Here is a 57,671-nt window from a genome sequence, read left to right on the forward strand (position 1 = left end):
CGCTCTGCAGAGTATCGCGTTGGTCCGAAATTCAGAAAGGTAGACTAAGCGCACCATGAGCCTACTTCAAAAAACAATTCGCGCTGATGTGCAGGCCACCAGTGCTTACGTGGTGGCTCCTTCGGCCGGCATGTTGAAACTCGACGCCATGGAGAACCCCCAGGGCATGCCTGCGACTTTGCTGGATGCGCTTGCCGAGAAGTTGAAAGCAGCCGAGCTAAACCGATACCCCGCACCCAAGGCCCTTGAGCTGGAGGTTGCCTTGCGCGCCTGCACGGCCATTCCAAAAGCGGCCCATGTGCTGTTTGGCAATGGCTCTGACGAACTGATCGACCTGATTATTCGCGCCTGCTGCATGCCCGGCGATGCAGTGCTTTCGCCAGTGCCCACCTTCGTGATGTATGCGGTGTACAGCCAGTGGAGCCATGCGCGTTTTGTGGGAGTCGACCTGAACCCCGACTTCACCTTGAACATGCCTGCCATGTTGAAAGCCATTTCCACAAATCAGCCCAAAGTGGTGTTTTTGGCTTATCCGAACAACCCCACTGGTGTGGCGCTGCGCGAAGCCGAAATTGTTCAAATCATTGAGGCCACGCCTGGCCTGGTGGTGGTGGATGAAGCGTATGAAGCTTTCGCCGATGCGTCGTTCATGGCCCGAGTGCTTGAATTTCCAAACGTATTGGTGCTGCGCACTTTCTCCAAGCTTGGCTTGGCAGGTGCCCGTTTGGGCTATGCCGTGGCCAGCCCCGCCTGGGTGGAACAAATTGACAAAGTACGCCCGCCCTACAATGTGAACGTGCTCACGCGGATTGCGGTGCAGTTTGCACTTGAGCATTTCGATGCTTTTGAGGCGCAAGCCAAACTGCTGCGCGAACAGCGCGATGTGCTTACCGAGTCACTGAAAAACCTGAAAACACCCAATGGCGACGTTGAAGTGTTTGATTCTTACGCCAATTTCGTACTTTTCCGTATCCCGAATGCGCTTGAGGTCTTTGATGCCCTGAAAAACAAGGGTATCTTGGTGAAATACGTGGGCAAAGCCCACCCCTTGTTGCAAAACTGCTTGCGCGTTACCGTGAGCACTGAGCAAGAGAATCAGCAGTTTTTGGTGGCTGTTCAACAATCCATCGACGAAGTGGCCACAAAAGCCGCATAACTTTTTAGACAATCATGAGAACCGCAGAAGTTACCCGCAATACCCTGGAAACCCAGATCACCGTGAAAATCAATCTGGACGGTACAGGCGAACGCCACCTCGACACGGGCGTGCCATTTTTGGACCACATGCTGGAACAAATCTCGCGCCACGGCCTGTTCGACCTTCACATCGTGGCCAAGGGTGACCTGCACATTGATGCTCACCACACCGTGGAAGACACGGGCATTACCTTGGGTATGGCATTCACGAAAGCCCTGGGCGACAAAAAAGGAATCGTGCGTTACGGCCACAGCTATGTGCCGCTGGACGAAGCCCTGTCGCGCGTGGTGATTGACCTCTCGGGGCGCCCCGGTCTGCATCAGGATATTCCGTTCACACGTGCCAGCATTGGCTCATTTGATGTCGATTTGGTGTTTGAATTTTTCCAGGGTTTTGTAAACCATGCCCTGTGCACCTTGCACATTGACAACCTGAAGGGTGTGAACTCACACCACCAGTGCGAAACTGTGTTCAAGGCGTTTGGCCGTGCCTTGCGCATGGCAGTTGCGATTGATGAGCGTCAACAGGGTGCCATTCCCAGTACCAAAGGTGCTTTGTGAGTCTAGTTGCCGTTGTTGATTACGGCATGGGCAACCTGCGTTCGGTGGCCCAGGCCTTGCAACATGTAAAGCTTGAAAATCAGGAAATCCAAATCACCGACGACCCCGCCTTGATTGACCGGGCCAGCCGGGTTGTGCTGCCTGGGCAGGGTGCCATGCCAGACTGCATGAAAGCACTTCGGGAATCGGGCTTGATGGAAGCCGTGTACCGCGCTGCCGAATCAAAGCCCTTGTTTGGTGTGTGTGTTGGCGAACAAATGATGATGGAACGCAGCGCTGAAGGGCCTGCTGAATGTCTTTCCCTGTTTCCGGGTGATGTTGTGAAGTTTGATCCCCGCCTGACTGTGGAATGTGGCCTGAAGGTGCCGCACATGGGTTGGAACCAGGTGAACCAGCGCACCCAGCACCCCATGTGGGCCGGCATTGAAGACGGTGCATGGTTCTATTTTGTGCACAGCTATCATGTCAACCCCGTCAATCCGGACCATGTTGCGGGTGAAACAGACTACGGCGTTCGCTTTACCTGCGCCATCGCACGGGATAACATCTTTGCAACACAGTTTCATCCTGAAAAAAGTGCTGAGGACGGCTTAAGGCTGTACTCCAACTTTTTAAGATGGAACCCCTGAGTTTTTACCGATTATTTTTTCCACTCACTTGAATAGTTAACAACACAGTCTCATGTTACTCATTCCAGCAATCGACCTGAAAGACGGTCAGTGTGTTCGCCTGAAGCAAGGCAATATGGACGATGCCACCATTTTCTCGGCAGATCCGGTCGAAATGGCCATGAAATGGGTTGAAAGTGGCGCGCGCCGCTTGCACCTGGTCGATTTGAATGGCGCGATTGCGGGCAAACCCGTGAACGAGGGTGTCATTATTGACATTCTGGATGCTGTGGGTGGTGCCATTCCGGTGCAGTTGGGTGGTGGTATTCGTGACCTCGATACGATTGAGCGTTACCTGGACGATGGCCTGAGCTACGTCATTATTGGTACGGCGGCCGTAAAGAATCCCGGTTTTCTCCACGATGCCTGCGGCGCATTTCCCGGCCAGATTATCGTTGGTCTGGATGCCAAGGAAGGCAAAGTGGCCACCGACGGCTGGAGCAAAATTTCCGGTCATGATGTGGTTGATCTGGCCAAGAAATATGAAGGCTATGGCGTAGAGGCCATTATTTACACCGACATTGGCCGTGACGGCATGTTGGGCGGTGTCAACATTGAAGCCACGGTTCGCCTGGCCAATGCCCTGACCATTCCGGTGATCGCCTCGGGCGGCATTACCAATCTGGATGATGTGAAGCAACTGTGTGCGGTTGAGCACGAGGGTGTGATGGGTGCCATTTGTGGCCGCTCCATCTACGAAGGTACGCTTGATTTCGCCAAGGGCCAGTCCCTGGCCGATGAATTGAACGGAAAGTCCTACTAATGCTTGCAAGCCGTATCATTCCCTGCCTGGATGTAACCGCAGGTCGGGTGGTCAAAGGCGTCAACTTTGTGGAACTGCGCGATGCGGGTGACCCCGTGGAAATTGCTCGTCGTTACGATGAACAAGGCGCAGACGAACTGACCTTTCTGGACATCACGGCATCGTCTGATGACCGTGACCTGATTCTGCATGTGATAGAGGCGGTGGCCAGTCAGGTGTTTATTCCCTTGACTGTGGGCGGCGGTGTGCGCAAGGTGGAAGACGTGCGCAGGCTTCTGAACGCAGGTGCTGACAAAATCAGTATCAACACCTCGGCAGTCACCAATCCCGAATTGGTCGGTGAAGCTGCCACCAAGTATGGTTCCCAGTGCATTGTCGTGGCCATCGATGCCAAGGCGAAAAGCAATGGCGAGCCAGGCTGGGAGGTGTATACCCACGGCGGTCGAAAGCCCACGGGGCTTGATGCTGTTGAATGGGCGCGCAAAATGCAGGCCTTGGGTGCTGGCGAATTGCTGTTGACCAGCATGGACCGTGACGGTACCAAAATTGGTTTCAACCTGGAATTAACCCGAGCTGTGTCAGATGCCGTTTCCATTCCCGTGATCGCCAGCGGTGGTGTGGGCAATCTCGACCATTTGGTGGATGGTGTGATCAAAGGCAAAGCCAGCGCTGTGCTGGCAGCCAGCATATTTCACTACGGCGAGTACACCGTGCAGCAGGCCAAGGCCCACATGGCCAAGGCCGGCATTACAGTTCGCTTGTAAAGGAGCGTTCTCAATGAGCAAGGATGTCGTAATCACCGGGAACTGGCTGGACAGCGTCAGCTTTGATGACAAGGGCTTGGTGAACGTGGTTGCACAAGATCACATCAGCAAACGCGTGTTGATGGTCGCCTGGATGAACCGAGAGGCGCTGGAAATAACTGCCAGTACAGGCTTTGCAACGTATTTTTCACGTTCGCGCGGTAAACTGTGGCACAAAGGTGAGGAATCGGGCAACCAGCAGAAGGTCAAGGAAATTCGCCTGGATTGTGATGGCGATGTGCTGGTGCTGATGGTGGAACAGGTAGGCGGTATTGCTTGCCACACAGGCCGTGAAAGCTGCTTTTACTATGCGCTGGAAGGTGTGCCGGGTGAAAAGCCCGGTTGGGTTGCCAAAGACCCTGTGCTGAAAAACCCTTCCGACATGTACGGCAAAAAATAAGGAATGAACACGCATGGCTGACCTTGAAAAAGCGTCTGGAGATTTGCTCGAGCGTTTGACGAAAGTTCTTGAAGAACGCAAGCAAGCCAGTCCTGAGCAATCTTATGTGGCCAAGTTGCACCACAAAGGGCAAGATGCGATCCTGAAAAAGATCGGCGAGGAGTCTTGCGAATTGGTGATGGCGTCCAAGGATCAGGACCCAGCCAAGGTGATCGCTGAAACAGCCGATTTGTGGTTTCACAGCCTTGTATTGCTGGGCTGGCACGGTTTGACCGCCGCCGATGTACTGGCAGAGCTGGATCGCCGTATGGGTTTGTCAGGTTTGGTTGAGAAGGCCAATCGGCCCCAGTAAATACACGGGAAAAGGACAAGACATGTCAGATTGCATTTTTTGCAAGATTGTCGCTGGGGAAATCCCTAGCAGAAAAGTATATGAAGACGAGGATATCCTCGCGTTTCACGACATCAAGCCAGCTGCGCCAGTGCACTTTCTGATTATTCCGAAAAAGCACATTCCCACGCTGGCTGATGCCACTGAAGAAGACATTCCCGTGATGGGAAAAATAATGACCATTGCGGGGCAATTGGCCAAGCAAGAAGGGTGTCACGACGGGTTTCGAACCATCGTGAACACTGGAAGGGTAGGTTGCCAAGAGGTGTATCATGTTCATGTGCACATTCTTGGCGGTGATAAACCATTGGGCGTCATGCTGGGCATGCCAGCCTTGTAACTGATCAAGATACAGACACAAACTAGGAGTAAGTCATGGGTTCATTTAGCATTTGGCACTGGGTGATTGTGCTGGTTATCGTGATGTTGGTGTTCGGCACCAAGAAGTTGCGCAACATCGGCTCCGATCTCGGTGGCGCAGTGAAAGGCTTCAAGCAGGGCATGAAAGAAGGCGGCTCGGATGAAGAGCAAAACACGACGAAACTGGCCGACGACAGCAACAAAAAGTCTGACACCATTGACGTAGAAGCCAAAGAGAAATCTTCCAGCTAATTTCCCCTTTTTGCGGCGCGCAGCATGTTCGACATTGCTTTCTCGGAAATGCTTATCATTGCAGTGATCGCGCTGCTGGTGATAGGCCCTGAAAAACTGCCCAAGGTGGCCAAAACAGTGGGTCACTTGTTGGGCAAGGCCCAGCGTTACGTCAGTGACGTGAAGTCTGAAATTAACCGGGAAATGGAAATTGACGAGCTGCGCAAGTTGCAGGCAGAAATGCAGACCGCAGCCCGCAAGATGGAAGGCGATGTGCAGTCAACCATTCGAGACACCGAGGCGGACTTGAACAAGTCTGTGAAGTCGATCGAAGATGACATTGCCGAACTGGAAGCCAGCAAGCCCGCATCAACAGCACCACAAACCACCACTCAGGCCAGTGTGACCAAGGCTGAAGAGTCGTCGGCATCCGCGCAGTCTGCGGGGCCTGCCCCCAAGGCAGAAGCCAAATAACAAGGTGCAATTGGAATGAGTCAGCAAGAAAATTTTGTCAGTCACCTGGTCGAGCTCCGAGACAGGCTTTTGCGTGGCGTGATTGGTTTCATCATTGTGTTTGTCGCATTGATGGCCTATCCAGGCGCCGCTTTCATTTTCGATCTTCTGGCGCAGCCCATTCAAAGCGCGTTGCCCGAAGGCACCAAAATGATCGCCACGGGCGTGATCACCCCATTCATGGTGCCGGTCAAGTTGACCGCCATGGTTGCCTTCGTGATTTCACTGCCGATTCTGTTGTATCAGGCCTGGGCTTTTGTAGCGCCGGGGCTTTATCAGCACGAGAAAAAAATGGCGCTGCCCATTATTTTCTCAAGCACTGTGCTGTTTCTGATCGGGATCGCATTTTGTCATTTCATTGTGTTTGGCAAGGTGTTTGCATTCATCAATGATTTCGCGCCGCAAAGCATCACGCCCGCTCCAGACATTGAGGCTTACATGAGCTTTGTGCTGACCATGTTCATGGCTTTCGGTATGACCTTCGAGGTGCCCATCGTGGTGGTGGTGCTGGTGTATCTGGGTATAGTGACTGTTGAAAAACTCGTTGAAATTCGTGGGTACGTGATTGTGGCCGCTTTTGTGATCGCCGCAATCGTGACGCCGCCCGATGTGATGTCCCAGCTGTTCCTGGCCATACCGATCTGTATTTTGTACGAAGTTGGAATATTGTTCGCCAAACTAATTGGTAAACAGCGACAACAGATTGTTGAGTAAACTGATGTCGTCTGAATAAAAAAAGCCCGCTGATGTACGGGCTTTTTTTATCGCTTGATGAAATCACCTGGTTTGGGTCGCACACCAATTTCGATATTCAAGGTTTCGTTTTTGCCATCCCGAAGCAACTCAACTGACTTTTTCTCGCCCGGCGCATAGGCTGCGATCAGGTTGAGCATTTGAGTGGTATCAGAAATCTTTTGACCGTCAAGTTTCAGCAAAATATCGCCCACCTTCAGACCAGCCTTGTCGGCTGGGCCGTCTTTTACAATGCCGGCAATAATCACACCGTCTTTCTGCGGCAGGTTAAAAGCCGTGGCCAGTTCTTCCGTGATGTTCTGTTGTTCCACGCCGATGTAACCCCGCGTGACCGTGCCAGTGCGAACAATCTGGTTTAACACGCCTTGTACTGTTTTGGCGGGGATTGCAAAGCCAATGCCCAATGATCCACCGGAGCGGCTGTAAATGGCGGTGTTGATGCCCAGCAGGTTGCCAGCCGTGTCGACGAGCGCGCCACCTGAATTTCCAGGGTTAATGGCCGCATCGGTCTGGATGAAGTTTTCAAACGTATTGATGCCCACCTTGTTGCGCCCAAGTGCGCTGACAATGCCCATGGTCACTGTTTGACCCACGCCGAACGGGTTGCCCATGGCCAGCACCACATCGCCCACCTTCACGGTTTCTTCGGCGGCAAATTTCAGGCTCGGCAAGTTATCAAGTTTGATTCGGAGCACAGCCAGATCAGTTTCTGGGTCGGTTCCGACAAGCTCCGCTTTGGTGGTTCGTCCATCGTTCAGGCTGACCTCGATTTCGTCGGCTGCTTCAACCACATGCTGGTTGGTTACAATCAAGCCGTCGCTGTTCACAATGACACCCGAACCCAGGCTGGATGCTTGTTCTTCTTCCTCAAACTGCTCCTCAAGTTCATCGCCGAAGAATTTCCGGATTTCCGGATCTTCAAAAAACGGGTGTTTGGGTAGGTTGCTTGCGCGTTTGCTGGTAAAAATATTTACCACGGCTGGCATGGCGGTGTCCACGGCGTGCCTGTAGCCAGCTACACCTTCAGGCTGGGCGGTTTGGTACGCCGGCTTTTGCAGCCAGTTGGGTACCCACTCTGGGCGCAGTACTTCGGTGATGAAATACAATGCAAGAAGTACGGTTAAGGCTTGAGCAAAAGTCAGCCAGAGTTTTTTTAACATATCAAGAATGCAGGGGTGCGCCGTTGGCTTCAGTGGATCGGAATGTACTGGAACATGATTTGCGGGAATTGCTGGATCAGGCTCGCATGTCAGATTATTGCCCAAATGGACTGCAGTTGGAAGGCAAGCCCCGTATTCAGCGGCTGCTGACAGGTGTAACCGCTTCGAGGGCGCTGATTGAACTGGCGGCGGAGCTGAATGCCGATGCAATTTTGGTGCACCACGGTTTGATGTGGAAAGGTGACCCCCAAGTGGTCACCGGGTTTCGCAAAGAACGTCTGCAGTTGGCGCTGGCGCATGATTTGAACGTGTTTGCTTACCACTTGCCGCTGGACAAACATCCTGAGTTGGGCAACAACGCTCAATTGGGCAACATGTTGGGTTGGCCGAGCACCCGTGTGGTGGGCGACAAGGGTTTGGTGCACTTGGGCGTGTTGCCTACGCCCCAGCCCTTGAGTGCACTGGTTCGGCAGGTAAGCGATGTATTGGGTCACCATGTGCAAGTGGAAGGCAATAGCGACCCCGAACGCAGCGTGGCTACGGTGGCCTGGTGCACTGGCGGGGCACCAGGTTATGTGGAAGAAGCAGCCTTGCAGGGTGCCGATTTATACCTGACGGGTGAGTTATCCGAGCCTGCTGTGCATGTGGCCCGTGAATGCAACGTCAGCTTGTTGGGTGCGGGCCACCACGCCACGGAGCGCTGCGGTGTGAAGGCCTTGGGCGAGTGGATTGCGCAGCGGTATGGCATCGAAGTGATGTTCCGTGATTTGTTTGTCGCGGTTTAGATGTTTTCTAATGTATGGCCACATTTTGGCTGTGCTTGATTGTCAATTGGACGAAATGTCCTCAAAACTGTTCCTTGTTTAAACCGTGCTAGGGTACAATCTCCGGTTGCATGGATCACTGGATTTTACTTTCGGGGTTATTTTGATGAGCAATAATCAACCTGTAGACAAAGAACGTCGCGTATGGATGATCGCTTGCGGCGCAGCGGGTGGTGTGGCGGCTGCGGCAACTGGTGGCGCGTTTCTGACTTCAATGGCACCCTCCGAGCGCGCGAAAGCAGCCGGTGCGCCCGTTGAGCTTGATATTTCTGGCATGCAGCCAGGTGACATGAAAACTGTCGAATGGCGCGGAAAGCCCGTTTGGGTAGTTCGTCGCGATCCAGCGATGCTCGAAGCCTTGCCCGAGTTGAATGATCAATTGGCCGACCCCAACTCTGAACGAAGCCCCGACCAGCTAACACCTGAGTACGCACGCAACATTCATCGCTCAATCAAACCCGAATACCTGGTGGCGGTTGGTATTTGCTCACACCTGGGTTGCTCGCCTTCTGCCCGTTTTGAACCTGGCCCCCAGCCTAGCCTGCCTGATGACTGGCAAGGCGGTTTCTTCTGTCCCTGTCACGGCTCAACGTTTGACCTGGCCGGCCGCGTTTACGCTGGCAAGCCTGCTCCGGACAACCTGGAAGTGCCCCCCCACAAATATTTGTCAGACACCAAGTTGTTGATCGGTGTAGACGAGAACAACGCCTGACATCTGAGAGCGAGGAGTAGTAATTATGGCGGCAGACAAAAAAGTCGAAACAACAGGCGTGTTGGGCTGGATTGACCAGCGCTTTCCCCTGACCTCGACCTACAAAGCGCATTTGTCCGAGTACTATGCGCCCAAGAACTTCAACTTCTGGTATTTCTTTGGCTCACTGGCTTTGCTGGTGTTGGTCATCCAGATCGTGACCGGTATTTTCCTGGTCATGCACTACAAACCAGACGCGGCAAAAGCTTTCCAGTCTGTTGAGTACATCATGCGTGATGTGCCTTGGGGCTGGCTGGTGCGTTACATGCACTCGACAGGCGCTTCCATGTTCTTCGTGGTGGTTTACCTGCACATGATGCGAGGCTTGTTGTACGGTTCATACCGCAAACCCCGTGAACTGATCTGGATTTTCGGTGTTGCCATTTTCCTGTGCCTGATGGCTGAGGCGTTCTTTGGCTATTTGCTCCCTTGGGGTCAGATGAGCTACTGGGGTGCGCAGGTAATCGTGAACCTGTTCTCCGCAATTCCTGTGATTGGCCCTGATTTGGCCATCTGGATTCGTGGTGACTATGTGGTTTCCGATGCAACCTTGAACCGTTTCTTCTCTTTCCACGTGATCGCCATCCCATTGGTGCTGCTGGGTCTGGTTGCTGCTCACCTGGTTGCTTTGCATGAAGTGGGCTCGAACAACCCTGACGGCGTTGAAATCAAGGAAAAGAAGGACGCCAACGGCAAGCCTTTGGACGGCATTCCGTTCCACCCCTACTACACCGTGCACGACATTCTGGGTGTGGGCGTATTCCTGATGGTGTTTTCAGCCATTGTGTTTTTCGCGCCAGAAATGGGTGGTTACTTCCTGGAATACAACAACTTCATTCCAGCTGACCCATTGAAGACGCCAGCGCACATTGCACCTGTTTGGTATTTCACACCGTTCTACTCCATCCTGCGCGCTATCACATTCCCGTTCCTGGGTCTGGATGCGAAGTTCTGGGGTGTGGTGGCCATGGGTGGTGCGGTTGTTATCCTGTTCTTCCTGCCATGGCTGGACAAGAGCAAGGTCAAGTCAATCCGCTATCGTCCAGCGCTGCACAAGTGGATTTACGCTGTGTTCGTAATCAACTTCATCGTGTTGGGTTATCTGGGTGTGAAGCCACCATCAGACATTGGTCAAATCGTGTCGCAGATTGGTACCTTGTACTACTTCCTGTTCTTCCTGGCGATGCCATGGTGGTCAAAGCTGGGCACATTCAAGCCCGTGCCCGACCGTGTTGTGTTTGAAGCGCACTGAGCCCGACTGGACAAGATAAGGACTAGATGATGAAAAAACTACTGGCTTTGTTGGCGCTTGTTCCTTCACTGGTTTTCGGTGCGGGCAGTAATTACCCACTGGATACGGCGCCTGACTTGACGAACGACCTGGCTGCGCTTCAACGTGGCGCCAAGTTGTTCTCCAACTATTGTTTGAATTGCCACTCTGCTGAAAGCATGCGTTACAACCGCTTGCGAGACATTGGTTTGACCGATGAGCAGATCAAGGAAAACCTGATGTTTGCGACCGACAACGTCGGCGACACCATGAACATTTCAATGGATCCAAAAGATGCCAAGAAGTGGTTTGGTGCCGCGCCTCCAGATTTGTCGCTGATTGCACGTTCGCGTGCTTCTGCAAATGGTCCTGGCGCTGATTACATCTATACCTACCTGCGTACTTATTACCGTGATCCTTCCAAGCCAACTGGCTGGAACAACATGGCTTTCCCGAATGTGGGCATGCCTCATGTGTTGTGGGAATTACAGGGTGAGCAGGTTGCGAAGTACGAAGAGGTGCCTGCCGGCTATGGCAAGGAAGGTACAGTTCAGCAGTTTGTTGGCTTTGAATTGGCCAAGCCCGGTACCATGACCCAGGTTGAATACGACCAGGCCATGGCCGATCTCACCAGTTTTCTGGTGTTTATGGCCGAGCCTGTGCGCGAAGACCGCTTCAAGTTGGGTGTAATCGTGCTGTTGTTCTTTGGCGTGTTTACCATTTTTGCGTGGCGCTTGAACGCCGCTTACTGGAAAGACATCAAGTAAGCTTTTTGGCTTAATCATGTACAGGCTGGGGTGTTTGCTCGCCCCGGCCATTTTTTGTTTTGGGATGACAACATTATGATGGTTCTTTACTCTGGAACGACCTGCCCGTTTTCTCAGCGTTGCCGGTTCGTTTTGCATGAAAAAGGCATGGATTTCGAGATCAAGGACATTGACTTGTTCAATCGGCCTGACGACATCAGTGTGATGAACCCCTATAGCCAGGTGCCAATTCTGGTTGAACGTGATTTGATTTTGTACGAGTCAAACATCATCAATGAGTACATTGATGAACGCTTCCCTCATCCCCAGTTGATGCCTGCAGACCCAGTGATGCGTGCACGTACTCGCTTGTTCCTGTTCAATTTTGAGCGTGAGCTGTTTCAACACGTGAGCGTGTTGGAAAAAGCTGGTAACCCCAAGGCCATGGACAAAGCGAAGTCGGCGATTCGTGAGCAGCTCACCCAGCTGGCACCTGTGTTTCTTAAAAGTAAATACATGCTGGGCGAAGACTTTTCGATGCTGGATGTGGCGTTGGCCCCATTGTTGTGGCGGTTGGAGCACTACGGTATTGAACTGCCGAAGTCTGCTGCGCCACTGATGAAGTATGCGGAACGTATTTTCGCGAAGCCAGCCTTTATTGATGCATTGACACCTTCCGAGAAGGTGATGCGTCGTTAATTGGATGCTCGCTGAGCAGGCATCCAGACACGTCGAGGAAAAAGCAGTGACTGAAGTATCCACAAAGCCGTATTTGATTCGAGCCATTCATGAATGGTGCGTCGACAATGGCTACACGCCTTACCTTGCCGTGGCTGTGAATGAGAAAACCCAGGTGCCGAAAGAGTTTGTGAAGGCCGGGGAGATCGTTTTGAATACGTCTCCTTTGGCCACCAACAAATTGAGTCTCGGTAACTCTGCGGTTGAGTTCGAAGCCCGTTTTGGCGGCGTAGTTCGTGAAATTTTTGTACCCATTGAACAAATTAGTGCAATCTATGCGCGTGAAAACGGGCATGGCATGGCTTTTGAAGTACTGAAGCCCTTGGCAGAAATTGAGGGTGATGGAAACGAGGCTGTGCAGTTCATTCTTGATGAAGAGGATGAGCCTGTTTCATCTGATCCTGATGACAAACCGGCAGGTTTGCGTTCAGTTTCGGGTGCTTCTGAAGACCCGCAGCCTTTGTCTGTGGCTAAATCAGATAAATCTGATGAAAAAACACCAAAAAAACCCGGGCAGAAGAAAAAAAATCATCTGACTCGAGTAAAATAGCGCTTCTCTTAAGTGCCGCTTTAGCTCAGTTGGTAGAGCAACCGCCTTGTAAGCGGTAGGTCGTCAGTTCGAATCCGACAAGCGGCACCATTCTTCTCCCGGTCTCTCGGGAAGTCATCTAAATTATTTTCTGTCGAACTCGTGATGATGCGTCTTGTGCTGGCGTCTATTGCCAATTCGACGTGGGTTACTTGTGCTCCACAGGGCCGGTGAGTTGGGAGCCAAACTTGAATGGTCACCGCTGCCCGAAAACTTGGCATTTCGGCTTGTCGGCTTGAGCCTGCACTAAGCCAAGGCGCGATCGTTAGTCTCGACGCGCCAAGCCGGCAAGTTTTCTGACTGGTCATCGTCCGACCCATTGCAAGTTCAGCTCCGAGTCACCGCTGGCGCAACGCCCAGTCGGCGGCGGTGTTTCGATCGCCTCGCCTTCAAGAAAACCTGCCCGTTTGAATTCACCCGCCACGGTCGGCCATGGGCCGGCACCGAGACTCGGCTCGCCCTTTTGCCGAGCGAGGTGAGTCAGGGTGAATATCAAAAAGGGAAAATCAGGTTTTCTGGCGAGAGATTGAAACCCAAGCCGATTGGGCAGTTAACGCACCGCGAGAGATCGGAGCCCAAGCCGGTTGAGCTTAAACCCTTTACACTGTGCGCATCGAATTCAACGCAGCAAGCCACCTATGCCAAAACTCAAGAAGAATCCTTTAGATGCCCTCGAGCTGAAACCAGGCCAGTCAATTGACCTGTTGAAGGCGCTGCACATTGTGACGCGTGAAGGCGGCATTAACCAGGACAGCAGAAGGAAGCTGAAGCAGGTTTACCACCTGACTCATTTTATCGAGCCTTTGATCGACGAAGTTCGCAAAGCCAATGACGGAGGTTTGTACCTCGTAGATCATGGTGCAGGCAAATCGTATCTTGGGTTTATTTTGTATGACCTGTATATCAAGCAAAACCGGGAAGGGGCTGTGGTGGCTGGTGTGGAAACCCGACAAGAGTTGGTGGACAAGTCCAATACACTGGCCAAACAGCTTGGTTTTGATGCAGGCATGCAGTTTATTAATTTGCCAGTGGCACAAGCCACAGAACACCCCGACTTGCCTGAAACAGTTGATATTGTGACTGCGCTTCACGCTTGCAACACGGCTACAGATGATGCGATTTCATTTGGCTTGAAAAAACAGGCGAAGTTTATGGCCTTGGTACCGTGTTGTCAGGCCGAGGTGGCCACACACCTGCGCAAGAACAAAGCCAGCCAACTTGGTAAAACCAGTTTGGTGGAAATGTGGCGCCACCCGCTTCACACCCGTGAATTTGGCAGTCAGCTAACGAATGTGTTGCGTTGCTTGCAACTGGAGGCGCATGGCTACCAGGTGACTGTCACGGAGTTGGTGGGTTGGGAGCACTCGATGAAGAATGAGTTGATTATTGCGAAGAAACACCAGCGATCGAATCCAAAGGCGGCACAACGTTTGCGCGACATGCTGCTTGAGCTGGGGCTGGATGGTGAGGAAGGATTGCAGCAGCGCTTTCATGTGCCTGCGTAGGCTATACCGCTTTAACTGCTGCTTTTAAGTCCCTGCCATTCATTGCGCTGCACATTGGGCAAACCCAGCAGTTGCAGGGCATGTTGGGCGGTGTCTGTGACCATGGCGTCGATGCTGCTTGGGCGCTGATACAGTGCAGGCACCGGTGGCATCACAATGCCGCCCATTTCTGTCACGCTGACCATGTTGCGAAGATGCGCCAAATTCAGCGGTGTCTCGCGGGGTAGCAACACCAGACGGCGCCGTTCTTTCAACACCACATCGGCGGCACGGGTAATCAGATTGTTCGACAAGCCATGTGCCACGGCGGCCAGGGTGTGCATGGAGCAGGGCGCAATGACCATACCTGCGGACGGGTAAGATCCGCTGGCAATGCAGTTGCCCACTTGCTTGGGCGAGTGCACCACATGGGCTTTGGCTTCAATTTCTTCTTTGCTCAAGTCGCTTTCACTGGCCAGGGTAAGCCAGCCTGAAGACGACACCACCAGATGCACTTCTGTGTCGCCGCGCGCGCGCAGCAAGTCGAGAATTTTCAAACCGTACAAAGCGCCACTGGCACCTGTAATGGCGACGGTGATGGACTGCTTGAACTGGTGGGAGAGGGTGCTGCTCAAGATGGTATGCCTGGAAGTGGCCGCACGATGATTGGTGCGGCCTGTTTCATGATTTATTCAGACTTGGTGGACGCATTGGCGGCGGCAATCAGTGCCTTCAATTCGCCGCTTTGGTACATCTCGGTCATGATGTCGCAACCACCCAAAAATTCGCCATTCACGTAAAGCTGTGGAATGGTAGGCCAGTTGGCATATTCTTTGATGCCTTGGCGAATTTCGGGGTCGTCCAGCACGTTCACTGTGACTACTTTTTCAGCTTCGCAGGCTTTCAGGATTTGAATGGCGCGACCAGAAAACCCGCACATGGGGAACTGGGCAGTTCCTTTCATGAACAAAACCACGGGGTGGCTGGTGACGGTTTCGTGAATGGAATCGCGAACGCTCATAAAAACTTCCTTTCAATTGGATGGATTGCTACAACCCTGTAGTGTAATGGATGTGGGTATAAAACGCTCGTTTTCAATACGGGCGAATACAAAACGCGGTGTACCGGCCAGGTCGGGCAGGCCTTGAACATCCACATAAGGCGCTTTGGAAAACAGGGCTTTCACGGCCTCTTGCTGTGTGTGGCCATGCTCAACCAGCACGCCGCCACCTGCGCGCAGCAGGCTCGGGCTGTGTTGGGCAATTTCACGGTAAAAGTGCAGGCCATCGCCCCCGTCGGTCAAGGCTTGTTGGGGCTCGAAACGCAGATCGCCTTGGGAAAGATGTTCATCCCCCAGTTCAATGTAGGGCGGATTGCTGCAAATCAGGTCGAACGCCAGTGGGGGTGTTTGATTCAATAGATTCTCGAAGAGATCGGATTGAAGAAAGCGGATGTTTTTCGCACCCAATTCGTTGGCGTTGAATTGAGCCACCCACAATGCGTCTGCAGAAATGTCGGTGGCGGTGACTTCAAGAATGGGATTTTCAAGCGCCAGTGACACGGCAATGGCGCCGCTGCCGCAACCAATGTCGAGCACCCGGGTGAGCAGATTTTCTGTGGATTTGCTCTGCAAAAAACCAAGGGCGTGCTCCACAAGTTCTTCGGTCTCCGGGCGGGGTATTAATACCCGGGGGTCGACAAAGAACGGGCGTGAATAGAATTCTTTTTGTTGTACCAGGTAGGCGATGGGTTCGCCTTGCTGCCTTTTGGCGGCCAGTGACTTGAAGGCACTGAGCTGATCCATGGGCAATTCCCGGTTGCCTTTGGTGACCAGGCCCACGCGATCAAAACCCGTGATGTGGGTCATCAAAATACGCAGTTCACTGGGCGCAAGCCCGGTTTCTTCACGTGTTTGCTGCAACACCGATTCAATGGTGGGCTTGGGCAGTGTGCTCATTCTTTGGCTGTAATTTCGGCCAGCAGTTCGGCTTCGTGAAATGCGGTCAGGCCGTTCATCAGGTCGGTCAAGTCTCCATCCATGATGTAGTCGAGTTTGTACAGGGTCAAGTTGATTCGGTGGTCGGTCATTCGCCCCTGCGGGAAGTTGTAGGTTCGAATACGTTCAGAACGGTCGCCTGAACCCACGAGGCTGCGGCGTTCGCTGGCCTCGGCGGCCTGGCGTTCACGGTCAATTTTGTCTTGAAGGCGTACGTTCAACACCTTCATGGCTTTGGCCTTGTTTTTGTGTTGGCTGCGTTCGTCCTGGCATTCAACCACCAGGCCTGTGGGCAAGTGGGTAATGCGCACGGCCGAATCGGTTTTGTTGATGTGTTGGCCACCTGCGCCGCTGGCGCGGTAGGTGTCAATTCGCAAATCGGCAGGGTTGATTTCGATCACTTCGGCTTCGTCGGGTTCGGCCATCACGGCCACGGTGCAGGCGGAGGTGTGTATGCGCCCCTGGCTTTCCGTGGCTGGTACGCGCTGCACACGGTGCCCCCCCGATTCAAACTTCAGGTGCTTGTACACGTGGTCACCGGCAAGGCGAATGATGACTTCTTTGTAGCCCCCCAGTTCCGATTCACTGGCACTCATGACTTCAATTTGCCAACCCTGCCGCTCGGCGTAGCGGGTGTACATGCGAAACAGGTCGCCTGCGAACAATGCAGACTCATCGCCGCCCGTACCGGCGCGAATTTCAAGCATGGCGTTGCGGTGGTCGTTGGGGTCTTTGGGGAGCAGCAGGCGTTGAAGATCGGCTTCGAGTTGCGCAAGTTTCGCTTCATTTTGCGCAATTTCCTCGCGGGCCATGTCGCGCATGTCGGGGTCGGAAAGCCATTCTTGTGCAGTGTTGAGGTCTGCCTCTATGCTCAGGTATTCTGCAAAGCGCTCGGTGGCGGGCAGCAGTTCGGAGCGTTCACGTGTGATGGCCTTGAACTGCGCCATGTCATTGGCTGCGTTTTGGGACGACAAAAATTCTTCAAGGTCGGCAAGGCGCTCGGCAAGGCGCGTTAGCCGGTTCCGCATGCTGTCTTTCATCTATTTGTCGGTGTTTTTAATGTTGAATAGCTGTGGGAGCCACTTTAACAGGGCTTCCCGTTCGGCTGGGCTGGCGTGGTGTAGCGCCTGCATGGGGCCGTGCATGAATTTTGCGCTCATGCGGTGGGCCATCAGTTGCAGTACGTCGTCGGCAGGTGTGCCCTTGGCCAGTTGCTTGCGGGCATGGTCCAGTTCAAGCTGCGCGATGTCGTCGGCTTTCTGGTGAATTTCCTGAATGGTGGGCACCAGTGAGCGTTCGCTCATCCAGCGCATGAAGCCCTGGACCTGCGATTCGATGATGGCCTCGGCCTGTTCAACAGCAGCGGCCCGTTGCTCACGGCCTTCCTGCACAATTTGGCTGAGGTCGTCGACGGAGTACAGAAACACGTCGTCGAGTTTGCTGACTTGCGCTTCGATGTCGCGAGGTACCGCGAGGTCGAGCATGAAAATGGGTTCGTGTTTGCGTTTTTTGCAGGCGGCTTCAACCATGCCCAGGCCAATGATTGGCAGGGTGCTGGCGGTGCAGGATATGACAATGTCGGATTTCGCGAGTTGTTCTGGAACCTGGGCCAGACCGATGACGCTGGCGCCGTGCGTTTGAGCCAATTGGTTGGCGCGATCTGCGCTGCGGTTTGCAATGGTGATGCTTTTCGGATTCTGGGCGGCGAAGTGTGTGGCGCACAGTTGAATCATTTCACCAGCGCCGATAAACAGCACATTGCGTTTTCCAAGGTCGCCGAAAATTCGGCTGGCCAGTTTTACGGCTGCGGAGGCCATGGACACCGAGTGGGCACCAATTTCCGTGTGTGAGCGTACTTCTTTGGCGACCGAGAAGGTGCGTTGAAACAGTTGGTGCAGCATTTGACCCAGCGTGCCGGCTTCTTCGGCGGTGCGTGCAGCCTGCTTCATTTGACCCAGAATTTGTGCTTCGCCCAGCACCATGGAATCCAGGCCACTGGCCACGCGGAATGCATGGCGGACCACTTCCTGCTGGGGAAGAATGTACAGGTGAGGGCCTAGTTCGGTGGTGGGAATGTTGCGGTTGACAGCCAGCCATTCAAGCAGATCGGTTTTCAGCTGCTCAATATTGCTGGCTGCGCAATACACTTCAGTGCGGTTGCAGGTGGAAAGAATGGCCGCTTCAGGGGCCTGAACACGCTGTGCCAGTGCGCGCAATGCCTCTTGCAATTGCTCGGCCGGAAACGCCAAACGCTCGCGTAGTGCGAGCGGTGCGGATTGATAATTCAGGCCGACTGCGAAAAGCTCCATAATACCTACTGGGCGGAAAACCCTTCATTATAACCCGCTATGGCGTACTCGCCTTCAATCGTTCTCGGCGAGTTGGCGTTTGATTTTTGCCAGGTCAGATGATTTGCCTTCGTGATCAACCTGCTCCAGTTTGTAACCAAAGCCATAGACTGGGGTTAAACGGAAGCCCTGTTCGGGTCGCAAGGCCAGCTTGGAACGAACGCGCGAGATGTGGGTGTCCATGGTTCGCGAGGGTAAATCGGTGTCGCGTCCCCACACGGTTTCCTGGATGTGTGACCTTGACAGCGGTTTGCCGAGGTGCGAAACAGCAGAAGCGCAAATCGAATTCTTTTGGGTCATGACCACGCGTTTTGTGTGGCGCACGATGGTCGAGAACTTGGGATGAAATTCCAGGTCGGTGATTTCAAACACTTCCGGGGCGGTTAGTTCGGGATAGGCGCGGCGTAGCAGGGCGTTGACCCGGGCGATCAGTTCGCCGCGACGGATGGGCTTGATCATGTAGTCGTCTGCACCGGCGTTGAGCGCTTCAACAATATTCTCTTCGTCGGTTTTGGAGGTGATGAACAGCACGGGTACTTTGATGTGCAGGGTTTCACGGATCCAGTGCATGACTTTGGGGCCAGAGCTGTCGGGCAGTACCCAATCCAGAAGAACCAGGTCGAAGCTGTCGCGGTACAAAGCGGTTTGAAAGCTTTTGAACGTGGCAAAACAATGGCATTTGTGGTTGACCGATTCGAGCACCCAGCGCAGCATTTCGCTTTGTGTCAGGTCGTCTTCAAGAATGGCGATGCGCATGGGTGTGGCTCCTGATTCGGAATTTTTGTTACCACAATGTTAATTTGTGTGTTGACAGTTTAATCGTTTAAACAGGGCATGAAACACAATGTTGCTTTTTTGTTAAATTGAATGGGCATCCAATTTATCAATCAGGGGACTTGAGTGCTTTCCTGATCCTGTTCCAGTTTCATGGCGTACGTGGCATGTGCGCCAGCAAAGATGACAGCCACAATCCGAAGCGCTTTGTCATAGATAGCCTGACGTTGATCGGGTTTCTCGACGTACTCAACCGCCATGAACAACACGTTTTGGGCGAGTACTTCCAGCACTTCGATCATTTCTTCTTGGGGTAAACCGGGCAGCAGGGCAGCAATACGGTTGTCGCTGCAAATGTCTTCGCTGATCGCCCGAATGGTTTTTTTCAGGCCGTCGCGCATGCGCTCCAGTGCACCGAAAGCCTCGGAGGCACCCACTACGACTGGTTTTGGATTCTCGGCCGCCCAATCAAAAAACCGTTTGACGAGCATGGGGCGAATGTCGAGGTCTGCCTCTTTGGCCGTGCTGATTCGGACTTCGGTGAAGGCGTCCAGCACTGCTTTTTCAACCTCGAGAATGACGGCTGTGCCCAGGTCGGCCAGGTCTTCAAAGTGCCTGTAAAACGCGGGCGCAGACAGTTTCGCTTCGCGCGTTATTTCGCGAATACCGAGGCTGGAGAAACTTCGCCGGTGATAGCTCAGGTTCAGTGCAGCTTCAATAAGCCGGGTTCGGCCGTGGATGGTTGATGCGTTGGAGGTCATAAGCCAGTGATTATAGCGAAAACCCGAACATCTGTTATGAATCCTTGATTTAGAAGTTTTATCCAATTTGATAAGCAAAGGTATTGACGAGCATGTTTACAATCGTTAACATGATTTTCGTCGGGATAGACCTTGCCCCTCCAACAATAACTATTGGGCATTCATAAACGGGAGACCACCTATGTTGCACTACCTTAAATTCACCACTTTTCCGCTGATTGCCATTGGTGTGATGCACGCCATGATGCAGGGCGGTGCGTGGATGTACACCGGCATTGCCGCGTTGGTGCTTGTTGTGGCTTTGGGCGATGTGTTGCTGCCCGATGATCGCAGCGAGCCCCGCATGGAGGGTGAGTTTTTTCTGAATTTGATGTTGTGGCTGACACTGCCAATTTTGATGTGGGTGACGCTTTGTTTCACCTGGGCGGTAGCGCCGGTGGATGTATTGGGCATTGACGCATTCATGAAGAACACCTTCGGTTATGACCGTTTGCAATTGCAAGCGGACACCACCTGGTACCAATGGTTTGTGGGCGCGGTGGCGGGTGCATTTTTGTTTGGTGCCGGTGGCACCAATGTTGGCCATGAGTTGACCCACCGCACCTACAGTATGCGCGACATGATTTTGGGCCGCTGGATGCTGGCGTTTACCTGTGATGCTTCTTTTGCGATCGAGCATGTATACGGTCACCACAAAAACCTGGGTACACCTGCTGACCCTGCCACGGCCCAGCGCGGCGAGAATGTGTACGGCTTTGTACTGAAAAGCACCATTGGCGGTTACAAGTCGGCCTGGAAGTTGGAAAAGCAACGCCTGGCCAAGTTCAATCAATCCGTGTGGAACCCGATTCACAGTCGCATGATGCGCGGTAATTTGATGAGCTTGAGTTTGTTTGCTGCATCGTTCTACATCGGTGGTTGGGCTGGGGTAGTGATGTTCTGGATCATGAGCGCGGGCGGCAAGACCCTGCTTGAAATCGTGAACTACATGGAGCATTACGGCATTGTTCGTCGTCCTGAAGACAAGGTAGAACCACGTCACAGCTGGAACACGAATGCTTCGGTGTCGACTGCTTTGTTGTACGCGCTGACCCGCCACTCGCACCACCATGCTGAGGCAGATCAGGAATACTGGAACCTGCGCAGCTATCGTCATGCGCCCATGTTGCCCACAGGCTATCTGGGCACTATTTTGCTGGCCTTGGTGCCACCACTTTACAAAAAAGTGATGACGCCTTTGTTGAACCACTGGGATGAAACCTTTGCCACGCCGGAGGAGAAAAAACTGGCGATTGATGCCAGTGTGAAGAGTGGTATGAAAGGTTTGAAATCTGCCCAGTTGGGGCAGCAGACTGGCCAACAACTGAACCGCGCTGCCGCGTAAAGGGAGAGCATCATGAAATTGCTTGAATGGTTTGGATTGCAGGGTGGTGCAGCGGCTGGCAAAAAAGGCAAGGTAACGCACAAGGTGAGTGTGGCCCCGGGTGGGCAAAGCTTCGAGGTGGAGAAAGGCCGTAAGGTTATTTTGAATTCTGCCTTGTCGGCAGGTTTGGGGTTTCCACACAATTGCCGTGTGGGCAGTTGCACGCAATGCAAGTGCAAGCTGAAAAGCGGCAAGGTGCGCGAACTGACCGATTCAAGTTATGTGCTGAGCGCCGAGGATTTGAAGGCTGGAATGATCCTGGCCTGTCAGTCCATTCCGGAAACTGATCTGGAAATTGAAGTGGAGTTGACCTCTGGCGGTGACCGTTTGGTTGAAACCCGCGGCACGATTGTGGGCCAGAAAGATTTGACGCACGACATTGTGGAATTGCGTGTGGCGCTGGATGATCCGATGCCTTTCAAGGCAGGTCAATATGCTGAAATTCGACTTGAAGAATTCAGCCTGTCCCGCAACTACAGTTTCGCGATGGCACCAAAAGGCCAAGAAGCCAATGAACTTGTTTTTCATGTGCGCAAGGTGCCTGGAGGCAAGTTCACTGAATGGTTGTTTGCAGCCAATCGACAGGAAACCCGGTTAAGTATGAGTGGACCGTTTGGTGATTTTTATTTGCGCCCCGCCGAAGGTGAGAAGCCAGCGCCGATTGTTTGTGTGGCCGGAGGAAGCGGCATGGCTCCTATTTTGAGTTTGCTGGAACAGGCGAAATGGGCTGGTGAAACCCGGGATGCGGTTTATTTATTTGGCGCACGCACACAGCGCGACTTGTATGCGGATGAGGAAATTGGTCGAGTTCAGCAAGGTTGGAGAGGTTCGCTGAGTTTCAAGCAGGTGTTGTCAGAAGAGCCTGCCAATTCGAGCTGGAACGGTGCGCGTGGTTACGTGACAGACGAGTTGGACAAGCTTGAGCTGGACTGGCCTCAGGTTCAGGCTTACCTGTGCGGGCCGCCTGCGATGATTGATGCGGCGATTGCCAAGTTTTCGAAGTTGGGTGTGAAAGCTGAGAATATCCGTTACGACAAATTCGAGTGAGTCGTTGCTCTTTGTATCAATGAAAAAGCCACCCCAAGGTGGCTTTTTTTATGGTGATTCAGCAGGTTCAGACAGGCAGATTGCCGGTAATTGCATCAAGTGGCAATGCGTCTGCAGGATTGGGTGCTGAGCCGATTGGCAAAGATCCCAAGGCATCAAACAATGGATCGGAAATCACCGACAAGGGTGTGCCTCCAAGCGCGTCGGCCAAGGGGTCGAGTACTGCATCCAGTGGCGTACCAGTGGTTCCTTCGTTGACTGGATCAGTGGGTTCCTCTGGTTCTTCTGGGTTGTCGACAGGATCTTCCGGATTCTCTGGGTCTTCTGGATTTTCACTTTCGTCGGGGTTCTCGGGATTGTCAACTGGGTCTGTGGTTTCATCGCCATTGTCTACGCGGACATCAGTAAAGGCAGAACCTTCCACGTTGGTGTCGTCTCCAGAGGATGCTGCAAGGGCGGCCACACCGACACCTCCACCGATTGCAGTGGCAATACCGCTGACACTGCCAGCAGTGCCCGCAGATAGCAGACCTGCACCAACCAGTCCGCTAAAGCCTGTGCCTGCATCGGCCAGCAAAATTGCACCATCGGTGCCTTCGCTGACTGCAAATAGTTCGACGCCCTCTGTTAACGAGGTTACTTCAATCATGCCGCCTTCTGCGGCTGAGTTGGTGGCAATTTGAGCTGCGGATTCTGGGGCCAGGGTAACCAGAGAATCAGCTTGGCCAGCCGCTTGACCGGGTAGCTCAATATCCACTGCGACCAAGTCCTTGTTCTGTAGAACGTCACCAGCCAGAATTGCATCGCCTTGACGCAAAGTGAGTTGCTCGCCCTGGCGTTGAACCAAAAGCTTGTCGGTTTTTGAGGCAATGGTGCCAATTTGAGGTGCCGTGCTCATAAGGTGATGTCCGTTGGGTTGTCGGTAAAGTTATTATTTTTACTGTGGTGAACCGCGATTTGGATTCAAATAAAAAACCCCTCCGAAGAGGGGTTTCTTGTTGAGCCTTCTGCTGTTTAGGCAGTTGGCAGGCCTGGGATAGTTGGCAGGTCATCGGCGCCGGGCAGTGAGCCCAGTGGTGAGCCTGTGCCACCCAGCAGATCTGTCAGGGCAGATGGATCTGTCGGAATTGGCAGACCACCCGCATCTGGCAAACCGCCGCCAGCCAGATCAGTCAATGGAGCCAATACTGCGTCCAGAGGTGTTCCGGTTGGGCCTTCGGTACCACCTTCGCCACCAGGCAAGCCTGGGATTGTTGGCAAACCGCCGCCAGCCAAATCAGCCAGTGGAGCCAGTACTGCGTCCAGAGGTGTTCCGGTTGGGCCTTCGGTACCACCTTCGCCACCAGGCAAGCCCGGGAGTTCTGGCAAACCGCCGCCAGCCAGATCAGTCAATGGAGCCAATACTGCATCCAGAGGTGTTCCGGTTGGGCCTTCGCCTGGTTCACCTTCGTCACCGCCAGGCAAGCCTGGGATTGCAGGTGCACCTGGGATACCGCCGGCCAGCAGGCCGTCCAGTGTCATGGCGCCAGTGATGATACCGTCTTCAATTGGTTGACCAATTGCTGGGATCATTTCGATTGGAGCCACATCCACAAACTGCTGGGCCGCGCTTTCGATTGGGCCAGCTGTTGGGTTAGGTGCTGGTGTTTCACCACCGGTGTCACCGCCAGGCAAGCCTGGGAGTTCTGGCAAACCGCCGCCAGCCAAGTCCGCCAATGGAGCCAATACTGCATCCAGAGGTGTTCCGGTTGGGCCTTCACCTGGCTCACCTTCGTCACCGCCAGGCAAGCCTGGGAGTTCTGGCAAACCGCCGCCAGCCAAGTCCGCCAATGGAGCCAATACTGCATCCAGAGGTGTTCCGGTTGGGCCTTCACCTGGCTCACCTTCGTCACCGCCAGGCAAGCCTGGGATTGCAGGTGCACCTGGGATACCGCCGGCCAGCAGGCCGTCCAGTGTCATGGCGCCAGTGATGATGCCGTCTTCAATTGGTTGACCAATTGCTGGGATCATTTCGATTGGGGCTACATCCACAAACTGCTGAGCTGCGCTTTCGATTGGGCCAGCTGTTGGGTTTGGTTCTTCCGGCTCTTCGCCATCGTCACCGCCACCCATGTCTGGCAAGCCACCGGAACGCAGTGCGTCCACCAGAGGTTCGGTCACAGCTTCAAGAGGTGTGTTGGTGCCGATGTCTTCGATTACACCTGCCAAGCTCTCAGCGAAAACGGCTGGGTCTGCATTTTCCATCAACGCGTCTGTCAAGGGTGACAGTGGAGTTTCAGGCGCGCCACCTTCACCGCCGCCAGGCAGGCCTGGCAGGGATGGAGCACCGCCGCCAACTGCGTCAGCAATTGGATCAAGGATCACGTCCAATGGTGTGCCAGTTGTGCCGCCTTCTCCTGGCTCTTCACCTTCACCAGGTTCGCCGCCATCCTCTTCAGCACGTTCGCCACCCAGCAGGTTGCCAACTGTTTCGATGAGCGGTGCGCCGGGGCCAGCCGCTGATGAGTTGTCAGCGGCTTGTTCTCCAAGGAGCGCTACACCACCGGCCAGGCCACCCGAAAGTTGCTCTGGCAGTTGTCCGCCAGTTGGGTCTTCCCCACCGGCCACTACAAATGCCAAACCACCGGTGAGTGGTGCCAAGGGTGCCAGGGCGCTGTTTGGATTGGTCAGGTCAGTCAGGCCTTCCGCCACTTCTTGCAAGGTGCCGGGTACGCCAGGTGAGCCTGCGTCGGCGTCGCTGGTGCCTACGACTGGTGCCAAAATACCGGCAGTCAGAGGGCTCAATGGGCTGCTGTCAGAGGCCAAGGTGTTGCCTATAGTGGTTAGGCCTTGAGCCGCACCATCCACTTCGCCCTCGTTTTGAGCTTCAGCAGTAGAGAGTCTGGCGATCATGGTTTGTGGGGCTGGCTCATTTTCGCTGTATCCCAAGGTTTGTGCCAAGGGATCAACCACTGGGTCCAGTGGTGTTGGCTCAGCGCCTTCCGCCAAACCTTGTGACAGGTTGCTCACTGTGCCAGCAAGGCCTTCTTGGTCATTGGTGTAGCCCTCTTGAGGCTGACCAACCGTTTCAGCGAGCAAGTTTGCAACACCGGTTGGGTCTTGGTCTGAAACACTCGCGATGCCATCAGACACTGTAGCCAGGCCGTCAGCCACTGCACCAGTTACTGCGGTGATTGGTGCAAGTGGTGTTTGCTCCAAGCCGTCGTTCAGTGATTCAACGCCGCCGATCAACCCTGAAGTATCACCTTCTACATCGCTGTCGGAGTCAGAATCGCTGTCGGAATCAGAATCGCTGTCAGAGTCAGAATCGCTGTCGGAGTCAGAATCGCTGTCGGAATCAGAGTCGCTGTCGGAATCAGAGTCGCTGTCGGAGTCAGAATCGCTGTCGGAATCAGAGTCGCTGTCAGAATCGGAGTCGCTGTCGGAGTCAGAATCGCTGTCAGAGTCGGAATCGCTGTCAGAGTCGGAATCGCTGTCAGAGTCGGAATCGCTGTCAGAGTCGGAATCGCTGTCAGAGTCAGAATCGCTGTCAGAGTCAGAATCGCTGTCAGAGTCGGAATCGCTGTCAGAATCGGAATCGCTGTCAGAGTCAGAGTCGTCACTGGGATCCACGGTGGTTACGGTGTCGTCACCGTCGTCGCTCAGCGCAATCGCGCCAAGGGCCGCACCACCAATTGCTGCGCCTACACCAGCGCCGGCACTACCGCCAGCCAACAAACCAGCACCTACCAGGCCTGACATTGTGCCTTCATATGGGGTGAGGATTGCTGAGCTTACTTCATTGTCAATGTCATACAACTCAACACCCTCGCTTAGTGCAACAACCTCGGTTCGGTTGGCGCCGTCTGCTACGGTGGAGGTAATCTGTTCCAGCTTTGCTGACGCGTTGGGCGCCAGTTGCAACAGTGTGTCGCCATGACCAGCAGACACTGCGGGCATTAATACTTCAGCGGTCTGGGTACCAGTGTTGGTTACCACATCATTCCATCGCAAGGCATCGCCTTGGCTTAGCTCTACGATTTTGCCACCGCGTTCTACTTGAAGACCGGCAGGCGACTTAATAATTCCCACGTCGGGGTTGGCGTTTTCCATGATTCACATTTCCTTGAGGCTAGAGAGTTTGTTAGGCAAATCCACTGCTATAAGCGTTTTACTCACAGGGGATTCAATCGGATTCAGGAAAATACAAATATCTGGACGAATAATTTTCGTCAGTTGGGCAAGATAATTTTGATTGTTAAATTTAATAAAATTAATTAAGAATTGATTGTTGCTGGAAAAGGGTTTGCTGGCTTATTTATTGCAATAATTACTTCGATCGATTGTCTTGACTTGCCGTTGTTGAATGCCAAATGAGTGTTATCTAACCGCGATTATTTTTCTGGCACTGATCTTCCTGGGGGACCTATTTTGGTGGGGGTTCTTCGTAAATATTCGTATGGAGTATTGTAATTTTTGAGCCAACACCATGATCCAAGGTGAGGCCAGGTAGGCCCCAAGGTAAATTTGTGTATTTTTATTGGCAATTTGAACTTGGGCAATTCACGATATACAACTGCGGTGTCAAAGTGTCGGCTCAGGGAGAATTGACTTATCTGTCCAGGAAAGCATGAAGAAGTTTTTGAGTAACCACAAAAGCGAGGTGATTCGCTGGCTTTGTGCCGCTTGCAGTGCAATAGCCTTTCACATTGGCGTGGTTTACGCTCAAGACGCGGTCACCGAGTTTGATCCCCCCAAGGTGAGTTACGACGTTCCTGCTGAATTCCAGGACTTGATCGAGCAGTCCACCCAGCAAATTCGCTCGACTGCACAGGTGAATGACAACGGAGATGCGTGGCAACTATTCAGGCGATTGCGACCGGCCATTCGTGATGCTCTGGGTACAGAAGGTTATTTTTCTCCCTCAATTCAGCGAGTCGTTGATGAAACAGTTCCCGAAGATGTGGCGCCACCTCTGAACATAAAAATCGAGCCGGGGATACAAAGTAAAATTGTGTCGGTGGATATTCAATTCGATGGCGAAATCAACAAAGACGAGTTTGCAGAGCGGCGTGAGCGCCTGAAGACCTTGTGGCTTTTGGGAGTTAACCAGCCCTTTAATCAAGCTGACTGGAGTGCCAGTAAAGACAGTCTGTTGAGGGATCTGTTGGCCAAAGATTTCGCGGCTGCGACTCTTTCTGAAAGCTTGGCTGATGTTGATCCTGAGAAGAATACAGTCGCTTTGAGTGTGGTTTACGACAGTGGTCCGGTGTTTACTTTTGGAGATCTGCAAATTAAGGGATTGACAAAATATCCCCAAGACCTGGTTTCACGTTACAACACCATCCGCCCCGGTGATCGATACGAGCAAGAACGTCTGTTAAGGCTGCTTGCGGATCTTCAAGGGACAACTTATTTCTCGGCTGTGGACGTAAAAATTGATGCGGATGATCGACAGCCAGTGAATGTTCCAATCGAGGTCACTGTGATGGAAAGTGACAGCAAGCGCCTTGGTTTGGGTGCAGGCTACAGTTCCAATACCGGGTTTCGAACTGAGGCCACCTATCAATTCAACAATTTGTTTGATCGAGCCTACTCGCTTGTTACCGGTGTTCGCGTTGAACAAAAGCGCCAGTCTGCATATGCGGATGTATTCCTTCCCCCGTCAACCCGTGGCATTACCGACTCGGTTGGGGTGGCGATTGATCACCAGGAAATATCGAACCTTGAAGTGGATCGATCTTCTGTGGGAGCCATACGAGAATTCAACAAAGGTATCAACGATTACCGTTTGGGCCTGAACTTTCAGCTGGAAGAGCGAAGCGCGCTTGGCATCAATTTTGGACAAACTCAGGCGCTGGTTGCAAGTTCATCGTGGACAAGAAATGCCGTAGATGATCGCCTGAATCCTTCGGAGGGATATATTGCTTTCGGCCAGTTGGCCCTTGCTTCGGAACAGTTTGCTTCCGATCAAGACTTTGTTCGTTTGTATGGTCGAGTGCAGAAGTTTTGGTCGCCTTCCAGAGAGAATTTATTTTCTGCACGATTCGAGGCTGGTACGGTCGTGGCCAGTGCACGTCGGGATATTCCACAGGATTACCTGTTTCGCGCGGGGGGGACCAACAGCCTTCGTGGATTTGACTTTCTAGATTTGGGCGTAATCGATCAAGGTGTTTTGGTGGGGGGGCGTCGAGTGATGATTGGTAGCCTCGAGTACACCCGGTGGTTTGATGGCGGGCCGCTTGGCGCTGCTGTTTTTACAGATGTGGGTGATGTTGCCGACAACTGGAATGACTTTGATCCCAAGCCGGCAATTGGTGTGGGGGTACGTTATAAAACCCCAGCTGGGCCTATCGCTTTTGATGTGGCCAAAGCCGCAGACCAGGACAACTTGAGAATTCACTTTGCGCTGGGGGTGGCATTTTGAAGCGTGGGGTATTCGCTTTATTTACATTCTTGCTGGCTGTAGCCGTGGCTGTCACTGCTGGGGTTCTGTGGGTGGTTCATACTGAACACGGCCTTCGGTTTGCTGTGGGTCAAGCGCAGGACTGGATGAATGAAAATTCGGATCAACAACTTGAATTCGGCAAGGTTCAAGGCACCTTGTCGCAAGGGTTGGATCTTGAGTTTGTTCGATGGAAGCAAGCCGATACCACGGTTGAAATTGAGCAAATTCAGCTCGTAATCGACTGGTCAAATGTATTGAATCGAATGGTTCGAATCAGCAATTTGTCGGCACAGGTTGTGCGCGTTGATTCACCGCCTTCTGAAGAAGATTCTCCGCTTGTTATTCCGGATGAAATCAGCGTACCCGTTGATGTGGACTTGCGTCATCTCAGCGTGCAGCAATTGTTAATCAATGGTGAAGAATTAACGCAGTTGAGTGCTCGGGGTTCGGTTCAATCGAAACAGCTCAACATCGATAATTTTTCATTGAATGTGCGGGACACTCAAATCCACTCTTCACTTGAGATGGCGCTGGCGAAACCCTATCAAATGAGAGGTGCAGTGAACGCACAGCGGAAATTGGATGATTTGTTGCTGAATGCGCAGTTGGCTGCGACTGGCTCTATCGAACGCTTGGCGCTTGCCCTGGATGCCAAAGGGGAAAACCCGGGCAAGGCGGATCAAACACAGCGTGTGCAAGCCAATGCAGTGCTCACTTTGTTGGGTTCAACTCCGTTTGAAACGGTACGACTGAACGCAGAAAATTTCGATCCGTCAAATTGGCTGGATGGGGCGCCACGCGCATCACTTGCGATTGTTGCAACGGTAGAGCCCAATGCAGATTTTTCTGAAAGTACAGGCAATTTCTCGGTTAGAAATGCTCGACCTTCAACCGTTCAGTCGGGTGGGTTACCGTTGTCGTTCATGCGGGCCCGGTTTAATTTGAGCCTGAGGGAGCAACTTCCCGAACAATTTGATTTGTGGGTGGATGAGCTCCAGTTGGCCGATGGAAAACGTCAGGCTGGCAATGCGAATGCCTCTATTCAGTGGCGAGCGTCCAAGCAGAGTGACGATCAGATTGCCACTCTGGATGTTTTGGCGGGGGATGTGAATTTTGATGTCAAGACCAATAATTTAGATGCTTCTGTATTTGCCAGTTTGCCCCAGCAACTCGCACTGACCTCTACAATTCAAGGCACCAAGAATGGGCAGCAGTTGCAGGTCAAACGCCTTTCGGTTCGAGATCGGCAAGCAGAACTTCAAGGTAAGTTGCGTGTGGATTTGCGTGGAAAAGTACCGGTAGATGTTCAGCTTGACTTGAAGGGAATCAACCCTGCCAACTACGTTCCAGATGCCAGTCCATTATTGCAAGGTGATTTGAACGGAAAAGCCTCGTTCAATGGGGTTTTGGTGCAAAGTGGAAAGGCAGGTGCAGTGGACCCCTTGGGTGAGATCAATCTTGATTTAATGAATTCCCGCCTGGCCAACGCCCCGCTTACACTGGTTGCCAAGGCCACTGGCGGGGTTTCTCGCTTAAGCAATATGTTGCTTGATCTGGACGTGGTGGGAAACACGGTGAAAGCCACTGGCAGTTATGGAACCCAGTCTGATTTCGTTGATGTGGATGTGAATCTGGATGAACTCGCGCGTCTCGGAAAACTGATTCAGATGAAACTTTCCGGGACGGCGCGTTTGAAAGGAAAACTGAGAGGGATTGACGGAAACTTCTCGGGTGAGGGCAATGTTGATGTGCGTCAGTTGAAGCTGGATGACACGATTCAGATTGATACCGTGTCGGGACAGTTCAACCTGGGTTCAGCGCCAAATTCGCCCTGGGTTGGCGACATTGTGGCGAGCAAAGTCAAAGTACCCGGCGCGGTGACCAACACCTTGAATGAATTAAAGCTCACGCTTCGTGGTGTTCGCAACCAGCATGAGTTACGGGGCGAGTTTGCCAGTGGTTTGCAGCCCTTTAGTCGTTTGCGTCCGTTGAAAGGCGAGTTTGCATTTGCGGGTGGGGTTGGGGCTTTGCGCACACCGAAAACCGTTTCTGGCTGGAAAGGGCAATGGACTCAATTGAAAATCGAGGGCATGTGGTTGCCTGCTCGCAGCTTTGCTCTCCAGGCTCCTGCACCGCTCACGATTGCGCCGGGGTATTTTGAGCTCACGAATTTTGTACTCAAAGGCGAAGACACCTCAGTGTTGAACAACAAAGTGCTTCGTATTGCGAACCGGGAAATACGGGTTGAGGGTGAAATGCCCCAGTTTTATTTTCCACGAATGTCTCCGATATTGCGCAAGCAACTGACAGTAGAACCCAAGGATCTGATTGCAAAAGTGAAATGGAACTACTTGGCCAATCCCAACAAGGTAGATGGCCATGTGGATGTGCAGCATGTGTCGGGTGGCTTGCAGGTGCTTGAGGATTCACAGGTGGATGTGGATATTCGAACCATGACTGCAAATCTCGATTTCAATCGAGAGGCGGCCAGTGTGGACTTGAATATTCTTGCCGATGATTTCGGTGCAGTGACTGCAAATCTGAAACTGCCGGTTCAACAAAACCCGCAAACCAAAGCCTGGGAAATTGCAGGCAATGAGGCGATGCAGGGATCGGTGGCGGCCGGATTTACCGAGCTTAACTGGCTGGGCCCCATGATCAGTGGTGGGGTTAGAACCAGCGGTACAGGCCAGATTGCAATGGCGATTGCGGGCACTGCAAACAACCCCGATGTTCAGGGACGATTGTTTGCGCTGGATCTGGATGTGTTTCAGCTTGACCAAGGGGTACGCTTTGAAGACGGCAATGTGGTGGTTGACTTCACTACCGACAAGGCCAGTATCGACACTTTTGAGTTCACCGTGTACAACCGTCGCCCACCTCGCCGCTATATCGAGGAGTTGGGGCCGTTGATTCAGGGCAACGGGAAAGTGAAGGCAGAGGGTGTTTGGAATTTGACGGGTTTGAATGGTGAAATCCGCTTGTCCATGGACAGGGTTCCCTTGCTGCAGCGACTCGATCGATGGATGATGGTGAACTCGAGTGTGACGGTGCAGCAACCCAGTGTTGACGGACAACCCTTAAAGATTCGGGGGGAAGTGGATACCTTGGGGGCATACTTCGAGATGCCTGAGAGTGGTCCTCAAACCCTGGGCGACGATGTGTTCATTCAAGGGCGCAGTGAACTGGCCGGACAAGGTTTGCCGATAGACCTGCAATTGCGCGCCAATTTGGGTGACCGGTTTTACGTGAACGCTGAAGGCTTGCGAAGCCGGCTTGAGGGTGGTTTGCGCTTGGTGATGCTTGAGGGGGTTGGTGGCAGTGGGCAGCGTCGATCGGGAAGACGTTTGAGCGCCACCGGCACCATTCAAACTGTGAGTGGTACTTATCGCGCCTATGGGCAAGATCTCTCAATCGAGCGAGGCGTGGTTAACTTCCAGGGTCCGCTGGACAACCCGGGGCTGAATGTTCGTGCTGTGCGCAAGGGCGTGGCTGTTGAGGCGGGTGTAGAGGTAACTGGCACTGCGCAGCGGCCCACGGTCAGTCTGGTCAGTGAACCAGCCGTGCCAGATTCGGAGAAGTTGTCGTGGATGATTCTAGGACGAGGAAGTGGTTCGGCAGACCGCGATTCCACTTTGTTGCTGACCGCTGCTGCGGCAATTTTTGGTGATGAGGACGAAAGTACGACCCGTAAAATTGCGAAATCAATCGGTATCGATGACTTGAGTTTAAGCACAGGTTCCTTGACCGCAGCCGATTCCCGTGCGGTGGGTAGCAAGGTGGCCATTGCGCCTGGTGCAGATGCTTCCGCAAACGTGATTGGGTCTGATGATCCCTTGCTGTCGCAACGTATTGTGTCCTTGGGAAAACGATTCAGCGATCGTGTTTATCTGAGTTTTGATCAATCTGTGACAACAGCGGCCAGTATTTTGAAACTGAACTATCAATACTCACGCAAGCTCAGCTTTATTGCACGGGCGGGGGCGGACAATGCAGTCGATGTGCTTTATCAATTCTCTTTTGACTGATTTCAGGACAACATGATTAATCCTGCCAGACTTGAAAAACTGGGTAATTGTTTTTCAAAACTCGGTACCACACCGAGTCAAGAACCCTGTGTCTTGATGTTGTCTAGTTCGAATGGGCTTGAGCGAGCCCAGGTAGAAACGTTTGTTGGTCAGTCGTTTGAAACTGGCTGGAATGCACTGTGTTCCCATGCCTCTGCTTTTTTTGATAAAACAGGCGTTGATTATGAATATGTCCGCGTGGATCGGGTTTGCGAGGTCAAGAGAACCAACTGGGCTGCACTGAAGGTGCTGCTTTCAACAACGAAACGAAATTACTTCAGTTACGGGATCGCGCTGGATCCGCAATTCGAATATTCCTTTTTGTGGGGCGAACTCAACGGCAATGCCATGTTGTATGGCGGTTCGGAGGAAGGGTTTTCTAAGCTCAATGTTGGGAATTTCGAAAAATATGCTCGAAAGAAATATGGCCAGTCCTTCGCACTGAACCATGATGATGAGCAACCGGTGTACCTGTTTTTGACGCAGGGTGCCTACATTGGCACAGATGAAATAGTGCACCACCTGGAGGAAGATGGTGTGGCTGTGGGACGCCGCCAGTTACCCGATCTGGATGTGCAATCAAGTAGCGAGCTGGTGTTGAATGCCAGTGAGTTTTTGGCGCGTCAGGTCAAGGACAACGGTTTTTTTGTATACGGACTGTTTCCATGCTTTAACAAGGAAATTCCAACTTACAACACGCTTCGTCATGCAAGTTCCACCTACGCAATGATTGAAGCGTGGGAAGTGACCCAAAGTGTATTTTTGAAGTCGGCGATTGACCGTTCGCTGCATTGTTTAACGAATGAATTGATCAAGCAGATTGAGTTAAGTGGTGGAATTCAAGCTGCCTTTTTGGTCGATACGGGAAATGAAATCAAGCTGGGTGGGAATGCCGTGAGCATTCTTGCACTGGCTAAATACACCGAGCTGACTGGCACCCGCGAATACATTGAATTGATGGAGAAACTGGCCCAGGGCATTGTCGCCATGCTGAATCCGGATACTCGTCAATTTGTGCACGTGTTGAACTACCCCGACCTTACCGTCAAAGAACAATTCAGGATCATTTATTACGATGGTGAGGCCGCGTTCGCTCTCATGCGTTTGTACAAAATCACTCGCAGGGCAAGATGGCTACAAGCGGTTGAATTGGCTTTTGAATACTTTATTGCTGCGCGTCACTGGAAAGCAAATGATCACTGGATGAGCTACTGCGTCAATGAGCTCACTTTGTATCGACCCAAGCGTGAGTATTTTGAGTTTGGAATTCGCAATTTTTCGAATCATCTCGATTTTGTATTAACTCGTATCACCACCTTTCCCACGCTGCTTGAGTTGATGATGGCTGCGCAACAAATGCTCTCGCGTTTGCAAGCCATGCCCGAGTTTGCTGACTTGTATTTACAAGTGGATACCGAGAAGTTTTACCGTGCTTTGCACTGGCGTGCCAATTACTTGACAACCGGGTATTTTTGGCCTGAGTGGGCGATGTACTTTGCGAAGCCCGACACGCTGAATGGCTCATTCTTTATTCGGCATCATGCTTATCGGGTGCGCATTGACGATGTCGAGCACTATGTGTCGGGCTTGGTTGCTTACCGGAAGTTTCTGATTCAGGGTGAGTTGAATCAAGCTCAGGAAACGGCCAGGCCAAACACCTTGTTGAATGCAAAAGCGGAAGAAACTACTTTTTGGTTCTTGAACCAGAATTTTGGTTTCCAGCGTTCTGGTGTAGAGAATGCAGCATTGCTTCGCTACCGGGTTTTTGATCAGGAAATGCAGTTGCAGCCCGTGTTGTTGACCTGTCGTTACAATCCGCGACTGCATGAGTCAATCGACAAGCTGGTGGCCAACAAAGCCTTGCCCGCGTCCTCGCAGTGTCGATCCGTTTACGATTATTTTCAGAATGCTGAAGTGGTTTCAAGGCAGCTGAATACCGGACAATCTTTTTTTGATAATCCAATGTTACGGTGCCAGTTGCTGGCGGACAGGCGGGATATCCGTGTGATGAGCCAACATGGACAATTGTTGATGTATGTGGTTCGAAATCCGGTCAATGACGCGCTTATTCACATTAACCATTTTTCGGAAGGCGTGAAGTTCCGAAAGGATTATTACGACAGCCGTGGATTTCTAAGTTGTGTCCAGTATTTGGATGCAGGGGGCGCGGTTAGCCATGAGCATTATTTGCGCCCCGATGGCACCTTGGCCATTGCGAAGCTTTACAAGCGAATCGATCAAAAATCACAGCTGTCCAATATTCGTTTGCATGATTCGACCGGAGTGCTGGTCGCCTGTTTGTTCAGTGAGTCAGAGTGGCTGACTTTTGCGTTGGTTTCCATGCTGAAGGCCAAGGGCGGCAAGCATGTGTTGGTGGTGGACAAGAATCGGTATTGGTATTTGCCTGCAATCGCGGCGCGTGACCAATTGCATCAGGAATCGTCTGGTCAGGTGGCAGTGGTGCCGATTATTCACGCCCTGCACACCCATGCTGTCGACAACCTGGCAACAAGTCCGACCAACTCCAATTTCAGGGATATATTGCACGATATCAAACGTCCTGATGCAATCATCACGCTGACTAATCAGCAAATGAATGACATCTCCTCAAGATATGGCAACGGGCAACTATTTCCGATTGCTCACTCCTGTGAAGTAAAAGACTCGATTCCCGATTTTGAAACCCGAGACCGATTTCGTATCGTCTCTATGGCCAGGTACAGTCCCGAGAAAAACCATCATTTGGCGATCGCAGCTTTCGCCAAGGTGGTCAAGAAGTATCCTCAAGCGCGCCTTGATTTTTATGGTTTCGCGGTTGCGGGAAGTTCACTGTTGTCTGACTTGAAGGCGCAAGTTGAATCCTTGGGCTTACAGAACCATATTGGTTTGAATGACTGGACTGATGCGCCTGCAACCCATTACCTTCGCGCAGGCTTGTCCTTGTTGACCAGTCAGGCCGAGGCTTATTCACTGGCCATTATGGAAAGTCTTTGTCACGCATGCCCCGCGATTGCGTTTGATGTTCCTTATGGACCATCGCATTTAATTGTGCACGGCGAAACCGGCTTGTTGGCTCCTTTCGGAGACACTGAGGCGCTTGCCGAGCAAATCATTTCGGTGTTTGATGACAAGGAGTTTCACAAATGCATGAGCGTTAAGGCCTTTGCGTTGGCGAACCGATTCAGTCACGCCGAGGCGGCGCGCCATTGGCGCCAATTGTTCTCAGCTGTTGGAGTGCTGTCATGACTGCTGTTCAAACCGCAATTTCTTTACTCACCGTGTTCGACTGGATCGCGGTGGCATTTTTTGTGATCTGCTTTCGCGGTTACAACTACGTGTTTGACGGGCGCAGTCGCTTTGGCAGACGCGGATTGTCGCAAAAAACGCATGAATTCCGAAAGCTGTGGGCGCGTGAAATGCTTGCTCGAAGCAACCGCGTTGGCGACACGGCCTTGATTGGCAACCTGGTCAACAGCGTTACTTTTTATGCCAATACCACGATCTATATTATTGCGGGTTTGTTTGCCTTGTTGGGTACGCTGGATCAGTTGGTCAATATCACCAGCGATTTGCCTTTCAGCCGGGAGGTTAGCCGAGGGCTGATGGAAATCAAAGTGCTGTTGGTTCTCACGGTGTTTGTGGTGGCTTATTTTAAATTTACGTGGAGCTTGCGCCAGTTCAACCTGCTGACCATTTTGGTAGGAGCAGCACCCGACGGAAACCCGGACAAGGAATACAACGAGGCTTATGTGTCGCGGATGGCGCGCATCAACAGCCTGGCCGGAGATGAATTCAACCGCGGATTGCGCAGTTATTATTTCGGAATTGCCTCGGTCACCTGGATGATTCATCCTGGTTTACTGGTGGCATTCAGTGCTTTGATTGTGTTGGTGTTGATCCGCAGGGACTTCTATTCAGAAGCCCTGGAGATCATGTCGAAGTAAGCACCGTGTTGATTACCAACTGCTGGTTTCGCGTTCGGGGCTGGCGCTGACCTTGTGAATGGTCAGGTCGGCACCGTTGAATTCCTCTTCGTCATTCAAGCGAATACCCACCGTCATTTTCAGTACACCGTACACCACAAAGCCACCCAGCAAGGCGAACGCCACGCCAGCCAAAGTGCCGATCAACTGGCTCATGAACGACACGCCGCCCATGCCGCCCAAGGCCTGCTGACCAAACACGCCAGCTGCGATGCCGCCGAAGGCGCCGCAAATGCCGTGCAATGGCCACACCCCCAATACATCGTCAACTTTCAAGCGGTTCTGGGTGAAGGTGAACATGTACACAAACAGCACGCCTGCGATGGATCCCACAGCCAGCGAACCCAGTGGATGCATGATGTTGCTGCCAGCACACACGGCTACCAGGCCAGCCAATGGGCCGTTGTAGGCAAAGCCGGGGTCGTTGCGGCCTGCGGCCAGTGCACCCAAGGTGCCGCCCACCATGGCCATCAGGCTGTTCACGGCCACCAGGCCAGAGATGCCTTCAATTTTCTGGGCGCTCATGACGTTAAAGCCAAACCAGCCCACTGCCAGTACCCAACTTCCCAGTGCCAGGAAAGGGATGGAAGAGGGCGGGTGAGAACTGATTCGCCCGTCTTTCGTGTAACGACCACGGCGTGATCCCAGCAGCAATACGGCCGCCAAGGCGATCCAGCCACCCACGGCATGAACAACCACACTGCCCGCGAAGTCCATGAAAGGGGCGCCAAAACTGGCGGTTAGCCACTCTTGAAAGCCGTAGTTGCCGTTCCAGACCATGCCCTCAAACACGGGGTAGATCAAGCCCACCAATGCCGCTGTGGCCACCAACTGGGGCACAAAGCGCGCGCGTTCAGCAATACCGCCCGACACAATGGCGGGAATGGCTGCAGCGAATGTCAGCAGAAAGAAAAACTTCACCAGTGAATAGCCATTGCCCTCGTTGAGTACTGCGGCGGGTTCATAAAAACCCACGCCGTAAGCAATGGCATAGCCGATGAAAAAGTAGCTGATGGTACTGACCGAAAAATCGGCCAGAATTTTGACAAGTGCATTGACCTGGTTTTTGTGGCGCACCGTGCCCACTTCCAGAAATGCAAATCCAGCGTGCATTGCAAGCACCATGATGGCGCCTAGAAGCACAAAAAGAGTGTCCAGTGCGAGAGTGATTTGTTCCATTTTGGTGAATTTTCAGGTTTTTGGTTGAAAGTGGGGCATTAGTTGCAAAAACAATGCCCGCTTTTCAGGCAGTTTGTGCACCGGTATGGTGCTGTGCTGATTTTTTGCGATCATCTTCCGGCCTGTTGGTGAGGCCTTGAAGTGTGTGCCCCAGCCAGAAAGATGCATTCCACGCGGGTGAACTCCAGTCAGCATGCTGCGATACAGTAGTTTCCGCCAAATGGCTTGTTTGCTCGATCGCTTGTTGGGTAGGCACTTCTTGTTGGGACAGCAGGAAATGCGCTGAGGCTTTGGCTGGTAACAGCCCAATAGTCTGGAATGCCTGAATCACATGGCTTGCCAGCGCCTCCCGAGATGCAAGCTTCACGGTTGAGTAGTCGTCGTTGAATTGCAGACAGTGTTGTAGTTCAACACTGCTTCCGAATTCTGCCTGCATCAACCGCCGCAGGGGTTCCGTTTTCAATTGCTCGCTGGCCATACCTGTGTTCAGGTCGCCAGGGGTGAATTCTGCAAGTTTGTTAGCGATTTGATCTGCGACAAGGTGGGCCAGCGCAGCGGGGGTAACGGTTTTCTCCAACAGAGCCAGTGCCATGGGCCCAAATTGTTGTTGATACTCCTCGGTTGCGTAGCGGTCTGTGACGGCAGTCAAACCCCATTGGCTGGCTACGTGATTCTTCAGTGCTTGTACATGATGAATTTCCAGTGCTTTGGCCTGTGTCAGGTTCAATCGCCTGCTGTCGATGTGCTTGACCAGCTGAAGCAACTGCTGATCAATTGACTGGTTCTTGATCTTGATCACCAAGCCGGCAAGCCCCTGCTGTTGGTTAATCAGTTCGCTGGCGCAACTCAGTATATTAAGGGTGGTTCCTTCAGCGCAAACATTCAGCCCCTCGGCCAGGGCCAAGGCAATGCCGGTGCGCTGTTGCAATGGAATGGCATTGTTTTGAAGTTGTTGGGCAATCAGGTGCAGGTTGCGCCGGTTTTCGTTCACCATCAGCGGGGTGAGTGCTGTTGGGCGGCAATTTACTTTGGTGGCGGCAAAGTCTTGAATGTTGGCCAGCGCCTTTTGTTTTTGGGGGCTGTTGGCGGCGTGTTGTTGAATAAACTCCCGCAGGGCATGAGTGGATTGGTTGAGCTGTTGCACATAGGGCTGATGAAGGGTTTTCGAACTGGTGAATTCATTCCAGGGTTTGCCTGCTGGACTAACGCAGGGCAAATCGAGGTTTTGAGTTGCATGGGCATCATTGGCATTTAGGGCAGCAGTGGTGGTGCTTGTAGCGTGTTTTTCCAAGTGCTGCCAAAGGCTGGCAATGGACAATTCAATGTGGACTTGTTCAATATTCGCTGACATAGTGTGCGCAATCTGCCCCGGTGCAATTGAGTAACCTTGCACTGGATATCAGTTCCCAGTCAGGCTGCTTTGAGTGCGCCCCACAAAATTCCGAACAGGTCATCAAACTGGTCGATCAGTTTGTGGCTTTCCTTGCGCAGAAAATGCATTTGCGCCACACGGCCAAACACGCCCATAAACACGTCCAAAAGCATTTTGCTGGACACTGTGTTGTTGAACACTCCCTTGTGTTGACCTTCTTTCAGCATGCCAAGAAAGGCACCCATCAGCTCCGGGCTTTCATACACCGGCAGGTCCTGGTAGCGGCTGGCGGGTATGGATACGGTCAACAGCAAAATCACCTTGGGGTGTTTGTCAAAGTAATCCAGCATCACCCACAGGGTTTTGCGCAGGCGTTCACGGTAATCTTCAATACCCTCTAGGTGGTCAATCATGCGGTTGGCCAGGCGGCTAAGTGTGGCGTCCAGCACGTAAGCCACCAACTGTTCCTTGCTTCCAAAGTATTTGTAAATGGTTTGCAGTGAAACATTGGCCGTACGCGCCACTTCAATCAGTGGCACGCTGTTGAAATCGTGGTTGGTAAACAGCTCCAGTACTGCATTCTCAATGCGGTCCAGCGTGGCCTTTCGCATGGTGGCCGGGTTGGCGTTGATATCTGCTTTGTGGTTGCTTGCGCTTGCATTCATGGTGAGCGACACCCACTTTTTATGGGTTTAAAGGGGGAAATCCAAAGGCGAATCATCTGGTACGAGTCCGGGTTTGGTCAACCACGATTCAAGCCAGATACACTTGGGTGATCAAAAACGGTAAGCTAAATTACCATATTCATAGAGGTGACACTCTAAAGTAACTTCTTGGGTTGATTGTGCGTTTGCACATCGCCATTCTGGACTGTGAAGAATTCACGATACCTTCGGTAATTTCGGTTACCGAATCCAGAAAATCCAGGAGGCACAGATGCCATCGGCACTGATATTTGACGCAGTAAGAACCCCACGGGGCAAAGGTAAAAAAGACGGTAGCCTGCACCAGGCCACTCCAGTGTGGTTGCTGAACAACCTGCTGACCGCTTTGCAGCAGCGCAATGATCTCGACACCAGCTTGGTGGACGACGTGGTACTGGGTTGCGTAACCCCAGTGGGCGAGCAGGGCGCTGACATTGCGCGCACAGCTGTGCTGGATGCGGGTTGGGCCGAAACAGTGGCAGGTGTTACCCAGTCACGCTTCTGCGCCTCCGGTTTGGAATCAGTCAACCTGGCCGCGGCAAAAGTGGGCAGCGGTCTTGAAGACATGGTAGTGGCTGGTGGCGTTGAAAGCATGAGCCGCTGGACCATGGGTAGTGATGGCGGCGCTTGGTTCATGGACCCCCGCATCAATGACAAACTGGGCTTTATTCCCCAAGGCATTTCTGCCGATTTGATCGGTACGCTGGAAGGCTTTAGCCGTACCGATGTAGACACCTACGCGGTTGAAAGCCAACGCCGTGCTGCCAAGGCCCAAGCCGAAGGCCGCTTCAACAAAAGCCGTGTGCCTGTGAAAGACCTTAACGGTTTGATCATGCTGGACCACGACGAATTCATTCGTGGCAACGCCACTGTGGAAAGCCTGGCCAGCCTGCAGCCTTCATTTGCAATGATGGGCAGCATGGGCTTTAACGCCACGGCCCTGCGCAAGTACACCACCGTTGAAAGCATCAACCACATTCACCATGCGGGCAATTCTTCCGGCATCGTGGACGGCGCTGCTTTGGTATTGGTTGGTAGCGAGGAAGCCGGACGCAAGGCTGGCTTGAAGCCACGCGCACGCATTCGTGCTGCTGCGGTAATCGGTTCCGAGCCCACCATCATGCTGACTGGCCCAACGCCCGCCTGTTTGAAGGCTCTGCAAAAAGCAGGCTTGAAAGCGTCCGACATCGATTTGTGGGAAATCAATGAAGCCTTCGCTGTGGTGCCCATGCAAACCGCACGCAATCTGGGCGTTAGCCTGGACCGCGTGAACGTGAACGGCGGATCGATCGCCATGGGCCACCCACTGGGCGCAACAGGCGCAATTATTTTGGGCACCTTGCTCGATGAACTTGAGCGGCAAGACAAAACCCTGGGCCTGGCCACACTGTGTGTGGGCGGCGGCATGGGTATTGCCACCATCATCGAACGCATTTAATTGGCCGAAGGAGAAACAACAATGAGTGCAGTGAAATTTGAACTCGGTCAGGATGGCATCGCGGTAGTCACGCTCGACATGCCCGGCCGTTCCATGAATGTATTGAACGAAGAACTGATGGGCCCGTTCGCGGAAGCCCTGACCCGCATTGAAACCGATGCGGCCGTGAAAGGTGTGGTGCTGACTTCTGGCAAGCCAGAGTTTTTGGCTGGCGCTGACCTGGACACGGTGTACAAAATTACCGACCCACAACAAGCCTTTGATTTGGCAGAAGCCTTCAAAACCTTGTTGCGCCGCATGGAAAAGTGCGAGAAGCCCATTGTGTGCGCCTTGAACGGCACCGCATTGGGTGGCGGCTTGGAACTGGCCATGGCCTGTAACCACCGCGTTGCACTGAACAACCCCAAAGCCAAGTTCGGTTTGCCCGAAGTGAAGCTGGGCCTGTTGCCAGGCGGCGGTGGTACACAGCGTTTGCCACGCATGATCGGCATTCAGGGCGCGCTGGAAATGATGACCCAAGGCACCGAGCTGCGCGTTGAGCAGGCGGTGAAGAAGGGCATCGTTCAAGACACAGCAGATTCAGTTGAGGAAATGATTGCCAAGGCCAAAGCCTGGGCAGTGGCCAATCCAAAAGCCTTGCAGCCATGGGACGTAAAAGGCTTCAAATTCCCCGGTGGCGATTCCAAGCACCCAGCCATTGCGCAAATTTGGGCGATCGCACCCAGCATGGCCAATGCCAAGGCATTTGGTAACTACCCAGCGCTGACTCACATTGCCAGCTGCGTATTCGAGGGCGGTATTACCGACATCGACACTGGCTTGAAAGTGGAAAGCCGTTACTTTGCTGCGTGCGTGTTGTCGCAAGAAAGCAAGAACATGATGAACACGCTGTGGTATCAGCTCAACAGCATCAAGAAAGGTCAAAGCCGCCCAAGCGCACCTGCAAAAAGCAAGGTCAAGAAAATTGGCGTGCTGGGTGCAGGCATGATGGGTGCCGGCATTGCGTATGTGTCCGCCAAGGTTGGCATTGAAGTGGTGTTGATTGACGCCACGCAAGAAGGCGCCGACAAAGGCAAGGCCTACAGCACCAACCTGCTGGACAAAGCCATTGCCAAGAAGCGCAGCACTCCTGAAAAGAAAGAAGCACTGCTGAACCTGATCACGGCCACCACCGACTATTCCAAGCTGGAAGGTGCGGATTTGGTGATTGAAGCCGTGTTCGAGGACCGTGCCGTGAAAGCCGATGTAACCGCCAAGGCAGAAGCGGTTATTCCAGCAACAGCCGTGTACGCATCCAACACGTCGACTTTGCCAATCACTGGCTTGGCCGAGGCTTCCAAGCGCCCCAACCAGTTCATCGGTTTGCACTTCTTCAGCCCTGTGGACAAAATGCCGCTGGTTGAAATCATCATGGGTGAAAAAACCGACGATGAAACACTGGCCAAGGGCTTCGACTATGTTCAGCAAATCGGCAAAACACCGATTGTTGTGAACGACAGCCGTGGCTTCTTCACCAGCCGTGTGTTCGGTACCTTCCTGATGGAAGCAGCTGCCATGGTGGGCGAGGGTGTTCACCCCCGTTCCATCGAAATGGCGGGTCTGGAAGCCGGCATGCCCATGCCACCTTTGGCGCTGTACGACGAAGTGTCGCTCAGCCTGAGTTTGCTGATCATGAAGCAAACCAAGAAAGACATGGAAGCCGCAGGCCAAACTTTCCCCGAGCACCCAGGCTACAAAACACTGATTACCGTGGCCGAAAAGCATGGTCGCATCGGCAAGAAAGACGGCAAGGGCTTCTACGACTACTCCCCCGCAGGCAAAACACTGTGGAAGGGGTTGAGCGAAGAATTCCCGCTGGCCAAAGAGCAGCCCAGCTCACAGGAAATTCAGGACCGTTTGATGTACATCCAGGCCAATGAAGCCGCACGCTGCTTGCAGGAAAAAGTGCTGCGTTCAGTGGCCGACGGCAACATCGGTTCGATTTTCGGTTTGGGTTTTGCGCCATTCACCGGCGGCATGTTGCAGTTCATCAACGCCAAGGGCTTGCCCGAGTTTGTAAAGCGTTGTGAAGAATTGGCTGCCCAGTATGGCGAGCGTTTCAAGCCCGCCAGCATGCTGGTGGAAATGGCCGCTCAAGGCAAAAAGCTGGAAGACAATCTGGCGTAATTTTTACCCGGTGGGGCCGTTTGCTTTGTGCAGATGGCCCCGCATTGTTTGACGAAAACAGGAGCAGTAACCATGGTATTCAAAGCAATCATGAATGGCTTGATCAAAGCCAAAGCCATGCCGCAAATTTCGCCGACCGAGCGCCAGGCGCTTGAAGCAGGCACGGTGTGGATCGACGGCCAGGTTTTTTCCGGCAAGCCCGACTTTGCAAAAATGTTTGCCGAGCCCTATTCAAAACTGAGCCAGCGTGAGCGCGAGTTCATCGACGGCCCCGTGCAGCAGTTGTGCGAAATGTGTGATGCGCATGAAATTGCGACCACACGTGTTATTCCGAAAAAGGCAGTGGACTTTTTGGCTTCTGCCGGTTTTTATTCCTTCCTGATTCCGCAAAAGTTTGGTGGCCTGGAATTCTCTGCTAACGCCATTTCAACCATCATGGCGATGATCACGTCGCACAGCCCATTGCTGTCGACCTTGGTGGTGATTCCCAACAGCTTGGGCGCGGCCGAATTGATCAAGCACTACGGCACACAAGCGCAGAAAGAACATTACCTGCCACGCCTGGCCACTGGTGAATACCTGCCCTGTTTCGGTTTGACCGAACCCACTGCAGGTTCAGACGCTGCTTCAATTCTGGCGCGTGGTGTGGTGTTTAAAAACGCAGAAGGCAAGGTTCAAATCAAACTGAACTTTCGCAAGCGCTACATCACTTTGGCACCTGTGGCCAACCTCATTTCTTTGGCCTTCAAACTGCACGACCCGGATAACCTGTTGGGCAAAGGCGCTGAGCCTGGCATTACAGTGGGCCTGGTTCACCGTGGCATTCCTGGTCTGGAAATGGGCAAGCACCACCAGCCGATTGGTGATGCGTTCTACAACGGCCCCATTATCGGCCGCGATGTAGTCATTGACGCCGACGAAATTATTGGTGGTACTGAATGTGCCGGCCAGGGCTGGCGCATGTTGATGGAACAGCTGGCCGGTGGTCGCGCAGTTTCATTGCCTGCTGGTGCGGTGGGTGGCGTGCGTGCAGCAGCGGCTGCTTCAGGCGCATACGCCCGTGTTCGCCAACAGTTCGGCATGCCGATTGCTGAAATGGAAGGCATTCAGGAAAAGTTGGCCGAAATTGCAGCCATGGCTTACCTCAGTGAAGCGGCACGCGTGTATGCAGTGAGCGCACTGGACAACAATGAGCAGCCCCCGGTTGTTTCTGCTGTGTGGAAAGCCTACCTCACCGAGCTTTCACGTGAACAGGCGAAGAATGCCATGGACGTGATGGCGGGTGCCGGTGTAATGCAAGGCCCCAACAACGTCATCGGCCGCGGCTACTGTTCAGCCCCGGTTGCCATTACTGTTGAAGGCGCGAACATCATGACCCGTTCGCTGATTACCTTTGGTCAAGGTGCTGTGCGTTGTCACCCCTATGCATTCAAAATTGCAAATGCCCTGGAAGCCAACGATCTGCCCACATTCAGCAGTGCATTGAAAGGCTGGATTGGTCACATGGTTGTCAACACGGGTCGCTTGGTGGGCTTGACCTTGACTCGTGGTTACCTGGCCAGCACACCGAAGATTGATGGCGTTACACCTTACCTGCGCAAGCTGGCTTGGGCGTCTTCACGCTATTCATTCCTGACCGACATGGCACTGATCACCGTGGGTGGCAAGTTGAAAGCCCGCCAGCAACTGACCGGCCATTTCGCCGATGCTTTGGGCTGGCAACTGCTGGCCATTTCAACCATTCGCCGCTACGTGGCTGAAGGTGAAATCAAGGAAGACTTGCCACTGGTGCAGTACGCTTGCGAATACGCCTTGGCGAAAGTGCAAAAAGCATTCGAATCCATCTATTCCAACTTTGGCAACAACGCAGTGGGCTTTTTGCTGCGCACCGTGGGCTATTTCAGCTTGCGCGTGAACCCGATTGTTGGTTCTGGTCTGGATCGTTTGGTGCCTACCGTGGCCAAAACAATCACCAAGAGCGGTGCCCAACTGGGCCGTATCACAGGTGATTTGTACATGCCCAAGTTCAACCTGGCCGACATGGACAGCGATGAAGTGCTGGCACAAACCACAGGCGTGAAGCGTTTGATGGCAGCCTTCCAGGCCGTACAGGAAGCCGAAGTGGTGCAAATGAAGGTCATTCAGGCACGCCGCTCCAAGCTGGTGGACAAGGGTTCTGTGCAGGAAATGGCCGAAGCCGCATTGGCCAAAGGCATTATTACAGCAGCCGACAAAAAGTTGCTGGACCGTGCCAACCGAATCAGCCTGGAAGCCATCATGGTTGACGAGTTCACACCGCAGGAATTCTTCGGTGACAACTCGGTAACTTACGCGCCAGGTTTTGAATGTGCCAATGTGCCCAATGTAAGCCATGGCGCAGCGGTACAAGGTGAGCGCTTGAGAGTTGTGAACTCTTAAGACGCTGCGTGCGGGTAATGCCCCATTTACTTGGGGTGTTACTCGTTTCGCCCTAAGCAAGGTTTCTTCTTCCGGCTTGATGCTTCTGGCTTGGGGCATGCGAAACGCCTTGGCGTCTTCGCATCGATTGCTGCGCAATCGCCCCGCGCTGCGAATCCGCCGGGAAACCTTGCAAAATCGGGCAAAGCGAGTATCACCCCGCGTATGGGCATTCAACCTGCTCATTCGCGAGCTGCCGTTTTTACACTCAACTACCAACCAATCACCGAGGCCATTACTCATGTCACCCATTCAAGACCCCACCTTGCTCGAAGGCATCACCGTGCTCGACTTGTCGCGCAATTTGCCTGGGCCAGCAACGTCACTGATCTTGCAGCAAATGGGTGCCACGGTCATCAAGATGGAACCCCCACACGGGGATGACGCCAAAAGCATGCCTATGCTTTACGCAGCATTGAACAGCAGCAAAAAAATTGTCACTGCCGACTTCCGCACACCCGAGGGCATTCAGGCATTGAAAGATCACGCAGCCAAAGCGGATGTGTTGATTGACGGCTTCCGCCCCGGCGTGATGGCCGACATGGGTTGTGGCTACGACACTTTGAAAGCACTGAATCCGAAATTGGTGATGTGCTGCATCACAGGCTACGGTCAGCAAGGGGCGCTGGCTGAAAAGGCCGGGCACGACATCAATTACATGGCCTTGAGCGGTGTGCTAGATGGTTTGCAAACAGCCGACGGTGACATTCCTGTTCCTGCCGTGCAGTTTGGTGATTTGTTCGGTGGTACGTCGGCCGCCGTGCAAGGTATTTTGGCCGCCCTGTTGAAGGCGCAGCGCACTGGGCAGGGCACCTTTGTGGATGTGTCCATGACCCACAACCTGTGGAAGCAAAACATCATGCCCGAGAGCATGGAACAAATGTGGATCATGCTCAGCGGCAAGCCCGCCAAGCATCAAGACGATTTGCTGAGCGGCGGCCTGGCCTGTTACAACGTGTACAAAACTGCAGACCAGCGTCATTTGGCGGTAGGTTCACTGGAGCACAAGTTCTGGAAAGTGGCTTGCGAAGCCATGGGCAAGCCCGAGTGGGTGAATATTCACTGGAGTCGAGGTGCCATGCCCGGTACTCCCCCGGCGGTTCAAATGCTGGCCGACATGAGGGCGCTGATTGCATCCCAACCCCTTGCACATTGGGAGCAGGTGTTTGGCAATGTGGATGCCTGCATTACCCCTGTCCTGACCCGAGCCGAAATCAAGCAGAGAAATTTGCTGCACATTTGATGTTTTTTCGGATGGGAAAATTGCGCCGGTAAATCGAGTACTGCGTCTAAAATCCTGAATTCTTTGGGTTAACTTACGCGATTCTTACCAAAATCGCGGGAAGAATGGTATTGTTGAATTTGCCGGAAGTCTTATACAACACTTATAAAAACCGAGCCCACGCAGGCTCAGCCGGGGAGACATAAAAAGCCACCCACAGTGGCACCTCCTTGGCCGCATTCGCTCGGTTTACAGGAGATCAGTACATGTCAGCACGTCCCGACGAGGCCGCCCCTAAGGTGTCGCCCGATCAATTCAATGGTTTTGTCAGCAAAGAAGCGCAGGAGCTTTTTGAGTCTCATTACTGGACCAAAAGCTACCCTCCAGGCGTCAGTGGCGATATGCCCCCATTGCGATACACCAGCATGCTGGAACTGGTGGCCGAATGCCTGAAGAAGTATGCAGACCGCCCCGCGTTTGTGTCTGCGGGCACGGAGTTCTCTTACAAGCAAGTCGACGATATGTCGGACCAGTTTGCGGGCTACCTGAAGTCGATTGGTGTTCAAGCAGGCGATGTTGTGGCCATTATGTTGCCCAACTGTGTACAGTTCCCTGTGTGCTTTGTGGGTGCCATGAAGCTGGGTTGCACGCTGACCAACGTGAACCCCCTGTACACCGTGCGTGAATTGAATCACCAGTTGAAAGATTCTGGCGCAACCACCATTGTGGTGTTTGAAAACTTTGCCAACACCTTGCAGCAATCGCTCGAGGGCACCAAGGTCAAGAACATCGTCATTACCCAGTTGGGCGATTTGCTCGGTGGTTTGAAGGGCCTAATCGTTAATTTTGTCATGCGCAAAGTCAAGAAAATGGTGCCAGCATACAACCTGCCGCAAGCAGTGCCGATCAAAAAGGCGTTGGCCGCTGGCAAAGGTGTTTCTTATCCCAAGCCCAGCCCCAAGCTGGACGATGTGGCTTTGTTGCAATACACCGGCGGTACCACTGGCGTGTCCAAAGGCGCCATGCTGACTCAGCGCAACCTGATGAGCAATATGGAACAGGGCCTGGCCTGGATGAGCGAAGCCATTGGCAAAGACCCGATTTGCGTGGTCACCATGCTGCCGCTGTATCACATCTATGCACTGGCCGTGAACTGTATGCTGTTCATGACCTTTGGCGCACGCAACATTCTGATTGCCAACCCGCGTGATGTAGGCACCGTGATGAAAGTGCTGCGCAAAGAAAAATTCCATGTCATTACTGCGGTGAATACCCTGTTCAATGCATTCCTGAATAACGAAGAATTCTGCAACCGCGATTTCTCCGACATGAAGTTTGCAATGAGCGGCGGCATGGCCTTGCAACAGCCCATCGCCGAGCGCTGGTACAAAGTCACTGGTTGCGCGATTTCTGAAGGCTTCGGCATGACAGAAACTTCACCAGTGGTAACAGTGCCACCTCTGCATGGTGGCGAGCGCCCCGCGTTCCGCGGCAACGTGGGTTTGCCGATTCCTGGCACCGAAGTGCGTTTGAAGCGTGACGATGGCCTGTGGGCTGGTTTGAATGAGCCCGGTGAAATTTGTGTGCGTGGCCCACAAGTGATGTTGGGTTACCTGAACCGTCCCGAAGAAACAGCCAAGACGATCGACAAAGACGGCTGGTTGGCCACTGGCGACATCGGCACGATGGATGAGCAAGGCTTTGTAAAGATCGTGGACCGCAAGAAAGACATGATCATCGTGAGCGGCTTTAACGTGTTCCCCAACGAAATTGAAGACGTGGTTGCCCAGCACCCAGGCGTGCTGGAATGTGGCGTGGTTGGTGTACCCGACCCAGTGACTGGTGAGAAAGTGAAACTGGTTGTGGTGAAGAAAGACCAGAGCGTGACCAAGGAAGACTTGATTGCACACTGCCGCCAAAACCTGACCGGTTACAAGATTCCTTCATTTGTTGAGTTCCGCGACGACTTGCCCAAAACCCCAGTGGGCAAGATTCTGCGCCGTGAACTGCGCGACAAGCCGAAAGAAACAGCGTAAGCAGTTCAGTCCAATAAAAAAGCCACCTGTGAAGGTGGCTTTTTTTATTCATGCGACAACAAACTTAATTGCGCACATACATCTCAACACGGCGGTTCTGGGCACGACCAGATTCAGTGTCGTTGCTGGCCACTGGAAAGCCCTCGCCCAAACCGGCGGCAGTCAAACGTGCACCTGAAATGCCTTTGGCCGTCAGGAAGTTCGTGACGGACTGCGCACGACGTACAGACAGGTCCTGGTTATATTGGTCGCTGCCAGTGCTGTCGGTATAACCGATTACACACACGATGGTGTTGGGGTTGTCACGCAAGGTAGCTGCAATTTGGTCCAGCGTGCCTGCAAATTGTGCTTTCACGTCGCTTTTGTTGGTGTCAAACAGGGCGGCACCTGGAATGTCGAGCATCACCGAGCCGTCGCGCTGTTCGCGTACAGCGATCTGGCTTCCCACCAGGTAACCGAACAGGCCGCCCAGTGCTGCACCGCGTACGGTGTCTTTGCCGTCAATGCTGTTACCCACGATCGCGCCACCAATTGCACCCACGGCGGTACCAATGGCTGTTTTGGTGTTGTCTACCTTGCGCTCGGGTGCCATAGGGCAGCCAGCCACAGCCACGGGTGATCCAGGGGCCGCTTGCTGTGGGGCCTGTGGTTGCTGAAACACGCCACCACCGTTGCTGGCACAGCCTGCAGCGAACAAGGTGAGGGCGATTGCTGAAAGTTTGAATTTATTCATGGTGTATTCCTTGGGTTTTGTTCTAGATCAATTGCTGTCAGTTCCATTCTAACGCCTCACGCTTTTTCAGGTTGACTATAAAAATTTCATGGCGCTACACTGCCACATGCTTAAATCATTGACGATACTTCTTGCTTTTCAAGCGTTGGGCGAGTTGCTTAGCTTCTCCCTGTTTCCCTCCATTCCTGGCCCCGTGCTGGGTTTGATTGCCTTGTTGGCGTTCTTCTTCATCCGGGGAGGCGTGCCTGCCGATATTCAATCCACTGCCAATGTATTTACCGCAAACCTGGGGTTACTGTTTGTGCCTGCGGCGGTGGGTGTGGTGGTGTTCTGGCCAGTTCTCGCCGAGTTTGGCGTGGTGATTTTGATTACTTTGCTGGTCAGCGTGGTGGTCACATTGGTGGGTACAGCGTGGGTACTGGACAAACTGGCCACCCGTTTCATGCCAGGCGAGGTCAGCGAGGGCAGCAAACATGAGTGAATCGGCTCGCCGCGTGCTGGAGCTTCCTGAAATTTGGGTTTATCTCAGCGGTAACCCGCTGAGTGCCCTGTTTCTTACCTTGTTGGCTTACCAAATTGGCTTGTGGTGCTACAAAAAAAGTGGTCAGCATCCATTCACCAATCCGGTCATGATTGCGGTGTTGTTGCTCGCGGCATTTTTGCAAATCACGGGTTTAAGTTATCAGCAGTATTTTGAAGGTGCCCAGTTTGTTCACTTTTTATTGGGCACTGCCACTGTGGCTTTGGCGGTTCCTATTTACCAGGGGCTTACTGCGGTGAAGGGGCAAACCATTCGTACTTTGGTGTTGCTGAGTGCAGCCTTGTTGGTGGGTGGTGCCTTGTCGATCGGCAGCGCTTTGGGTACAGCCCATTTGTTGGGTGCCAACCTGGACATTGTTCAAAGTTTGTGGTCCAAATCAGTGACAGCACCCATCGCCATGGGGGTGAGTGAACGCATTGGTGCCTCGCCTACGCTGACTGCCTTGTTCGCAATTGTCACCGGAATTTTGGGGGCGGCGGTTGGCACTTGGCTATTTAATTCAATGGGCATGAAGCGTTGGTGGGTTCGCGGTTTTACCATGGGTCTGGCTGCGCATGGCATTGGCACGGCACGCGCCTTTTCAGTGCATCCCGAGGCGGGCCGCTATGCAAGCTTGGGCATGGGGTTACACGGCATTTTTGGTGCGCTGCTAATTCCATGGGCGTTTGGTTTTTTCAGCTAAGTGCCAGGGCATTAAAAACAGGCGGCCCAGGCGGCCACATACACTGCCCGCATGTCGGGGCTGGCATAACCCAGCATCACCAATAGGGCAAACGCTACCAACACCACCTTGGCCCAGCGTGGCATCAGTGGTGGGTTAGTGTCTGTATTTTCAGGCGGCTTGGGCTGCGGGCTCATTCGGGGTTGCACTTTGTTCCTTGATGGGCCAGTTTACCGCAGCTGCGATTGCACTTAAAGCCACGCAAATCCACCACACCAATGTGTAGCTGCCTGTGGCATCAAACAACAAGCCGCCCAGCCAACCCCCGACAAAGGCGCCAATTTGGTGAAACATAAACACCAAGCCGCCGAGCATCGACAGGTTTTTTACCCCAAACATCGCAGATACGGTGCCCGTGGTTAAAGGCACGGTGGACAACCACAACACGCCCATGCCGGCTGCAAACAAATACACACTCCATGTAGTCAACGGTGCCAGGATAAAGGCCACAATCAGCACACCGCGCAAGCCATAAATGCCGGTCAGCAGCATGGGTTTTCTGAACTTTCCACCCCACAGCCCAGCCAGGTAGCTGCCCAGAATATTGAACAGACCAATCAAGGCTAGTGCAGTGCTGCCCGCACTGGCAGGTATGCCGCTGTCTTGAAGATAGCTGGGCAGGTGCACGCTGATGAACAGAATTTGAAAGCCGCACACAAAATAACCCACGCTCAGCATGAGAAACGCACGGTGTTGTATGGCCTGCCCCAGCGAGGCCCACATGCCCAGTTCTTTGCCTGCAGGTGCTTCCTGATGGCTGGCTGCGGTATTTGGGCACTCGGCACTGCAGGGCGCATCGTCGGTTTTCAAGGGTTTGGCTTTGGGTTCAATCAATTGCCAGGCCAACACTAAAATAATGACGGCAAAGCAGGCCAGAATGGTGAGCGCAGAAGACCAACCCACCTGGTTGATCAAAAACAAACCTCCAGGCAAAAAGGCAAATTGCCCCAATGAACCCAGTGCCATGGAAATGCCCATGGCCATGCTGCGTTTTTCAGGGGGCATTGCACGGCTGACTGCACCAAACACCACCGGGAAGGTGGTGCCGCTCAAACCCAAGCCAATCAAAATACCGGCACTCAAAGTCAGCATGCCCGGGCTTTCAACCATCGCCATTAAAAACAGACCCAGTGCGTACAGTGCTCCGCCCAGAATCATGGTGATGGCTGACCCCAGGCGATCGGCCATTCTTCCCACAAAAGGTTGTGCCACACCCCACACCAGGTTTTGCATGGCAATTGAAAAGGCAAACACTTCACGCCCCCACTCATTGCTCAAACTCATGGGCTGCAGAAAAAGCCCGAATGAATGGCGTATGCCCAATGAAATGGTCATGATGAAAGCCCCGCACCACAATACGGTGAGGGGTGATACTGCCTTGTGTGAGTTCAATTGCATGGCAAGTGGGTATTAAGGTTTGATGTAAGCAAAGCCCTGTTGGGTTTGCAGGTCGGCCACACGCACCACGCCTGAGGGGGTAAAGGTGGCATCCAGTACAAATTGGTCTTTGGTCAATTTGCGGTTTTTCAGGGTAATTTCACAAATTTCAAACACCACGCCGCGGGCAGTCAGTGCGCTTACCAGTGGAGCGTACTGAGTTCCCGTTTCAGCATGTTTTGCGCCTTCCATTAAAAAGTCCACGCCATTGGCATGGGTCACCACGATGATGGTGGTTCTCGGTGAAACATCCAGGTGGTTGCGAATGTTGCGCAAAGCCTTTAGCGGTTGTTCAGCACCGTCAATGTGATACACCACCTTCGAGGTAATGTCCTGTGTAGTCATTCGCTTCACAGGGGCAGATTCCTGCGCATACACCGTGCCAGTCATCAACAAGCCTGCTGCACAGGCTACCAAGGTATTTCTGATCATCAGCCAATTCATGAATTGCTCCTTCAATGTCGGTTAACCCTGCCTTATCCCGCGAACAGGTGGGGCCGGCGAGGTGACTCCTTAGAGGGATGTTTAACCCATCCTGCATCGGGATACTCAACAGTACCGCTTTAAAAGGATGAGCAACAGTATGAAACCCAACACCGCATTAAACACCGCTTTCACGGTGAGCAAAATTGGTGTTTACGCGGCCGTTGCCTTGGGTGCAATGGCTTGCTCATCGTTAAGGCCATTTGGGCAGGAAGACGAGTTTCGCGCCAAGCTGAAAGCGCCTGAAATAACCGGGGCCAGTCAGGCAGCCCCGCAGGTGACTTTGCCCATTGAGCGTTTGCCCTCCGATACATTCTGGGTTCGCCCCCAAATTTCCGAGGGCGAGTTGCCTAGCCGCTTGGTTGAGAACCTGTCGGTGACTGAACGCGGTTTGTTTGATGTGCTGCAGCTGATTTTCGCCAGCACCAATATGCCATTGAGTTTTGAGGGTGGGGCGGATGCAGCGTCCCGGTATGGGGTGGTCACGCTGAACAATCTCAGTGGCACTTTGCCGCAGGTGATGAACAAGTTGGGCGAGATCATGGGTTTCTTCTGGACTGTGACTGAGTCAGGTGTGTTGAGGATCATGCCTGAGCAACAGTTTGTCGTCACCATGCCGCCAGTGCTGAACGAGGACAGCATGGCTGGCATTACCAACACCATGCAGTACCTGGGTGCACGCGATGTGTACCTGGACCGCATCAACCGGTCGCTGGTGTTTCGCGCCAACCGCCGGGCATTGAGTGACATTCAAAATTATCTGGAACGGGCACGCGCTACGCGTTCGCTGATTGTGTACGACATGAATGTGTTGCAGGTTGATTTGAATGATTCCAACAACATGGGTGTACGTTGGGAGCTATACAAAGCCGGTGGGGGAATCAACACCGCGCCCGATTCATCCATAGCCGGTGCTTCAAGCACTGCTGATCGAATTACCCAGTTAACACGGACTGCATCCGGTATCGAAACCCTCATTTTCGGGGAAAACTTTTCAACCAATTTTCTGATTGATTTTTTAAAGTCGCAAGGCGATGTCAAAACATTGAGCCAACCGAAAATTGGTTTGATGAATGGCACCAACGGCAATATTCGCGTGGGTCAGTCCACCACATTCGTCTCGCGTGTGGGTTCACAAATTGTGAACGGTGTTGCGCAGTCGACTGCCGATACCCAAAACCTGCGCACGGGCCTTGAGGTTTCGCTAACTGGTGAAGCACACGATTCCACCATTTACACCCGCATCAATATTTCAATCACTGAGCTATTGGCACTCAAGCGCTTTACCGCCTTGGGTGTGGATTTGAATTTGCCCGAAGTGGCTGACCGTGAATTGAAAACCCAGGTGCGTTGCCGGCCTGGCGACACCATATTGCTGGGTGGCATTACGGTGTCGCGAGCGCAGGATGATTTTCAAAGTGGCTTGGGCACACGCAGCCGCACTGAGAGCACCAAGCAAACGGAATTGGTGGTCACCATCCGCCCGCGCTTGTTGTTGTTCGGTGAGGTGGCTGAACTTGAACAACCTGCCGCCAAAATCAAACGCCGAATTGAGCCCAAGGCACCCAGTGTGCTTGAACCTGTCGCGACAGTGGGTGGCCCATTGCGCTTGTCTAAAAGCCTGGGTTTTGTGCCGTCACCAGTTCAAATGATTTCGAAACTGACCCCGTTTCAGGAGCAGTGATTCATGCATGCACTTAAAAAACAAGCCATCACATATTGCATTGCAAGTGTTTTCGTAGCCTGCTGTGGCAGTGTCTTGGCGCAGCAAACCATTGCAAATCCCCTGATTCGCCCTGCCCTGTTGCAGGGGGCACCTGCGGCGAATGGCGCAGATTCTGCTGGGGCTAGTCAGCGCCCGGCAGAACCGGCCAGTGCTGGTGATGCGGCCGAAATACGCCGGCAGGCCGAACGGCGAATTACCCAGGAAGATTTGAACATTCGGCAGCAGGCCTTGAATTCTCCGGTATTGCCGGTTCCGCTAATCAACCTGTTCACAAACATGCAGATCACTGCTTATTTTCAGGGTGCAATTGTCATGCGTCGGGTGGAAAACGATTTCACGCCGCAACAAGTCAGTCAGCCAGTTGCTGTTCAGCAATCCGGCAACAACCGTAGTGACGCACCGCCGGTTGTTGTGGCACCTCGTCCTGTCTCGCGTTCGTCGGGTTCACTGCGTTTGCGCGTTGGCCAAACAGAGAATGTCAGTGGTTATCCGCTTCGCGCCAAGGTCAATGGTCAGGACATTACAGTTGATTGGTTGAGTGAAAACGGAACCTGGGTCAATGTGTTTTATGGTGCGCTGGAGTCGAGCGCGGGTGGGTTGCCGCAAGTGCCCAGCGATTCGCAATTGTTGAAAGTTGAAACCGATCAGTTTGATCATTTGGTACCGGTGTTGCGAACACAGACATTTTCACCTTCGGGTACCTTGGGTGGTCAGCAAGGGGGCAACTTTGGCTCCGGGTTCGGTGGTGGCAATGGTGGTTTCGGTGGCAGCCAGGGTGGCAATAATCAGCCCGGTTTTGGCACAGGCTTTCCCAACTGAAGGAAACAATCCGCATGAAATCACTTGAAGCCGATTTGGTGCAAGCCGGGCTGGATGACCACCAGCTTAATTTGCTTCGCCAACAGCATACGCATTTGCGTGGCGAGGGTCGGTCTGCCGAATTGGGTAGCCTTGCCTTGCGCTCTCGGTTCTTGAATCTTGATGACCTGGTCGACACGGGTTCTCAGGAAGATTCAAATGTCATTGGCGACCACTTTACCTTGCAAACCATATTGCCTCTGGAATATTGCCGTCGCTTTGTGTGTGTGCCCACCGAGTTTTCAAAGGGAGTGCTCACCCTGCGTTGCGCCCAACCATTGAAAGCCGCGCAACAGGATCGCATTCGCCAAATTTTACGTGCACCTGTTTCTGCATTGAAGTTTTTACCATCCAGTCGCCAAGAGGTGTGCGACTTGCTGTTGCGCATCGAACAATCGGGTTCAGTCAACGGCCTGATCACCGTGCTTCGACACGAGGGGTTGGAGGCCGGCCGTTTGCGCAGCCTGGTGTATGCAGTATTGAAGGAGGCCTTGTCGCTGCGAGCCAGTGATATTCACCTCAGCCGCAAAGGTGATCCCGATGCATGGATTGCTTACCGGGTTGATTCTGTGATGCGGCAAACCCATTTGCTGCCCGAGTTGTTGATGCAATCGCTGGTGGCCCGCATCAAAATTGAAGCGGGCATGGATGCATCCAATAGCCGCACAGCTCAGGATGGTCGATTGACTGTAGAACATGAGGGCCGCGTGGTGGATTTTCGGATCTCGACGCAGCCTTTGGTGGATGGTGAATCGGTGGTGTTGCGTGCTCTGGATGCATCGCTTTTGCCCAGTCTGGGTGCTCTGTTTCCCGGGCAACCCAAAATGACAGAGTTGATCAAAAGCATTACCAATCAAACTGGTAAAACTGGAGGCTTGGTATTTATTTCCGGTGCTACAGGTTCAGGCAAGAGTACAACGCAGTACACCGTGGCCTGCGGATTCAGGCGAGACGCCATGAATGTGATTACTGTTGAAGACCCCGTTGAATACATTTTGCCGTTTGCCAAACAAATTCAATTGCAGGCTTTGGTGAAGCAGAAAGCCATTGAACTTGAGCGTTCAATACTTCGCCAAGACCCGGATATTCTGATATTCGGCGAGGTACGCGATGCAGACTCTGCACGCGCTGCATTGGCTTTCGCGGAAAGCGGTCACCTGGTTATTTCAACCATTCACGCCAACAGCGTGTTACAGGTCAGCGAACGATTCCTCTCCATGATTGACCCGGCACACCGTGCAGATTCAGAATTTTTGTTGGCGCATTTTCTGCGCGTGGTTATTCACCAGCGTTTGGTGCGTCGCCTGTGTTCCTGTGCCCGGCCGGTACAGGGCGAAGCGCTTGAACACTTTCAATCACAGGCGCTTCGGCTTACCGGTGGCCTGATTCAGCCACGTGCTGGTTTGCGTTACAAGGTGGGCTGTACTCGCTGCGCTGGTTTGGGTTATTCAGGCAGGGTAGCAGCGCATGAAACCCTGCATGTGCCCGCTGACGAAACAATGCGTGGCCGTTTTGTGAGGGCTTTCAAAAGTCACAGCCTGGAGCTTCCTGTCGACTTGCGCGAAGAGAA

General features: G+C 53.1%; 52 protein-coding genes and 1 tRNA gene (2 of these 53 running past the window's edge). 36 read left to right on the forward strand and 17 right to left on the reverse strand.

Annotated features, from left to right (window positions below; genetic code table 11):
* The 12 genes in view from hisD to tatC are tightly spaced (at most 52 nt apart) and all read left to right on the forward strand, a layout consistent with a single transcriptional unit that may run on beyond the window.
* On the forward strand, positions 1-48 hold the final stretch of the coding sequence (gene hisD, locus LMED105_RS02465; RefSeq protein ID WP_008247882.1) for a histidinol dehydrogenase. It extends 1,275 nt beyond the left edge of the window; 48 of the gene's 1,323 nt are visible here — the last part of the coding sequence; its start codon lies off the left edge, out of view; its stop codon occupies positions 46-48.
* A gap of 7 nt (positions 49-55) precedes the next feature.
* Positions 56-1,156 carry a histidinol-phosphate transaminase gene (gene hisC, locus LMED105_RS02470; RefSeq protein WP_008247883.1) on the forward strand — a complete coding sequence of 367 codons (1,101 nt, stop codon included), beginning with the start codon at positions 56-58 and terminating at the stop codon, positions 1,154-1,156.
* A 14-nt stretch (positions 1,157-1,170) separates the two neighbouring features.
* Positions 1,171-1,758 (forward strand): imidazoleglycerol-phosphate dehydratase HisB, encoded by a 588-nt coding sequence (gene hisB, locus LMED105_RS02475; RefSeq protein ID WP_008247884.1) that lies wholly within the window; start codon positions 1,171-1,173, stop codon positions 1,756-1,758.
* A complete protein-coding gene (gene hisH, locus LMED105_RS02480; RefSeq protein WP_040512077.1) occupies positions 1,755-2,387 on the forward strand; it encodes an imidazole glycerol phosphate synthase subunit HisH in 633 nt (210 codons plus the stop codon). The genes hisB and hisH overlap by 4 nt, the downstream gene beginning before the upstream one ends.
* Before the next feature lie 52 nt (positions 2,388-2,439).
* Positions 2,440-3,189 (forward strand): 1-(5-phosphoribosyl)-5-[(5-phosphoribosylamino)methylideneamino]imidazole-4-carboxamide isomerase, encoded by a 750-nt coding sequence (gene hisA / locus LMED105_RS02485; protein WP_008247894.1) that lies wholly within the window; start codon positions 2,440-2,442, stop codon positions 3,187-3,189.
* Complete coding sequence (gene hisF, locus LMED105_RS02490; protein ID WP_008247896.1) at positions 3,189-3,953, forward strand: imidazole glycerol phosphate synthase subunit HisF; 765 nt, start codon at positions 3,189-3,191, stop codon at positions 3,951-3,953. The genes hisA and hisF overlap by 1 nt, the downstream gene beginning before the upstream one ends.
* A 13-nt stretch (positions 3,954-3,966) precedes the next feature.
* The gene (gene hisI, locus LMED105_RS02495) at positions 3,967-4,392 is read left to right on the forward strand and encodes a phosphoribosyl-AMP cyclohydrolase (protein WP_008247898.1); all 426 of its coding nucleotides are present in this window, start codon (positions 3,967-3,969) and stop codon (positions 4,390-4,392) included.
* 13 nt (positions 4,393-4,405) lie between these two features.
* Positions 4,406-4,744: a phosphoribosyl-ATP diphosphatase gene (locus LMED105_RS02500; RefSeq protein WP_008247900.1), complete on the forward strand. Its 339-nt coding sequence runs from the start codon at positions 4,406-4,408 to the stop codon at positions 4,742-4,744.
* A 22-nt stretch (positions 4,745-4,766) separates the two neighbouring features.
* Positions 4,767-5,123, forward strand: a complete 357-nt coding sequence (locus LMED105_RS02505; RefSeq protein ID WP_008247901.1) for a histidine triad nucleotide-binding protein — start codon at positions 4,767-4,769, stop codon at positions 5,121-5,123.
* 35 nt (positions 5,124-5,158) lie between these two features.
* Entirely contained in the window at positions 5,159-5,395 is a 237-nt protein-coding gene (gene tatA, locus LMED105_RS02510; RefSeq protein WP_008247902.1) for a Sec-independent protein translocase subunit TatA, read from the forward strand.
* A gap of 24 nt (positions 5,396-5,419) precedes the next feature.
* On the forward strand, positions 5,420-5,848 hold the full coding sequence (gene tatB, locus LMED105_RS02515) for a Sec-independent protein translocase protein TatB (protein ID WP_008247903.1): 429 nt from the start codon (positions 5,420-5,422) through the stop codon (positions 5,846-5,848).
* Positions 5,849-5,863: 15 nt separating this feature from the next.
* On the forward strand, positions 5,864-6,601 hold the full coding sequence (gene tatC / locus LMED105_RS02520) for a twin-arginine translocase subunit TatC (protein WP_008247904.1): 738 nt from the start codon (positions 5,864-5,866) through the stop codon (positions 6,599-6,601).
* 47 nt (positions 6,602-6,648) lie between these two features.
* Here the strand turns inward: tatC and LMED105_RS02525 are convergent, their stop codons facing one another.
* Positions 6,649-7,800, reverse strand: a complete 1,152-nt coding sequence (locus LMED105_RS02525) for a S1C family serine protease (RefSeq protein ID WP_008247905.1) — start codon at positions 7,798-7,800, stop codon at positions 6,649-6,651.
* A gap of 32 nt (positions 7,801-7,832) precedes the next feature.
* On the opposite strand from LMED105_RS02525, the gene LMED105_RS02530 reads away from it, so the two are divergent.
* The 8 genes from LMED105_RS02530 (at position 7,833) to LMED105_RS02565 (ending at position 14,223) form a co-directional block, all read left to right on the forward strand.
* Positions 7,833-8,585, forward strand: a complete 753-nt coding sequence (locus tag LMED105_RS02530; protein ID WP_040512236.1) for a Nif3-like dinuclear metal center hexameric protein — start codon at positions 7,833-7,835, stop codon at positions 8,583-8,585.
* Between the two features lie 145 nt (positions 8,586-8,730).
* Positions 8,731-9,336, forward strand: coding sequence for a ubiquinol-cytochrome c reductase iron-sulfur subunit (gene petA, locus LMED105_RS02535; RefSeq protein ID WP_008247907.1), 606 nt, complete (start codon positions 8,731-8,733; stop codon positions 9,334-9,336).
* 25 nt (positions 9,337-9,361) lie between these two features.
* The gene (locus LMED105_RS02540) at positions 9,362-10,627 is read left to right on the forward strand and encodes a cytochrome bc complex cytochrome b subunit (protein ID WP_008247908.1); all 1,266 of its coding nucleotides are present in this window, start codon (positions 9,362-9,364) and stop codon (positions 10,625-10,627) included.
* A gap of 29 nt (positions 10,628-10,656) precedes the next feature.
* Positions 10,657-11,412: a cytochrome c1 gene (locus LMED105_RS02545; RefSeq protein ID WP_040512237.1), complete on the forward strand. Its 756-nt coding sequence runs from the start codon at positions 10,657-10,659 to the stop codon at positions 11,410-11,412.
* A 75-nt stretch (positions 11,413-11,487) separates the two neighbouring features.
* Positions 11,488-12,090 carry a glutathione S-transferase N-terminal domain-containing protein gene (locus LMED105_RS02550; RefSeq protein ID WP_008247910.1) on the forward strand — a complete coding sequence of 201 codons (603 nt, stop codon included), beginning with the start codon at positions 11,488-11,490 and terminating at the stop codon, positions 12,088-12,090.
* A gap of 46 nt (positions 12,091-12,136) precedes the next feature.
* Positions 12,137-12,679, forward strand: a complete 543-nt coding sequence (locus LMED105_RS02555; RefSeq protein WP_040512238.1) for a ClpXP protease specificity-enhancing factor — start codon at positions 12,137-12,139, stop codon at positions 12,677-12,679.
* Positions 12,680-12,693: 14 nt separating this feature from the next.
* A tRNA-Thr gene (locus tag LMED105_RS02560) sits at positions 12,694-12,769 on the forward strand.
* A 587-nt stretch (positions 12,770-13,356) separates the two neighbouring features.
* Positions 13,357-14,223 (forward strand): SAM-dependent methyltransferase, encoded by an 867-nt coding sequence (locus LMED105_RS02565; protein ID WP_008247913.1) that lies wholly within the window; start codon positions 13,357-13,359, stop codon positions 14,221-14,223.
* An 11-nt stretch (positions 14,224-14,234) separates the two neighbouring features.
* Here LMED105_RS02565 and LMED105_RS02570 read toward each other — a convergent pair whose 3' ends face one another.
* The 7 genes from LMED105_RS02570 to LMED105_RS02600 form a co-directional block, all read right to left on the reverse strand.
* A complete protein-coding gene (locus LMED105_RS02570) occupies positions 14,235-14,837 on the reverse strand; it encodes a UbiX family flavin prenyltransferase (RefSeq protein WP_008247914.1) in 603 nt (200 codons plus the stop codon).
* Between the two features lie 53 nt (positions 14,838-14,890).
* On the reverse strand, positions 14,891-15,223 hold the full coding sequence (gene grxD / locus LMED105_RS02575) for a Grx4 family monothiol glutaredoxin (protein ID WP_008247916.1): 333 nt from the start codon (positions 15,221-15,223) through the stop codon (positions 14,891-14,893).
* 12 nt (positions 15,224-15,235) lie between these two features.
* Entirely contained in the window at positions 15,236-16,159 is a 924-nt protein-coding gene (prmC, locus tag LMED105_RS02580) for a peptide chain release factor N(5)-glutamine methyltransferase (RefSeq protein ID WP_008247917.1), read from the reverse strand.
* Positions 16,156-17,238, reverse strand: coding sequence for a peptide chain release factor 1 (gene prfA / locus LMED105_RS02585; protein WP_008247918.1), 1,083 nt, complete (start codon positions 17,236-17,238; stop codon positions 16,156-16,158). Before prfA ends, prmC begins: the two co-directional genes overlap by 4 nt.
* Positions 17,239-18,507: a glutamyl-tRNA reductase gene (gene hemA, locus LMED105_RS02590; RefSeq protein ID WP_008247921.1), complete on the reverse strand. Its 1,269-nt coding sequence runs from the start codon at positions 18,505-18,507 to the stop codon at positions 17,239-17,241. It lies immediately after the preceding gene.
* 54 nt (positions 18,508-18,561) lie between these two features.
* A complete protein-coding gene (locus LMED105_RS02595; protein WP_008247923.1) occupies positions 18,562-19,302 on the reverse strand; it encodes a response regulator transcription factor in 741 nt (246 codons plus the stop codon).
* A gap of 131 nt (positions 19,303-19,433) precedes the next feature.
* Positions 19,434-20,081 (reverse strand): TetR/AcrR family transcriptional regulator, encoded by a 648-nt coding sequence (locus tag LMED105_RS02600; protein WP_008247925.1) that lies wholly within the window; start codon positions 20,079-20,081, stop codon positions 19,434-19,436.
* Positions 20,082-20,262: 181 nt separating this feature from the next.
* On the opposite strand from LMED105_RS02600, the gene LMED105_RS02605 reads away from it, so the two are divergent.
* Positions 20,263-21,465: an alkane 1-monooxygenase gene (locus tag LMED105_RS02605; RefSeq protein WP_008247926.1), complete on the forward strand. Its 1,203-nt coding sequence runs from the start codon at positions 20,263-20,265 to the stop codon at positions 21,463-21,465.
* Between the two features lie 12 nt (positions 21,466-21,477).
* Positions 21,478-22,551: a 2Fe-2S iron-sulfur cluster-binding protein gene (locus LMED105_RS02610; RefSeq protein ID WP_008247928.1), complete on the forward strand. Its 1,074-nt coding sequence runs from the start codon at positions 21,478-21,480 to the stop codon at positions 22,549-22,551.
* 67 nt (positions 22,552-22,618) lie between these two features.
* Here LMED105_RS02610 and LMED105_RS16055 read toward each other — a convergent pair whose 3' ends face one another.
* On the reverse strand, positions 22,619-23,449 hold the full coding sequence (locus tag LMED105_RS16055; protein WP_008247929.1) for a hypothetical protein: 831 nt from the start codon (positions 23,447-23,449) through the stop codon (positions 22,619-22,621).
* Positions 23,450-23,565: 116 nt separating this feature from the next.
* Positions 23,566-26,643, reverse strand: a complete 3,078-nt coding sequence (locus tag LMED105_RS16875) for a hypothetical protein (RefSeq protein ID WP_008247930.1) — start codon at positions 26,641-26,643, stop codon at positions 23,566-23,568.
* A 517-nt stretch (positions 26,644-27,160) separates the two neighbouring features.
* Here LMED105_RS16875 and LMED105_RS02625 point away from each other — a divergent pair.
* The 4 genes from LMED105_RS02625 (at position 27,161) to LMED105_RS02640 (ending at position 36,989) form a co-directional block, all read left to right on the forward strand.
* The gene (locus tag LMED105_RS02625) at positions 27,161-28,957 is read left to right on the forward strand and encodes an autotransporter assembly complex family protein (RefSeq protein WP_008247931.1); all 1,797 of its coding nucleotides are present in this window, start codon (positions 27,161-27,163) and stop codon (positions 28,955-28,957) included.
* Positions 28,954-33,006: a translocation/assembly module TamB domain-containing protein gene (locus LMED105_RS02630; protein WP_040512080.1), complete on the forward strand. Its 4,053-nt coding sequence runs from the start codon at positions 28,954-28,956 to the stop codon at positions 33,004-33,006. The genes LMED105_RS02625 and LMED105_RS02630 overlap by 4 nt, the downstream gene beginning before the upstream one ends.
* Positions 33,007-33,102: 96 nt before the next feature.
* On the forward strand, positions 33,103-36,291 hold the full coding sequence (gene asp1, locus LMED105_RS16060) for an accessory Sec system glycosyltransferase Asp1 (RefSeq protein ID WP_008247933.1): 3,189 nt from the start codon (positions 33,103-33,105) through the stop codon (positions 36,289-36,291).
* Entirely contained in the window at positions 36,288-36,989 is a 702-nt protein-coding gene (locus tag LMED105_RS02640) for a DUF599 domain-containing protein (RefSeq protein WP_008247934.1), read from the forward strand. The genes asp1 and LMED105_RS02640 overlap by 4 nt, the downstream gene beginning before the upstream one ends.
* Before the next feature lie 12 nt (positions 36,990-37,001).
* Here LMED105_RS02640 and LMED105_RS02645 read toward each other — a convergent pair whose 3' ends face one another.
* The 3 genes from LMED105_RS02645 to LMED105_RS02655 form a co-directional block, all read right to left on the reverse strand.
* Positions 37,002-38,207 (reverse strand): ammonium transporter, encoded by a 1,206-nt coding sequence (locus LMED105_RS02645; protein WP_008247936.1) that lies wholly within the window; start codon positions 38,205-38,207, stop codon positions 37,002-37,004.
* 64 nt (positions 38,208-38,271) lie between these two features.
* Entirely contained in the window at positions 38,272-39,558 is a 1,287-nt protein-coding gene (locus LMED105_RS02650; RefSeq protein ID WP_008247938.1) for a hypothetical protein, read from the reverse strand.
* Positions 39,559-39,617: 59 nt separating this feature from the next.
* Positions 39,618-40,244 (reverse strand): TetR/AcrR family transcriptional regulator, encoded by a 627-nt coding sequence (locus LMED105_RS02655; protein ID WP_008247940.1) that lies wholly within the window; start codon positions 40,242-40,244, stop codon positions 39,618-39,620.
* A gap of 271 nt (positions 40,245-40,515) precedes the next feature.
* On the opposite strand from LMED105_RS02655, the gene LMED105_RS02660 reads away from it, so the two are divergent.
* The 5 genes from LMED105_RS02660 to LMED105_RS02680 all read left to right on the forward strand — a co-directional run bounded on the left by LMED105_RS02660 (position 40,516) and on the right by LMED105_RS02680 (position 49,602).
* Positions 40,516-41,721: an acetyl-CoA C-acetyltransferase gene (locus LMED105_RS02660; RefSeq protein WP_008247942.1), complete on the forward strand. Its 1,206-nt coding sequence runs from the start codon at positions 40,516-40,518 to the stop codon at positions 41,719-41,721.
* Positions 41,722-41,742: 21 nt separating this feature from the next.
* The gene (locus tag LMED105_RS02665) at positions 41,743-43,887 is read left to right on the forward strand and encodes a 3-hydroxyacyl-CoA dehydrogenase NAD-binding domain-containing protein (RefSeq protein ID WP_008247944.1); all 2,145 of its coding nucleotides are present in this window, start codon (positions 41,743-41,745) and stop codon (positions 43,885-43,887) included.
* Positions 43,888-43,959: 72 nt separating this feature from the next.
* Positions 43,960-46,305: an acyl-CoA dehydrogenase gene (locus LMED105_RS02670; protein WP_156799484.1), complete on the forward strand. Its 2,346-nt coding sequence runs from the start codon at positions 43,960-43,962 to the stop codon at positions 46,303-46,305.
* Between the two features lie 280 nt (positions 46,306-46,585).
* A complete protein-coding gene (locus LMED105_RS02675) occupies positions 46,586-47,587 on the forward strand; it encodes a CaiB/BaiF CoA-transferase family protein (protein ID WP_040512247.1) in 1,002 nt (333 codons plus the stop codon).
* A 245-nt stretch (positions 47,588-47,832) separates the two neighbouring features.
* Positions 47,833-49,602: an AMP-binding protein gene (locus tag LMED105_RS02680; RefSeq protein ID WP_008247948.1), complete on the forward strand. Its 1,770-nt coding sequence runs from the start codon at positions 47,833-47,835 to the stop codon at positions 49,600-49,602.
* A gap of 64 nt (positions 49,603-49,666) precedes the next feature.
* On the opposite strand, the gene LMED105_RS02685 is transcribed toward LMED105_RS02680, so the two are convergent.
* The gene (locus LMED105_RS02685) at positions 49,667-50,335 is read right to left on the reverse strand and encodes an OmpA family protein (protein ID WP_008247949.1); all 669 of its coding nucleotides are present in this window, start codon (positions 50,333-50,335) and stop codon (positions 49,667-49,669) included.
* 106 nt (positions 50,336-50,441) lie between these two features.
* Between LMED105_RS02685 and LMED105_RS02690 the strand changes: the two genes are divergently transcribed.
* Positions 50,442-50,816, forward strand: coding sequence for a CidA/LrgA family protein (locus tag LMED105_RS02690; protein ID WP_008247950.1), 375 nt, complete (start codon positions 50,442-50,444; stop codon positions 50,814-50,816).
* The gene (locus LMED105_RS02695; RefSeq protein WP_008247951.1) at positions 50,809-51,558 is read left to right on the forward strand and encodes an LrgB family protein; all 750 of its coding nucleotides are present in this window, start codon (positions 50,809-50,811) and stop codon (positions 51,556-51,558) included. Before LMED105_RS02690 ends, LMED105_RS02695 begins: the two co-directional genes overlap by 8 nt.
* 11 nt (positions 51,559-51,569) lie before the next feature.
* Here the strand turns inward: LMED105_RS02695 and LMED105_RS16760 are convergent, their stop codons facing one another.
* Genes LMED105_RS16760 through LMED105_RS02705 form a run of 3 tightly spaced genes read right to left on the reverse strand, consistent with a single transcriptional unit; the run spans position 51,570 to position 53,478 of the window.
* A complete protein-coding gene (locus LMED105_RS16760; protein ID WP_008247952.1) occupies positions 51,570-51,734 on the reverse strand; it encodes a hypothetical protein in 165 nt (54 codons plus the stop codon).
* Positions 51,709-52,995, reverse strand: a complete 1,287-nt coding sequence (locus tag LMED105_RS02700) for an MFS transporter (protein WP_008247953.1) — start codon at positions 52,993-52,995, stop codon at positions 51,709-51,711. The genes LMED105_RS16760 and LMED105_RS02700 overlap by 26 nt, the downstream gene beginning before the upstream one ends.
* 12 nt (positions 52,996-53,007) lie before the next feature.
* Complete coding sequence (locus LMED105_RS02705; RefSeq protein WP_008247954.1) at positions 53,008-53,478, reverse strand: DsrE family protein; 471 nt, start codon at positions 53,476-53,478, stop codon at positions 53,008-53,010.
* A 139-nt stretch (positions 53,479-53,617) separates the two neighbouring features.
* Here LMED105_RS02705 and LMED105_RS02710 point away from each other — a divergent pair, with 139 nt between their 5' ends.
* The 3 genes in view from LMED105_RS02710 to LMED105_RS02720 are tightly spaced (at most 14 nt apart) and all read left to right on the forward strand, a layout consistent with a single transcriptional unit that may run on beyond the window.
* A complete protein-coding gene (locus LMED105_RS02710; protein ID WP_198006776.1) occupies positions 53,618-55,201 on the forward strand; it encodes a type II secretion system protein GspD in 1,584 nt (527 codons plus the stop codon).
* Between the two features lie 3 nt (positions 55,202-55,204).
* Positions 55,205-56,062: a hypothetical protein gene (locus tag LMED105_RS16880; protein WP_008247957.1), complete on the forward strand. Its 858-nt coding sequence runs from the start codon at positions 55,205-55,207 to the stop codon at positions 56,060-56,062.
* A gap of 14 nt (positions 56,063-56,076) precedes the next feature.
* Positions 56,077-57,671, forward strand: the 5' portion of a protein-coding gene (locus tag LMED105_RS02720; RefSeq protein WP_008247959.1) for a GspE/PulE family protein. It continues 106 nt past the right edge of the window; the window shows 1,595 of its 1,701 coding nt (coding positions 1-1,595); its start codon is at positions 56,077-56,079; its stop codon lies beyond the right edge, outside the window.

This window comes from Limnobacter sp. MED105 (assembly GCF_000170915.1).
Taxonomy (GTDB): domain Bacteria; phylum Pseudomonadota; class Gammaproteobacteria; order Burkholderiales; family Burkholderiaceae_B; genus Limnobacter.

What these genes read in the sequence shown, in the direction of transcription:
- hisC (WP_008247883.1), top strand. Translation starts at nt 56, where the DNA reads ATGAGCCTACTTCAAAAAACAATTCGCGCTGATGTGCAGGCCACCAGT.
- hisB (WP_008247884.1), top strand. Translation starts at nt 1,171, where the DNA reads ATGAGAACCGCAGAAGTTACCCGCAATACCCTGGAAACCCAGATCACC.
- hisA (WP_008247894.1), top strand. Translation starts at nt 2,440, where the DNA reads ATGTTACTCATTCCAGCAATCGACCTGAAAGACGGTCAGTGTGTTCGC.
- hisF (WP_008247896.1), top strand. Translation starts at nt 3,189, where the DNA reads ATGCTTGCAAGCCGTATCATTCCCTGCCTGGATGTAACCGCAGGTCGG.
- hisI (WP_008247898.1), top strand. Translation starts at nt 3,967, where the DNA reads ATGAGCAAGGATGTCGTAATCACCGGGAACTGGCTGGACAGCGTCAGC.
- LMED105_RS02500 (WP_008247900.1), top strand. Translation starts at nt 4,406, where the DNA reads ATGGCTGACCTTGAAAAAGCGTCTGGAGATTTGCTCGAGCGTTTGACG.
- LMED105_RS02505 (WP_008247901.1), top strand. Translation starts at nt 4,767, where the DNA reads ATGTCAGATTGCATTTTTTGCAAGATTGTCGCTGGGGAAATCCCTAGC.
- tatA (WP_008247902.1), top strand. Translation starts at nt 5,159, where the DNA reads ATGGGTTCATTTAGCATTTGGCACTGGGTGATTGTGCTGGTTATCGTG.
- tatB (WP_008247903.1), top strand. Translation starts at nt 5,420, where the DNA reads ATGTTCGACATTGCTTTCTCGGAAATGCTTATCATTGCAGTGATCGCG.
- tatC (WP_008247904.1), top strand. Translation starts at nt 5,864, where the DNA reads ATGAGTCAGCAAGAAAATTTTGTCAGTCACCTGGTCGAGCTCCGAGAC.
- LMED105_RS02525 (WP_008247905.1), bottom strand. Translation starts at nt 7,800, where the DNA reads ATGTTAAAAAAACTCTGGCTGACTTTTGCTCAAGCCTTAACCGTACTT.
- petA (WP_008247907.1), top strand. Translation starts at nt 8,731, where the DNA reads ATGAGCAATAATCAACCTGTAGACAAAGAACGTCGCGTATGGATGATC.
- LMED105_RS02540 (WP_008247908.1), top strand. Translation starts at nt 9,362, where the DNA reads ATGGCGGCAGACAAAAAAGTCGAAACAACAGGCGTGTTGGGCTGGATT.
- LMED105_RS02545 (WP_040512237.1), top strand. Translation starts at nt 10,657, where the DNA reads ATGAAAAAACTACTGGCTTTGTTGGCGCTTGTTCCTTCACTGGTTTTC.
- LMED105_RS02550 (WP_008247910.1), top strand. Translation starts at nt 11,488, where the DNA reads ATGATGGTTCTTTACTCTGGAACGACCTGCCCGTTTTCTCAGCGTTGC.
- LMED105_RS02565 (WP_008247913.1), top strand. Translation starts at nt 13,357, where the DNA reads ATGCCAAAACTCAAGAAGAATCCTTTAGATGCCCTCGAGCTGAAACCA.
- grxD (WP_008247916.1), bottom strand. Translation starts at nt 15,223, where the DNA reads ATGAGCGTTCGCGATTCCATTCACGAAACCGTCACCAGCCACCCCGTG.
- prmC (WP_008247917.1), bottom strand. Translation starts at nt 16,159, where the DNA reads ATGAGCACACTGCCCAAGCCCACCATTGAATCGGTGTTGCAGCAAACA.
- prfA (WP_008247918.1), bottom strand. Translation starts at nt 17,238, where the DNA reads ATGAAAGACAGCATGCGGAACCGGCTAACGCGCCTTGCCGAGCGCCTT.
- hemA (WP_008247921.1), bottom strand. Translation starts at nt 18,507, where the DNA reads ATGGAGCTTTTCGCAGTCGGCCTGAATTATCAATCCGCACCGCTCGCA.
- LMED105_RS02595 (WP_008247923.1), bottom strand. Translation starts at nt 19,302, where the DNA reads ATGCGCATCGCCATTCTTGAAGACGACCTGACACAAAGCGAAATGCTG.
- LMED105_RS02600 (WP_008247925.1), bottom strand. Translation starts at nt 20,081, where the DNA reads ATGACCTCCAACGCATCAACCATCCACGGCCGAACCCGGCTTATTGAA.
- LMED105_RS02605 (WP_008247926.1), top strand. Translation starts at nt 20,263, where the DNA reads ATGTTGCACTACCTTAAATTCACCACTTTTCCGCTGATTGCCATTGGT.
- LMED105_RS02610 (WP_008247928.1), top strand. Translation starts at nt 21,478, where the DNA reads ATGAAATTGCTTGAATGGTTTGGATTGCAGGGTGGTGCAGCGGCTGGC.
- LMED105_RS16055 (WP_008247929.1), bottom strand. Translation starts at nt 23,449, where the DNA reads ATGAGCACGGCACCTCAAATTGGCACCATTGCCTCAAAAACCGACAAG.
- LMED105_RS16875 (WP_008247930.1), bottom strand. Translation starts at nt 26,643, where the DNA reads ATGGAAAACGCCAACCCCGACGTGGGAATTATTAAGTCGCCTGCCGGT.
- LMED105_RS02625 (WP_008247931.1), top strand. Translation starts at nt 27,161, where the DNA reads ATGAAGAAGTTTTTGAGTAACCACAAAAGCGAGGTGATTCGCTGGCTT.
- asp1 (WP_008247933.1), top strand. Translation starts at nt 33,103, where the DNA reads ATGTTGTCTAGTTCGAATGGGCTTGAGCGAGCCCAGGTAGAAACGTTT.
- LMED105_RS02640 (WP_008247934.1), top strand. Translation starts at nt 36,288, where the DNA reads ATGACTGCTGTTCAAACCGCAATTTCTTTACTCACCGTGTTCGACTGG.
- LMED105_RS02645 (WP_008247936.1), bottom strand. Translation starts at nt 38,207, where the DNA reads ATGGAACAAATCACTCTCGCACTGGACACTCTTTTTGTGCTTCTAGGC.
- LMED105_RS02650 (WP_008247938.1), bottom strand. Translation starts at nt 39,558, where the DNA reads ATGTCAGCGAATATTGAACAAGTCCACATTGAATTGTCCATTGCCAGC.
- LMED105_RS02655 (WP_008247940.1), bottom strand. Translation starts at nt 40,244, where the DNA reads ATGAATGCAAGCGCAAGCAACCACAAAGCAGATATCAACGCCAACCCG.
- LMED105_RS02660 (WP_008247942.1), top strand. Translation starts at nt 40,516, where the DNA reads ATGCCATCGGCACTGATATTTGACGCAGTAAGAACCCCACGGGGCAAA.
- LMED105_RS02665 (WP_008247944.1), top strand. Translation starts at nt 41,743, where the DNA reads ATGAGTGCAGTGAAATTTGAACTCGGTCAGGATGGCATCGCGGTAGTC.
- LMED105_RS02670 (WP_156799484.1), top strand. Translation starts at nt 43,960, where the DNA reads ATGGTATTCAAAGCAATCATGAATGGCTTGATCAAAGCCAAAGCCATG.
- LMED105_RS02675 (WP_040512247.1), top strand. Translation starts at nt 46,586, where the DNA reads ATGTCACCCATTCAAGACCCCACCTTGCTCGAAGGCATCACCGTGCTC.
- LMED105_RS02680 (WP_008247948.1), top strand. Translation starts at nt 47,833, where the DNA reads ATGTCAGCACGTCCCGACGAGGCCGCCCCTAAGGTGTCGCCCGATCAA.
- LMED105_RS02685 (WP_008247949.1), bottom strand. Translation starts at nt 50,335, where the DNA reads ATGAATAAATTCAAACTTTCAGCAATCGCCCTCACCTTGTTCGCTGCA.
- LMED105_RS02690 (WP_008247950.1), top strand. Translation starts at nt 50,442, where the DNA reads ATGCTTAAATCATTGACGATACTTCTTGCTTTTCAAGCGTTGGGCGAG.
- LMED105_RS02695 (WP_008247951.1), top strand. Translation starts at nt 50,809, where the DNA reads ATGAGTGAATCGGCTCGCCGCGTGCTGGAGCTTCCTGAAATTTGGGTT.
- LMED105_RS16760 (WP_008247952.1), bottom strand. Translation starts at nt 51,734, where the DNA reads ATGAGCCCGCAGCCCAAGCCGCCTGAAAATACAGACACTAACCCACCA.
- LMED105_RS02700 (WP_008247953.1), bottom strand. Translation starts at nt 52,995, where the DNA reads ATGCAATTGAACTCACACAAGGCAGTATCACCCCTCACCGTATTGTGG.
- LMED105_RS02705 (WP_008247954.1), bottom strand. Translation starts at nt 53,478, where the DNA reads ATGAATTGGCTGATGATCAGAAATACCTTGGTAGCCTGTGCAGCAGGC.
- LMED105_RS02710 (WP_198006776.1), top strand. Translation starts at nt 53,618, where the DNA reads ATGAAACCCAACACCGCATTAAACACCGCTTTCACGGTGAGCAAAATT.
- LMED105_RS16880 (WP_008247957.1), top strand. Translation starts at nt 55,205, where the DNA reads ATGCATGCACTTAAAAAACAAGCCATCACATATTGCATTGCAAGTGTT.